Annotated in this window: 55 protein-coding genes, 2 tRNA genes and 3 pseudogenes (2 of these 60 running past the window's edge); 45 read left to right on the top strand and 15 right to left on the bottom strand. The window is 62.8% G+C overall.

Annotated elements, in window-relative coordinates:
• Positions 1–347: the 5' portion of an Hsp20/alpha crystallin family protein gene (locus tag C2R22_RS02175; protein ID WP_103424145.1), read on the bottom strand. 19 nt of this gene lie to the left of the window's left edge; the window shows 347 of its 366 coding nt (coding positions 1–347); it begins with the start codon at positions 345–347; the stop codon falls past the left edge of the window.
• A gap of 194 nt (positions 348–541) precedes the next feature.
• On the opposite strand from C2R22_RS02175, the gene gap reads away from it, so the two are divergent.
• Together gap and C2R22_RS02165 are read left to right on the top strand one after the other, a co-directional pair.
• Positions 542–1,591, top strand: coding sequence for a type I glyceraldehyde-3-phosphate dehydrogenase (gene gap / locus C2R22_RS02170; protein ID WP_103424143.1), 1,050 nt, complete (start codon positions 542–544; stop codon positions 1,589–1,591).
• Between the two features lie 176 nt (positions 1,592–1,767).
• Positions 1,768–2,973, top strand: a complete 1,206-nt coding sequence (locus C2R22_RS02165) for a phosphoglycerate kinase (protein WP_103424142.1) — start codon at positions 1,768–1,770, stop codon at positions 2,971–2,973.
• Between the two features lie 20 nt (positions 2,974–2,993).
• Here the strand turns inward: C2R22_RS02165 and C2R22_RS02160 are convergent, their stop codons facing one another.
• A complete protein-coding gene (locus tag C2R22_RS02160) occupies positions 2,994–4,055 on the bottom strand; it encodes a type II glyceraldehyde-3-phosphate dehydrogenase (RefSeq protein WP_103424140.1) in 1,062 nt (353 codons plus the stop codon).
• A 186-nt stretch (positions 4,056–4,241) separates the two neighbouring features.
• Between C2R22_RS02160 and C2R22_RS02155 the strand changes: the two are divergent.
• The 6 genes and pseudogenes from C2R22_RS02155 to C2R22_RS02130 all read left to right on the top strand — a co-directional run bounded on the left by C2R22_RS02155 (position 4,242) and on the right by C2R22_RS02130 (position 10,607).
• Positions 4,242–5,191 (top strand): annotated as a pseudogene (locus C2R22_RS02155) (aminopeptidase).
• A gap of 370 nt (positions 5,192–5,561) precedes the next feature.
• Complete coding sequence (locus C2R22_RS02150; protein WP_103424139.1) at positions 5,562–6,227, top strand: HVO_0476 family zinc finger protein; 666 nt, start codon at positions 5,562–5,564, stop codon at positions 6,225–6,227.
• A 168-nt stretch (positions 6,228–6,395) separates the two neighbouring features.
• On the top strand, positions 6,396–7,325 hold the full coding sequence (locus C2R22_RS02145) for a sulfide-dependent adenosine diphosphate thiazole synthase (protein WP_103424137.1): 930 nt from the start codon (positions 6,396–6,398) through the stop codon (positions 7,323–7,325).
• 30 nt (positions 7,326–7,355) lie between these two features.
• Entirely contained in the window at positions 7,356–8,174 is an 819-nt protein-coding gene (locus C2R22_RS02140) for a DUF7001 family protein (RefSeq protein ID WP_103424135.1), read from the top strand.
• A gap of 24 nt (positions 8,175–8,198) precedes the next feature.
• Positions 8,199–8,852, top strand: coding sequence for a protein-L-isoaspartate(D-aspartate) O-methyltransferase (locus C2R22_RS02135; protein WP_103424133.1), 654 nt, complete (start codon positions 8,199–8,201; stop codon positions 8,850–8,852).
• A gap of 1,014 nt (positions 8,853–9,866) precedes the next feature.
• A complete protein-coding gene (locus C2R22_RS02130) occupies positions 9,867–10,607 on the top strand; it encodes a protein-L-isoaspartate O-methyltransferase family protein (RefSeq protein ID WP_103427533.1) in 741 nt (246 codons plus the stop codon).
• A 20-nt stretch (positions 10,608–10,627) separates the two neighbouring features.
• Here the strand turns inward: C2R22_RS02130 and C2R22_RS02125 are convergent, their stop codons facing one another.
• Positions 10,628–11,149: a carboxypeptidase-like regulatory domain-containing protein gene (locus C2R22_RS02125; RefSeq protein ID WP_245902855.1), complete on the bottom strand. Its 522-nt coding sequence runs from the start codon at positions 11,147–11,149 to the stop codon at positions 10,628–10,630.
• Positions 11,150–11,226: 77 nt separating this feature from the next.
• Here C2R22_RS02125 and C2R22_RS02120 point away from each other — a divergent pair, with 77 nt between their 5' ends.
• The 3 genes from C2R22_RS02120 to C2R22_RS02110 are packed head-to-tail and all read left to right on the top strand — an operon-like array spanning position 11,227 to position 13,018.
• Positions 11,227–12,327, top strand: a complete 1,101-nt coding sequence (locus C2R22_RS02120) for an ATP-binding protein (RefSeq protein WP_103424131.1) — start codon at positions 11,227–11,229, stop codon at positions 12,325–12,327.
• A complete protein-coding gene (locus tag C2R22_RS02115) occupies positions 12,324–12,659 on the top strand; it encodes a fluoride efflux transporter FluC (RefSeq protein ID WP_103424129.1) in 336 nt (111 codons plus the stop codon). The genes C2R22_RS02120 and C2R22_RS02115 overlap by 4 nt, the downstream gene beginning before the upstream one ends.
• On the top strand, positions 12,656–13,018 hold the full coding sequence (locus tag C2R22_RS02110) for a fluoride efflux transporter FluC (RefSeq protein WP_103424128.1): 363 nt from the start codon (positions 12,656–12,658) through the stop codon (positions 13,016–13,018). Before C2R22_RS02115 ends, C2R22_RS02110 begins: the two co-directional genes overlap by 4 nt.
• 5 nt (positions 13,019–13,023) lie before the next feature.
• On the opposite strand, the gene C2R22_RS02105 is transcribed toward C2R22_RS02110, so the two are convergent.
• A complete protein-coding gene (locus tag C2R22_RS02105) occupies positions 13,024–13,431 on the bottom strand; it encodes a MaoC/PaaZ C-terminal domain-containing protein (protein ID WP_103424127.1) in 408 nt (135 codons plus the stop codon).
• A gap of 397 nt (positions 13,432–13,828) precedes the next feature.
• Positions 13,829–13,901 (bottom strand) — tRNA-Asp (locus tag C2R22_RS02100).
• Between the two features lie 240 nt (positions 13,902–14,141).
• On the opposite strand from C2R22_RS02100, the gene C2R22_RS02095 reads away from it, so the two are divergent.
• From C2R22_RS02095 to C2R22_RS02050, 10 genes and pseudogenes are all read left to right on the top strand, one after another.
• Positions 14,142–14,369, top strand: a complete 228-nt coding sequence (locus C2R22_RS02095; protein WP_103424125.1) for a DNA-directed RNA polymerase subunit H — start codon at positions 14,142–14,144, stop codon at positions 14,367–14,369.
• Positions 14,366–15,930: pseudogene (locus tag C2R22_RS02090) on the top strand (DNA-directed RNA polymerase subunit B''). The gene C2R22_RS02095 and the pseudogene C2R22_RS02090 overlap by 4 nt, the downstream one beginning before the upstream one ends.
• Positions 15,931–15,937: 7 nt before the next feature.
• A pseudogene (gene rpoB, locus C2R22_RS02085) lies at positions 15,938–17,787 on the top strand (DNA-directed RNA polymerase subunit B).
• A 33-nt stretch (positions 17,788–17,820) separates the two neighbouring features.
• Entirely contained in the window at positions 17,821–20,754 is a 2,934-nt protein-coding gene (locus tag C2R22_RS02080) for a DNA-directed RNA polymerase subunit A' (protein ID WP_103424123.1), read from the top strand.
• Positions 20,747–22,060, top strand: coding sequence for a DNA-directed RNA polymerase subunit A'' (rpoA2, locus tag C2R22_RS02075; RefSeq protein WP_103424121.1), 1,314 nt, complete (start codon positions 20,747–20,749; stop codon positions 22,058–22,060). Before C2R22_RS02080 ends, rpoA2 begins: the two co-directional genes overlap by 8 nt.
• 18 nt (positions 22,061–22,078) lie before the next feature.
• Complete coding sequence (locus tag C2R22_RS02070; protein WP_103424119.1) at positions 22,079–22,516, top strand: NusA-like transcription termination signal-binding factor; 438 nt, start codon at positions 22,079–22,081, stop codon at positions 22,514–22,516.
• A 352-nt stretch (positions 22,517–22,868) separates the two neighbouring features.
• Complete coding sequence (locus tag C2R22_RS02065; RefSeq protein ID WP_103424117.1) at positions 22,869–23,765, top strand: mechanosensitive ion channel family protein; 897 nt, start codon at positions 22,869–22,871, stop codon at positions 23,763–23,765.
• A gap of 184 nt (positions 23,766–23,949) precedes the next feature.
• Complete coding sequence (locus C2R22_RS02060) at positions 23,950–24,378, top strand: 30S ribosomal protein S12 (protein WP_103424116.1); 429 nt, start codon at positions 23,950–23,952, stop codon at positions 24,376–24,378.
• Positions 24,375–24,989 carry a 30S ribosomal protein S7 gene (locus C2R22_RS02055; RefSeq protein WP_103424114.1) on the top strand — a complete coding sequence of 205 codons (615 nt, stop codon included), beginning with the start codon at positions 24,375–24,377 and terminating at the stop codon, positions 24,987–24,989. The genes C2R22_RS02060 and C2R22_RS02055 overlap by 4 nt, the downstream gene beginning before the upstream one ends.
• Positions 24,990–25,032: 43 nt before the next feature.
• Positions 25,033–25,560: a hypothetical protein gene (locus C2R22_RS02050; protein WP_162562342.1), complete on the top strand. Its 528-nt coding sequence runs from the start codon at positions 25,033–25,035 to the stop codon at positions 25,558–25,560.
• 20 nt (positions 25,561–25,580) lie between these two features.
• Here the strand turns inward: C2R22_RS02050 and C2R22_RS02045 are convergent, their stop codons facing one another.
• Entirely contained in the window at positions 25,581–26,333 is a 753-nt protein-coding gene (locus C2R22_RS02045) for a DUF5781 family protein (RefSeq protein WP_103424110.1), read from the bottom strand.
• Positions 26,334–26,544: 211 nt separating this feature from the next.
• Here C2R22_RS02045 and C2R22_RS02040 point away from each other — a divergent pair, with 211 nt between their 5' ends.
• The 8 genes from C2R22_RS02040 to rpsJ all read left to right on the top strand — a co-directional run bounded on the left by C2R22_RS02040 (position 26,545) and on the right by rpsJ (position 34,563).
• Positions 26,545–28,731 (top strand): elongation factor EF-2, encoded by a 2,187-nt coding sequence (locus C2R22_RS02040; RefSeq protein WP_103424108.1) that lies wholly within the window; start codon positions 26,545–26,547, stop codon positions 28,729–28,731.
• Between the two features lie 165 nt (positions 28,732–28,896).
• The gene (locus C2R22_RS02035) at positions 28,897–30,042 is read left to right on the top strand and encodes a sensor histidine kinase (RefSeq protein ID WP_103424107.1); all 1,146 of its coding nucleotides are present in this window, start codon (positions 28,897–28,899) and stop codon (positions 30,040–30,042) included.
• 277 nt (positions 30,043–30,319) lie between these two features.
• Positions 30,320–30,871 (top strand): amino acid-binding protein, encoded by a 552-nt coding sequence (locus C2R22_RS02030; RefSeq protein WP_103427531.1) that lies wholly within the window; start codon positions 30,320–30,322, stop codon positions 30,869–30,871.
• Positions 30,868–31,830, top strand: coding sequence for a homoserine dehydrogenase (locus C2R22_RS02025; protein ID WP_103424105.1), 963 nt, complete (start codon positions 30,868–30,870; stop codon positions 31,828–31,830). Before C2R22_RS02030 ends, C2R22_RS02025 begins: the two co-directional genes overlap by 4 nt.
• A gap of 155 nt (positions 31,831–31,985) precedes the next feature.
• On the top strand, positions 31,986–32,288 hold the full coding sequence (locus C2R22_RS02020; RefSeq protein WP_162562341.1) for a YhjD/YihY/BrkB family envelope integrity protein: 303 nt from the start codon (positions 31,986–31,988) through the stop codon (positions 32,286–32,288).
• Entirely contained in the window at positions 32,285–32,794 is a 510-nt protein-coding gene (locus tag C2R22_RS02015; protein ID WP_103424101.1) for a YihY/virulence factor BrkB family protein, read from the top strand. The genes C2R22_RS02020 and C2R22_RS02015 overlap by 4 nt, the downstream gene beginning before the upstream one ends.
• 191 nt (positions 32,795–32,985) lie before the next feature.
• Positions 32,986–34,251 carry a translation elongation factor EF-1 subunit alpha gene (gene tuf, locus C2R22_RS02010; protein WP_103424099.1) on the top strand — a complete coding sequence of 422 codons (1,266 nt, stop codon included), beginning with the start codon at positions 32,986–32,988 and terminating at the stop codon, positions 34,249–34,251.
• Positions 34,252–34,254: 3 nt separating this feature from the next.
• Positions 34,255–34,563, top strand: a complete 309-nt coding sequence (gene rpsJ, locus C2R22_RS02005; RefSeq protein ID WP_103424097.1) for a 30S ribosomal protein S10 — start codon at positions 34,255–34,257, stop codon at positions 34,561–34,563.
• On the opposite strand, the gene C2R22_RS27125 is transcribed toward rpsJ, so the two are convergent.
• Positions 34,526–34,894: an ATP-binding cassette domain-containing protein gene (locus tag C2R22_RS27125; protein ID WP_321169912.1), complete on the bottom strand. Its 369-nt coding sequence runs from the start codon at positions 34,892–34,894 to the stop codon at positions 34,526–34,528. The genes rpsJ and C2R22_RS27125 overlap by 38 nt on opposite strands.
• Here C2R22_RS27125 and C2R22_RS27120 point away from each other — a divergent pair.
• From C2R22_RS27120 to C2R22_RS01980, 6 genes are all read left to right on the top strand, one after another.
• The gene (locus tag C2R22_RS27120) at positions 34,787–35,017 is read left to right on the top strand and encodes a hypothetical protein (RefSeq protein WP_321169917.1); all 231 of its coding nucleotides are present in this window, start codon (positions 34,787–34,789) and stop codon (positions 35,015–35,017) included. The genes C2R22_RS27125 and C2R22_RS27120 overlap by 108 nt on opposite strands.
• Before the next feature lie 41 nt (positions 35,018–35,058).
• Positions 35,059–35,130: transfer RNA gene (locus tag C2R22_RS01995), tRNA-Ala, on the top strand.
• A gap of 300 nt (positions 35,131–35,430) precedes the next feature.
• A complete protein-coding gene (locus tag C2R22_RS01990) occupies positions 35,431–37,665 on the top strand; it encodes a DUF7845 domain-containing protein (protein WP_162562340.1) in 2,235 nt (744 codons plus the stop codon).
• A 434-nt stretch (positions 37,666–38,099) separates the two neighbouring features.
• The gene (locus C2R22_RS26070; RefSeq protein WP_245902854.1) at positions 38,100–39,071 is read left to right on the top strand and encodes a hypothetical protein; all 972 of its coding nucleotides are present in this window, start codon (positions 38,100–38,102) and stop codon (positions 39,069–39,071) included.
• Positions 38,975–40,624 (top strand): hypothetical protein, encoded by a 1,650-nt coding sequence (locus C2R22_RS01985; RefSeq protein ID WP_245902853.1) that lies wholly within the window; start codon positions 38,975–38,977, stop codon positions 40,622–40,624. Before C2R22_RS26070 ends, C2R22_RS01985 begins: the two co-directional genes overlap by 97 nt.
• Entirely contained in the window at positions 40,608–41,501 is an 894-nt protein-coding gene (locus C2R22_RS01980) for an alkaline phosphatase (RefSeq protein ID WP_103424093.1), read from the top strand. The genes C2R22_RS01985 and C2R22_RS01980 overlap by 17 nt, the downstream gene beginning before the upstream one ends.
• Here C2R22_RS01980 and C2R22_RS24770 read toward each other — a convergent pair.
• Complete coding sequence (locus C2R22_RS24770; RefSeq protein WP_162562339.1) at positions 41,492–42,547, bottom strand: phospholipase D-like domain-containing protein; 1,056 nt, start codon at positions 42,545–42,547, stop codon at positions 41,492–41,494. The two genes, C2R22_RS01980 and C2R22_RS24770, sit on opposite strands and share 10 nt — an antisense overlap.
• A 114-nt stretch (positions 42,548–42,661) precedes the next feature.
• On the opposite strand from C2R22_RS24770, the gene C2R22_RS01975 reads away from it, so the two are divergent.
• On the top strand, positions 42,662–45,331 hold the full coding sequence (locus tag C2R22_RS01975) for a DUF1156 domain-containing protein (protein WP_103424091.1): 2,670 nt from the start codon (positions 42,662–42,664) through the stop codon (positions 45,329–45,331).
• Between the two features lie 218 nt (positions 45,332–45,549).
• Here the strand turns inward: C2R22_RS01975 and C2R22_RS24765 are convergent, their stop codons facing one another.
• On the bottom strand, positions 45,550–45,996 hold the full coding sequence (locus C2R22_RS24765) for a hypothetical protein (protein ID WP_162562338.1): 447 nt from the start codon (positions 45,994–45,996) through the stop codon (positions 45,550–45,552).
• 310 nt (positions 45,997–46,306) lie between these two features.
• Between C2R22_RS24765 and C2R22_RS01970 the strand changes: the two genes are divergently transcribed.
• Positions 46,307–46,711, top strand: a complete 405-nt coding sequence (locus C2R22_RS01970) for a hypothetical protein (RefSeq protein ID WP_103424089.1) — start codon at positions 46,307–46,309, stop codon at positions 46,709–46,711.
• A gap of 141 nt (positions 46,712–46,852) precedes the next feature.
• Here C2R22_RS01970 and C2R22_RS01965 read toward each other — a convergent pair whose 3' ends face one another.
• On the bottom strand, positions 46,853–47,446 hold the full coding sequence (locus C2R22_RS01965; RefSeq protein ID WP_103424087.1) for a site-specific integrase: 594 nt from the start codon (positions 47,444–47,446) through the stop codon (positions 46,853–46,855).
• Positions 47,447–48,738: 1,292 nt separating this feature from the next.
• On the opposite strand from C2R22_RS01965, the gene C2R22_RS24760 reads away from it, so the two are divergent.
• Entirely contained in the window at positions 48,739–49,113 is a 375-nt protein-coding gene (locus C2R22_RS24760) for a hypothetical protein (RefSeq protein ID WP_162562337.1), read from the top strand.
• A gap of 63 nt (positions 49,114–49,176) precedes the next feature.
• Here C2R22_RS24760 and C2R22_RS01955 read toward each other — a convergent pair whose 3' ends face one another.
• From C2R22_RS01955 to C2R22_RS01950, 3 genes are all read right to left on the bottom strand, one after another.
• Complete coding sequence (locus tag C2R22_RS01955; protein WP_103424085.1) at positions 49,177–49,404, bottom strand: hypothetical protein; 228 nt, start codon at positions 49,402–49,404, stop codon at positions 49,177–49,179.
• A 103-nt stretch (positions 49,405–49,507) separates the two neighbouring features.
• Positions 49,508–49,978, bottom strand: coding sequence for a hypothetical protein (locus tag C2R22_RS24755; protein ID WP_162562336.1), 471 nt, complete (start codon positions 49,976–49,978; stop codon positions 49,508–49,510).
• A 349-nt stretch (positions 49,979–50,327) separates the two neighbouring features.
• Entirely contained in the window at positions 50,328–50,780 is a 453-nt protein-coding gene (locus C2R22_RS01950) for a hypothetical protein (RefSeq protein ID WP_162562335.1), read from the bottom strand.
• Between the two features lie 251 nt (positions 50,781–51,031).
• Here C2R22_RS01950 and C2R22_RS24650 point away from each other — a divergent pair, with 251 nt between their 5' ends.
• From C2R22_RS24650 to C2R22_RS01935, 3 genes are all read left to right on the top strand, one after another.
• On the top strand, positions 51,032–51,178 hold the full coding sequence (locus C2R22_RS24650; protein WP_109745684.1) for an antitoxin VapB family protein: 147 nt from the start codon (positions 51,032–51,034) through the stop codon (positions 51,176–51,178).
• A gap of 1,547 nt (positions 51,179–52,725) precedes the next feature.
• Positions 52,726–53,454, top strand: a complete 729-nt coding sequence (locus C2R22_RS01940) for a YqjF family protein (RefSeq protein ID WP_216824781.1) — start codon at positions 52,726–52,728, stop codon at positions 53,452–53,454.
• A complete protein-coding gene (locus C2R22_RS01935) occupies positions 53,451–54,017 on the top strand; it encodes a thiol-disulfide oxidoreductase DCC family protein (RefSeq protein WP_103424082.1) in 567 nt (188 codons plus the stop codon). Before C2R22_RS01940 ends, C2R22_RS01935 begins: the two co-directional genes overlap by 4 nt.
• 56 nt (positions 54,018–54,073) lie before the next feature.
• Here C2R22_RS01935 and C2R22_RS01930 read toward each other — a convergent pair whose 3' ends face one another.
• Both C2R22_RS01930 and C2R22_RS01925 read right to left on the bottom strand, forming a co-directional pair.
• A complete protein-coding gene (locus tag C2R22_RS01930; protein WP_103424081.1) occupies positions 54,074–54,415 on the bottom strand; it encodes a hypothetical protein in 342 nt (113 codons plus the stop codon).
• A gap of 27 nt (positions 54,416–54,442) precedes the next feature.
• A complete protein-coding gene (locus C2R22_RS01925; protein WP_103424080.1) occupies positions 54,443–54,880 on the bottom strand; it encodes a UPF0146 family protein in 438 nt (145 codons plus the stop codon).
• 39 nt (positions 54,881–54,919) lie between these two features.
• Between C2R22_RS01925 and C2R22_RS01920 the strand changes: the two genes are divergently transcribed.
• From C2R22_RS01920 to rtcA, 4 genes are all read left to right on the top strand, one after another.
• Positions 54,920–55,441, top strand: a complete 522-nt coding sequence (locus tag C2R22_RS01920; protein WP_103424079.1) for an archaemetzincin family Zn-dependent metalloprotease — start codon at positions 54,920–54,922, stop codon at positions 55,439–55,441.
• A 52-nt stretch (positions 55,442–55,493) separates the two neighbouring features.
• Positions 55,494–55,922, top strand: coding sequence for a protein-tyrosine phosphatase family protein (locus C2R22_RS01915; RefSeq protein ID WP_162562334.1), 429 nt, complete (start codon positions 55,494–55,496; stop codon positions 55,920–55,922).
• Positions 55,923–56,004: 82 nt separating this feature from the next.
• A complete protein-coding gene (locus C2R22_RS01910) occupies positions 56,005–56,451 on the top strand; it encodes a universal stress protein (RefSeq protein WP_103424077.1) in 447 nt (148 codons plus the stop codon).
• Positions 56,452–56,461: 10 nt separating this feature from the next.
• Positions 56,462–56,776: the 5' end (the start) of an RNA 3'-terminal phosphate cyclase gene (gene rtcA, locus C2R22_RS01905; RefSeq protein ID WP_103424076.1), read on the top strand. 687 nt of this gene lie beyond the right edge of the window; only the first 315 of its 1,002 coding nucleotides appear in the window; the start codon lies at positions 56,462–56,464; its stop codon lies beyond the right edge, outside the window.

Genomic DNA, 56,776 nt, shown 5'->3' with positions numbered 1-56,776 from the left:
GCGGAGTCTTCGACCTTGTCGAAGGTGACCTGCAGGACGCCGTTGTTGAACGACGCGGAGGCGGAGTGTTCGTCGACGCGCGCCGGGAGTCGGATGCGCTCGTCGTACTCGCGTCGGTCCGAGGCGGCCGAGACGGTGAGTGTCTCCCCGTCGCACTTGAGGTCGATCGCGTCCTTCTCCACGCCCGGGAGGTCCGCGACGAGGCGAACGGTGTCACCCTCGTCGAACACGTCGACGTGGGTCTCGGAGGCGAAGCCGGTGGTGTCGCCGCCAGTCATTTCGCTCATCATCCGTTCGATCTCGCCGAAGATGGAGTCGAACGGATCGTCACGGTCGTCTCTTCGCATGGACGGAGGTATGGTTCATCGTACCAAAAGCCTTCTGCAACACGAATCATCTGCGAGAATCGGCGGAGGTCCGACCGAGCGCGGCGGTCGCGCCCGAAACATCCGGTCTCGCGAGACAGTCGCACAAGAGGTATGGTGGTTCCGAAACAGATTTAGTCCGTGGTCGAGGACATACAACCGTAACTAACTCGCTTATGAGTGAAAAATCGTACCTGAGTGCCGGTGACGACGTCCCCGATGAGGAGGTCGTCAGGGTGGGACTCAACGGCTTCGGGCGCATCGGTCGCAACATCTTCCGGGCGGTCCTGGACAACCCGCGGATCGACCTCGTCGGCATCAACGACGTGATGTCGTTCGACGACATGGCGTATCTCGTCAAGTACGACTCCGTCATGCCGCGGCTCGACGGCGTCGAACTGGAGGACGAACGGCTCATCATCGGCGGGACGTCGGTCGACCTGTACAACGTGCAGTCGCCCGCCGAACTCCCGTGGGGGGACCTCGACGTCGACGTCGCTCTCGAGTGTACGGGCATCTTCCGCACGTACGAGGACGCCTCCGCACACGTCGAGGCCGGCGCGGACAAGGTCGTCATCAGCGCGCCGCCGAAGGGCGAGGAACCGGTCAAACAGATCGTCTACGGCGTCAACCACGACGAGTACGAGGGCGAGGACGTCGTCTCCAACGCCTCGTGTACCACGAACAGTGTGACGCCGGTCGCGAAGGTGCTCGACGACGAGTTCGGCATCGTCGCGGGCCAACTCACGACGGTCCACTCGTACACCGGGAGCCAGAGCATCATCGACGCGCCGCAGTCGAAGCGCCGCCGCGGCCGCGCCGCCGCCGAGAACATCGTCCCGACGTCGACGGGCGCCGCGCAGGCGACCACCGAAATCCTGCCGCAACTTCAGGGCAAACTCGACGGGATGGCCATCCGCGTCCCGACGGTGAACGGGTCGCTCACCGAACTCGTCGTCGAACTCGAATCCCAGCCGAGCGCCGAGGAGATCAACGGCGCGTTCATGGACGCCGCAGCGGGCGAGATGGCGGGCGTCCTCGGCGTCACGGACGATCAGATCGTCTCCCGCGACATCCTCGGCAACCCCCACTCGTCGTACGTCGACCTCGATTCGACGAACGTCGTCGCCGACGGCAAGCAGGCGAAGATCCTGACGTGGTACGACAACGAGTACGGGTTCTCGAACCGGATGCTCGACGTCGCCGCGTACGTCCACGACAACTGAGTTAGCCGAGCCTCCCCGAACCGTCCGGACCGAGCGCCACCCCCGGCGCCGACCACCGATCACCGACACCACGTTTCACTCTTTCGCACCCACCCAGAGAGCGCCGCCGTTCCCCGGAGCCGGACCGAGTTCGCACACGACTAAGTGCCCGTCACGCGACGATTCACACACGAGACATGTTCAAGACGCTCGACGACCTCGACCCCGAGCAGCGCGTCCTCGTCCGACTCGACCTGAACGCTCCCGTGGAAGACGGCGTCGCCCAGGACAACCGACGGTTCGAGCGCCACGCCGAGACCGTCCGCGACCTCGCCGACGCCGGCCACCGCGTCGCGCTCATGGCCCACCAGGGCCGCCCCGGCGACGACGACTTCATCTCGCTTTCGAGCCACGCCGAGGTCCTCGCCGACCACGCCGGCGTCGAGGTCGGCTTCGTCGATTCGACGTACGGCGAGGAGGCGATAGACGCCATCCGCGCCCTCGACGCCGGCGACGTCCTCCTCCTGGAGAACACCCGGATGACCGACGACGAACTGCCCGAGAAAGAGCCCGAAGCCCACGCCGAAAGCGAGTTCGTTCGAACCCTCGCCCCGGAGTTCGACGCGTACGTCAACGACGCGTACTCCGCGGCCCACCGGGCACACGCCTCGCTCGTGGGCTTTCCCCTGGTGCTCCCCGCCTTCGCCGGCCGCGTGATGGTCGCGGAGTACGAGGCCAACTCCGCCATCGCCACCAAGGAGTTCGACGGCGACGTGACGATGGTGGTCGGCGGGACGAAGGCGACGGACGTCATCTCGGTGATGAACGCCATCGGCGGCAGGGTCGACACCTTCTGTCTGGGGGGCATCGCCGGCGAACTGTTCCTCCGCGCGGACGGCTACCCCGTCGGCGAGGACATCGAGGGAATGGACCTCTTCGACGACCAGTGGGAGAAGAACCACGAGACCATCGAGTCGCTCCTCGAAGAGCGCGGTGACCAGATCGAACTCGCCGTCGACCTCGCGTACGAGGACGACAACGACGAGCGGGCCGAGAGCCGCATCGACGTCATCACGGAGAAGGACCGCGCGTTCCTCGACGTCGGCTCGGAGACCGTGGCGAAGTACGACCCCATCATCCGCGACTCGGAGGCTGTCTTCGTGAAGGGCGCGCTCGGCCTGTTCGAGGACGAGCGGTTCGCGGTCGGGACCGTCGGCGTGCTCGAAGCCATCGCCGACACCGACTGTTTCTCCGTCGTCGGCGGCGGCGACACCTCCCGCGCCATCGAGATGTACGGCCTCTCGGAGGAGGACTTCTCGCACGTCTCCATCGCCGGCGGGGCCTACATCCGCGCGCTGACGGGCGAACCGCTCGTCGCCGTCGAACTGTTGAAGCGAGAGTAGCGTAACCGACCGGCCGGTCGTCAGTCGTCGGCGGGAACCTGCTGCTGGCTAAACCCCGCCGGATCACCGCTGATGCCGACGCCCAGCGTATCGTCGGTGAGTCGCATCGACTCGTCCTGCGGTTCGAGGCCCATCACGGCGCGGATGGCGTCGACGTTCTCGGGGACCACGTCGGACTCCTGGTGGATGGCCTGGAACAGGTAGAGGTCCCTGCCCCGTACGCCGATGGACTCGCCCCAGATGCAGTTCTCCCAGAGGTCGCCGCGGGGGCGGCCGGCGTCGAGCGCGAAGTTCTTCAGTTTCCCGACGCCGTCGATACCCATCCCCTCGGGGATGACGTAGAGGCGGTTCTCCTGCTCCAGAAGAGCCTGGACGTGCGCGGCGGTGACGCGCTCGTCGAGCGTGACGTTCAGCGCGTGGACGTGCATCAGCGTCGCCGGCACCTTCAGTCCCATCGTGTCGATGTCGAGGTCCGTGAAGATGGTCTTGACGTCGGGGCCGTGGTGGGAAGGAACGTGAATGGGGTTCGGGAGGATGTCGTTGATGGGACCGCGGGTGTTCTGTCCGGGGTCGCCTCCCCGACGGACCAGCGTCGCGCGGACCTTCTCGACGCCGTACTCCTCCTGGAGCGGGGCGATGACGCGAGAGAGCCCGGTCGTGTTACACGAGACGACGCGGGCGTAGTCGGCATCCTCGGCGGCGTCGAAGTTGGCCCGGGCGTTGAAGCTCACGTCGGCGACATCGGCCGACTCGCCGCCCTGAAGCAGCGCGGGGGTGTCGTGGGACTCGTAGAGCGAGCGATTCTCAGCACCGATTCCGGAGGGCGTGGCGTCGACGATGATGTCGGCTTCGGCGACGAGTTCGTCGACGGCACCGGCGAGTTCAAGCCCGGCCTCGGAGAAGAGCGGGGCGCGTTCGGGGATGGCGGCGTACAACGGGTACCCACGACGGACGGCGGCGTGCGCCTCGTAGTTCGGCTGCGTCTTGGCGACGCCGACGACCGTCATGTCCGGTTGTGCGGCGACCGCGTCGGCCACGCGCTTCCCGATGGTACCGTACCCGTTTATTCCGACCTTCAACATACCCCTCCATCGACGGGACAGCCAGATAGTTATTTCGGACGCTAACAGGTAGAAATTAATTCCTACACGAGTAACGGCTTCGATGTTTTCAGGCGGCCGGGTGAGAGATTTAGCGAACTTCAAGCGGAGAGAACGGGCGAAAGGGCGAGGGGAAGACCTAACCAACTCAACCCCCTTCGCCGCGGTATGGACGAATCCGACACACGGCTCACGGAGGCCGCCGAGACGGCGGTGACACAGTGTCTCGCCGTCGCGGAGGGGGAGTCGTTCGTGGTCGTCACGGACGACAAGCGCCGGCGCATCGGCGAGTTCCTCTACGAGGCCGGGAGAGCGCACACAGGAGACGTCGTCGTCGTGCAGTATCCGCCGGGCCCACAGCACGGGGCCGAACCGCCCGACGCAGTGGCGGCGGCGATGCGCGACGCCGACGTGTTCGTCGCGCCGACCACGAAGAGTATCAGCCACACCCGTGCACGGTCGGCCGCCTGCGAGAACGGGGCGCGCGGCGCGACGATGCCCGGTATCACCGAGGAGGTGATGGTCGCGGGTTAGACGCCGACTACCGGGCCATCTCCGAGCACTGCGCGGCGGTGTACGAGCAGGTCTCGGACGCCGAGGAGGTGCGGGTGACGACCGAGGCGGGGACGGACATCACGTTCGAGCCCGGAAGCCGCGAGTGGCACTCCGACACCGGACTCGTCCACGAGGCCGGCGCGTTCTCGAACCTGCCCGCAGGGGAGGTGTTCGTCGCGCCCGAGACGGCGAACGGAACGTACGTCGTCGACGGGACGATGCGGCCGCACGGCCTCCTGAACGAGGAACTACGATTCGAGGTCGAAGACGGCTACGTCACTCACATCTCGGACGACGCCGTGCGCGAGCAGGTCGAAGCGGGAGCCGAGTCGGTGGGACGGGACGCGTACAACCTCGCCGAACTGGGCATCGGCACGAACGTCGGCGTCACCGAGTTGGTCGGGTCGGTACTCTTAGACGAGAAGGCCGCCGGCACGGTGCACATCGCCATCGGCGACGACGCCTCCATCGGCGGCGACACCGAGGCACCGCTGCATCTGGACGGCATCCTGAGAGAGCCGACCGTGTACGCGGATAGCGAGGAAGTGGAACTTCCTCGGTGAGCGACCGAAAGTCCCCGAACGGCGGTACCGACACGAGGAGGTCGAACTGGCATGGCTCGCGGTGGCGCGACGGGCGCGACGCCGTGTCGCGCCGCGGCGCGAGGGATGACCGAACCCCCGAGCACAGCGAGGGGTGAGGGAGTCGGCTGGGGAGGTCTGTGGCTTCAGCGCCCTGGCGACCGCGCGGTCTCTTTTCCGTTCGGACGCACATCCCCGACGAGACACGTCCCGGTCTCGCACCCGTGCGTCCCGTCGGCACCCACGATACGCTCGAAACGACGGCCGCGATGCGCTCCAAACCGTGCCACGTCCACCCACAGAACCGGCGAAACGTGCCCTTTTCACGGGTGGGGAGAGTAGACGAGCGCATATGAGTACGATTCCCGACGCCGGCGAGCGCGTCCCGCTCGTCTGTCCGTCCTGCTCGCCCGACGAGCAGACGGTCCACGAGGTCATCAAGCCGGACGGCCACTCCACCGTCCGGTGTACGGCCTGCGGCCACGTCCGCAAGGAGAAGATAGCGAAGCCCCGCGAGGTGCCGGTCGACGTCGTCGTCTCCCAGGACGGCGAGTCGCTGTCGACCACCGTCGACGCGCCCGCCGAGGACACGGTCGAAGTCGGCGACGAGTTGATCGTCGACACGCCCGAGGCGCTGATGCAGGTTCGAGTCACGGCCATCGAGGTCGGTCCCGAACAGCGCGTCGACGAGGCAATCGTCGAGGACGTCCAGACCGTCTGGACGCGCGTCGTCGACAACGTGACCGTGAACGTCACCATTCACCCCAAGGACGGCCGCGAGGACGCCTCTCGGAGCCTGAAGATGCAGGTTCCCGGCGACTACGAGTTCGTCGTCGGCGAGGTCGAGTCCGCGGGCGACGAGGAGTTCGAGGTCGACGGCATCCACGTCCGGACCGACGCCGACGCCGAGAACTACCGGTTCGACAAGTTCGACCACGAGGGCGACATGGTGTTCGCCAAGGACGTGAAACGCCTCTACGGACGCGACACCACGACCGCGGCCTGGTCCGCCTGGTAACGACGACGATCGATCCAACTCAGTCGACCCACGAGCCGTTTCGATTCTCACGCCGTCCCTCGGTAGCCGCTCCGACCCGGTGAGCAGCGCATCTCTCGCAGCCGCGTTTCTCGTGAGCGCGGGAGCGTCCAAAGCGTTTTACTACTAGGTCATACAACCTAGTGGTGTATGAGCTCGAACGACCGGACGTTCAGCGAGGTCGGCGAAGCACAGGTCACCCGCGCCATCGGCCAGGAGTGGACGGAGGAGTTCATGGACTTCTCCGACAGCGACGTCATCATCGTCGGCGGCGGTCCCTCGGGACTGATGGCGGGGAAGGAACTGGCCGAACGCGGCGTGAAGACGATGGTCGTCGAGAAGAACAACTATCTGGGAGGCGGGTTCTGGCTCGGCGGGTTCCTGATGAACAAGGTCACGGTCCGCGACCCCGCCCAGTCGGTCCTCGACGACCTCGACGTCGACTACAAGCGCGCGCAGGACACGGACGGACTGTACGTCGCCAACGGGCCCGAGGCGTGTTCGGGACTCATCAAAGCCGCCTGCGACGCGGGCGCGAAGATGCAGAACATGACGGAGTTCACCGACATCGTCATCCGCGAGGACCATCGAGTGGGAGGCATCGTGATGAACTGGACGCCGGTGCACGCTCTGCCCAGAGAGATCACCTGTGTCGACCCCATCGCCGTCGAGGGCGAGTTAGTGATCGACGCGACGGGCCACGACGCCGTCGCCGTCTCCAAACTGCAGGAGCGCGGCGTCCTCGACGCGCCCGGCCTCTCGCACGCCGCGGAGCACAACACCGGGATGGACCAGACCGAGGAGGGACAGTACGGTGCACCCGGCCACGACTCGCCCGGTCACGACTCGATGTGGGTCGGCGAGAGCGAGGACGCCGTCGTCGAACACACCGGTCTCGTCCACGACGGCCTCGTCGCCACCGGGATGGCGGTGGCGACCACCTACGGCCTGCCGCGGATGGGGCCGACGTTCGGCGCGATGCTCCTCTCGGGCAAGCGCGCCGCGCAGGTCGCCATCGACGAACTCGGCGTCGACGCGCCCGAGGTGGAGATGACGACGCGCACGCCCGCGGACGACTGACCCGGGACGAAGAGCCGAGACAGACCACAGATGGCCGAGGTCGACACCGTCGTCTGCTACCGCGCGCCCACGACCGTCGCGGACACGCCGGAGATAGCCGCGTGGCTCCGCGAACGACTCGACGCCCGGGTCGAGATCCGCGACCGCTTTCTGGACAGCCACGCCGACGAGGACCTCGCCGAGGCGTTCGCCGCCGCCCGCGTCCACTCGCCGCACGAGCGTGGGACGGGGACGACGATGCTCGGGGCCGTGCGGTACGAGGAGCGAGCGCTCGACGACCCCGAACGCGCGGGCGGCGTCCTCTACGACGGGAGGGCGGTCCAGGGGGCGCTGAACGCGCGGCTTCCCGACGCCGAGTCGTCGCTCTCGACGCTCCACGTCGTTCTCGTGGATCGGACGCTCGCCACGTGGGGCGACCACGACGGCCGCTGGCACAAGCGCGTCACCGTGCTCGGCCAGCCCGCGCTCGTGTCGGTCCCGGGGCTGTACGAGGCCCCCGCGAAGCCCGAGGCGTACTACCAGGCGAAGCAAGAGCACGCGCTGCTGTCGGGCGACGCGCCACCCCGCGAGGTGCTCGAATCGGCGGTCGACGGGGACTTTCTCGTCGACGACGACCCCCGGACGACGGAGGCGCTGAAGGGGTACGTCCTCCAGGCGGTCGACTACGTCGAGACGGGCGAGGCGTTCTGCGACGCCGAGTCGTGCCGCCTCGCGAACCCCCACAGACAGCCGGGAGTGGTGAGAGCGCAGCTACGCAGTCCCGAGTTCTGTGACCGCCACGCCGCGCGGTACGGCGTCTCGGACCGAGCCACCGACTCCGACCGAGCCACCGAACACGACAAGTTGTAACACGGTCGGCGACCAACGGGGGGTATGGTCCGCGACGGTGAGAACCACGCGACTGCCCGCCACCGACTGGTCGACCGTCTCGTCGAGCGCGGCTACGTCGAGCGCGAGTCGACCGAACGTGCGCTTCGGGCGGTCCCGCGTCACGAGTTCGTGCCCGAGGGCAGTCGGCGGGAGGCGTACGCGGACCGACCGCTCTCCATCGGGAGGGGCCAGACCATCAGCGCGCCACACATGGTCGCCCTGATGACGGACCTCCTCGACGTCGGCCGGGACGACCGGGTGCTCGAAGTCGGCACCGGCTGTGGCTACCACGCGGCCGTGACGAGCGAAGTCGTCGGCCCGGGGAACGTCTACAGCGTCGAGTACGACGCCGAACTCGCCGACGACGCCCGAGCACGGCTCGAACGGCTCGGCTACGAGATTCACGTCAGGCAGGGAGACGGCCGGCAGGGGTGGCCCGAGCACGCCCCCTACGACCGCGCGTACCTCACCTGCGCCCCACGAACCGTCCCCGAGGCGGTCGTCGATCAGGTCCGCGCCGGCGGTCGGGTGGTCTCACCCGAGGGGATGCGACGCCAGAAACTCGTGGTGTTGACGCCGACCGAGGAGGGAGTCGAACGGACCACCCACGGCGGCGTCCGGTTCGTGTCGATGCGCGGCGGGAGCGAAGGGTCGTGAGCGCTCGACCCCCATGCAGGGAGTTTTGAGCCGAGGGGACGGAGACGAGGTATGCCGACCAGAGACGGCTCCGGACCCGACCACGAGGAACTGTTACTGCTGTGGGTCGCCCGTCGAACCGGCGTCCTCGACGTACTGACGACGTCCGCCGGCACCGTCGACGAAGTGGCCGACGCGACGGGACTCGACCGCGAGACGGCCGGCCGGGTGATCCGACTCCTCGACGAGTACGGCTACCTCCACCCGATGGGTGACGAGTACGAGGTGACGAACCGTGCGCTGGGCTTTCTCGCGACGCGGGACGTCCGCTCCATCGGGGCCACCCCGTACGCGCTCGACCAACTGGAGGCGCTGGCCGGAGTCGGAGACGAAACTGCGGACCGGACGGAGACGCCGCCGGACGACCGCACGCTCCGCCACCGACTCGGGGCACACGCCGCGACGGCAACGGCGACGGTGCGGGCGGCCGTGACCGCGGCGATTCACGCGGCACCCGACGCCGAGCGGGTCGTCGACGTACGCGGCGCGTCGGGGGTGTACGCCGCCGAGTTCGCCCGACGCGGGCGGACGGTGACGCTCGTCGAGGCGCGAGCGGTGCTGGATGTCGTCGGACCGATGCTCGCTACGGCGGAAATCGAGACCGTCGCGGTCGATTCGGTCGCGAACGTCCCCGTCGAGAACGCCGACCTCGCCCTCCTGGCGGGCGTCCTGCAACGTCATCCGCCCGAAACGAACCGGAGACTCCTGAGTTCGGTGCACGGCGCACTCGGGGGCAGGGAGCGGTCGTCGTGCTCGAACCGCTCCGCGGCGACTCGCCCGCGGCACGGCGGGTCGCCGTCGAACGGCTCGCACAGGGTCGAGGAGACGCCTACACGGAAGAAGAGGTCACGTCGTGGCTCGGGGAGGCAGGCTTCGTCGGCGTCGACGTCCGCGACGTTCCGGGAACCGACTACCGGGCCGTCGTCGCCCGCCGCGAGCGTGGCGTTGAATAGGGTCGGGGGCCGAGACGGGAGTATGGACATCGCGGTGGTGCGAGACGACATGGTCGACGGCATCGAGCAGCGCGCGCCGCTCGACGACACCGTCTCCCAGGCCATGCGAACCGTCCCGCGCCACGAGTTCGTCGAGGACCGCCCGTACGACAACCGCGCCTCGGAGTTCGAGGGGACGCGCGTCCTCCCACCTGGACTCGCCGCGCGACTGGTCTCGGCGCTCTCGGTCGACCCGGACCACTCGGTGCTCGTCGTGGGCGTCGGCGTCGGCTACACGGCGGCCGTGGCCGCCGAACTCGTCGGCGCTCGCCGGGTTCACGCCGTCGACATCGCCAGGTCTCTCGTGTACGAGGCGCGCCACAACCTCGAACGGGCAGGGTACGGCGGCGTCCTCGTCGACTGCCGCGACGGGGCCGACGGCCTCCCCGAGTACGCCCCCTACGACCGAATCCTCGTCGAGGCCGGCGCGATCAGCCCGCCGAAGCGACTCCTCCGACAGCTGACTCCGGACGGACGGCTCGTCATGCCGCTCGGCGGCGGCGGGCGGGAGCAGACGCTCGTCGCCGTCGAGGACGACGGGGACGAGGGCGAGGTGGTCGACGAGTTCGGAGCGGTCAGGTTCCGCCCGCTCCTGGTCGACGGCGAACAGCACGGAGCCTCACGGAACCGGACCGACCGCGAGGACGCCGAGTTCGCAGAGCAGGGGTACTTCGCGCCCACCGGCTGGGAGCAGGAGTGGATCGACTGGGACGAGCACCTGTGAGTGGCGCGCGACCGTGACTGTTACTCGCCAGCCCCCCGGACGACGAGAATCTCCGTGTTGCCGCGGCGGTCGACGTACTGACTTCCTGCCGGCGGTTTGACGTCGACGACGACCGTCCCGTCCTGCTGGTGAGCCAGGAGCGACGGCTCGATGGAGACGCTCGCCACGCCCCGGTCACCTGTCTCCGCGGTGACGACCCCCTCGGCAAGGGAGGCACTGCCGCTCTTGACGACGGCCGTCGCGCCGGGGACGGGGTCGCCGTCGGGGTCGACGACGACGAGGTCGAGTTCGTGGGACCCGGGGGTGATGACGTCCTTTTCGGGGCGGACGTCGAGTTCCGCGACGGCGAGACCTTCGACACCGGTCAACATGTTCAGCATGAGGCTGAGGCTCGCGACGCCGACGACTAACGCGACGACGAGCCTGACCGGTAGGCCCTCGATGGCCCGTTCGTCGCGGCAGAAGCGCGACAGGGCGGATGGGGGCCTGAGCGAGCCGATGGGCGCCGAGCGGTCGTGTCCGTGCCGTTCTGGGGATGACATACCGCCCGGTGGCCGCGTCCCCGTATATGAACTCTCGGCCGAGAATTTATCCGAAAGGGGGCGGCCAGTCGTCGTCCATGCACGTGCTCGGACGGGCGAACGAACAGGGACAGAGAGGGGAAGCGTCGAACGGCCCGGTCGGCGAACTGGGACGGTACCGGGCCCGTGATGGGAGCAGCGGCGCGGCCGTCGCCGTCGACCTCGACCGCCCGCACGCGGCACTCGTCGTCGGCAAGCGGGGCTACGGCAAGTCGTACACGCTGGGCGTCCTCGCCGAGGAGTGTGCGCGGACGCCGGGCGTCGCCCCCGTCGTCGTCGACCCGCTCGGCGCCCTTCGCGGACTCGGTGCGTGGGGCCGCGTCGTCTCCACGCCCACAGTCCGGGCGTCATCCATCCCACCGCGCTCGTGGCCCGAACTCGTCGGCCTCGACCCGGTCTCCACGCCGGGCGCGCTCGTTTGGCAGGCCGCGGCCGCCGCGGAGACGCTCGCGGGGATGCGTGCACACGTCGATGAAGCCGACGCCGACACGGGAGCGAAGCGGGCGGCGACGAACCACCTCGAACTGGCACGCTCGTGGGGAGTGTTCGCGCCGACCGGGCTGGACGCCGACGCGCTCGTCGCAGAGCGGGTGACGGTGCTCGACTGTGCGGGACAGTCGCCGGGCGCGCGCGACGCGGTGACGTACGCCGTCGCGCGGGCGCTGTACGAGGCACGAATCGCGGGAGAACTCGACTGCCTCCCGTGGCTGTTCGTCGACGAGGCCCACGTCGCGTTCGACGGCGTCGCCGGCGCGGCGCTGGAGACGCTTCTCACTCGCGGACGCGCGCCCGGCGTCAGCCTCGTCTGTGCGACCCAGCGACCCGGCGTTCTCCCGCCGGTCGCGACTTCGCAGGCCGACCTCCTCGTCGCGCATCGACTCACCGCGGAGGCGGACGTGTCGGCGCTTCGGGCGTGCGAGGCGACGTACGTCGACGGCGGGCTTCGGGAACGGCTCCCCAACGACCGGGGCGAGGCGCTCGTCGTCGACGACCGCACGGAGTCCGTTCACGTCGTTCGCGTGCGCGAACGTGAAACGGAACACGAGGGGGAGAGCCCGCGAGCGAGTGCGATGGCCGCGGTGAGCAGTCGAAGCGAACCGAAAGCGACGAGTGACGGCGACGGGTTCGGACGGGCATGAGACGAACCGACCCGCTGTACGTGAGCGTCGGCGGGTTCGTCGGGGCCGTCCTCCGCTGGACGGTCGGGGTGGTCGTGACGGGCGAACCGGGGACGCTCCTCGTGAACGTCCTCGGGAGCTTTGCGCTCGGCGTGTTGGTCACGGTCGTCACCACCCACCGAGTCAGAGTGCTCGTCGGGACGGGACTGCTCTCCTCGTTCACCACCTACAGCACGTTCGCCGTCGAGACGGCCGCGCTCGCCCCGTCGATGGGGCTCGTGAACGTCGGCGCGAACTACGCGCTCGGCATCGCCGCAGCCTCTCTCGGTATCGCGTGGGGGCGTCGCCGATGACGCCCGACGCGTCGCTCTCGACCGCGCTCCTGGTCGGCGTCGGCGGCACGCTCGGGGCGCTCGCACGGTTCGCCGTCGACACCCGGTTCGGTGGGCGGCGAGGGGTCTTCGCCGTGAACGTCCTCGGGAGCGTCGCGCTCGGCGCGCTCGGCGCCGCGCCCGTCGACAGCGCGTTCCTCCTCGTCTTCGGAACCGGGTTCTGCGGCGCGTTCACGACGTTCTCCTCGTTCGCCGTCGGCGTCGTCGAGCACGCGCAGGCGGGCGAGCGTCGGGTCGCGGCGCGCTACGCGCTCGGGACGCTCGCCGCCGCGCTCGTCGGAGTTGCGCTCGGCGGCGGCGCGGTCCGCGCGCTCCTCTGAGTCGGTCAGTCGTCGGGGTCCGACCGCCACACGAGCCCTTCGACCTCCCCGCGGAGGACGACCGTGTGCTCCGCGCCGGCCCGCGCGCTCGCGGTTCGCCGGCACTCGACGGTCGCCGCCAGGTCGAACCGGTCCTCCCGGGCGTCGACCCGCTCTGTCGTCCACTCGCATCGAACGGTGTCGCCGGCGTAGACTGGGGTGAGAAAGTCGAACTCCATGGTCCGGGCCAGCACTTCGAGGTCGCCGCCGATTTCGGTCGAGAGCGTCGCCGTCAACAGGCCGTGGACCATCGGGGGCTCTCGTTCGGTGTGGATGGCCTGAGTGTCACGTGAGACCGCGGCGAATCCGCTGACGTCCTCGTCGGTGAACGTGCGTTCGACGACGTGGACGTCGCCTTGCTCGGGAGGGGCCATTGGACGCGGGTTCGACGGAGGGAAAGAAAGGTTGTGGGGTCGACAGCGGCGGTGGTGCGCGAGAGCGAGCGACTGCAGGGAGCGAGCGAACGCGCGAGGGGCGAGTATCGCAGGGCCGAAGGCCCGAGAAACGCAGTCTGCTGGGGGTGAGGACTGCGGTCTCACCGCGCCCGTGTACCGTGTTGTCGCCGTGTCGGCTACGCTGCCGCGTCGACCGACGATGCACCCGGAGCGACGACCGAGAACCGACTGTCCGGAGCGGGATTGTGAACCACGGTCGTTCCGCTCGCTTCGTTCGCTCCACGCTCTGGTTCAACTCCCGTTATCGCGTCTGTGCGACTCACAGGTGGCGAGCACACGCTACGCGGTGCTCGCCGAGTAGTTCGTCGCAAAAGGACGCCCGGAGCGGGATTTGAACCCGCGTCACGACCGTGACAGGGTCGTATGATGGGCCACTACACCATCCGGGCAGTGCGCACTCTCCAGTATCCGGGTTTCGTAAATAAGACTTCTCATCTCACCGCGCCGTGTGGGGCGCTATCGTCGGTCGCTCCGCAAGGCATTTATCTCACGTCTCCGTGTGTAAAGGTACCAGCCCGCTCGTGGTCGGTGAGCGGCGCTACCCGCACCGGTTGACAAGGGTTAAATGGCTGGCCCCTGAATCCGACTGTAGTATCTCGTGAGAGCTTCTTCCCATCCCCCCGACATCCATGGTCAACGTAAGCGAACACACCCTAGTTCCGGAGCACGCCATCCTCGACGAACCCGAAATCGAGGAGATGATGGCTGAGTACGACGTCGAGCGGGTGAATCTACCGAAGATCCGCACGTCGGACCCGGCGCTCCCCGACGAGGCCGAGGCCGGCGACGTCGTCAAGATCGTCCGCGACTCGCGAACGACAGACACGGCGGTCGTCTACCGATTGGTGATCGAATGAATCGACAGTCACGACGCACGATCTCCAGAGAGTACTTTTCGCAGGAACGGCTCGCAGAACACCACTTCCGCTCGTTCAACAACTTCCTCGGGCGCGGGATGCAGGAGGTCGTCGACGAGAAGGAGACCATCGAGACCGACATCGGCGACAAGGAGGGCGAGGAACCGGTGTGGGTCGAACTCGGCGACATCCGCGTCGAGACCCCCGAGTGAGGGAGGCCGACGGGAGCGAGGAACTCCTGTTCCCCCAGGAGGCCCGCCTCCGCAACATCACCTACGCCGCGCCGGTGTTCATGGAGATGTCCATCGTCCGCGGCGGCGAGGAGGAAGAGGAGGTCGTCCTCGACTCCACCGAGACCAAGGTGGGTCGGATGCCCATCATGGTCGGCTCCCGGAAGTGCAACATCTCCGAACTCTCCGACGCGGACCTCGTCGAGATCGGCGAGGACCCCGTCGACCCCGGCGGCTACTTCATCGTCAACGGCTCCGAGCGCGTGCTCATGACCTCGGAGGACCTCGCGCCGAACAAGATCCTCGCCGAGTACGACACGAAGTACGGCGACGAGATCCAGGTCGCGAAGACGTTCTCTCAGCGCCGCGGGTACCGCGCGCTCGTTCTCTGTGAGCGGAACCGTGAGGGCCTCTTGGAGGTGTCGTTCCCCTCCGTCTCCGGGTCGGTGAACTTCGTCACGCTCGTCCGCGCGCTCGGTCTCGAATCGGACGAGGAGATCGTCCACCGCGTCTCGGACGACCCCGAGATCGTGAAGTTCATGCTGGAGAACCTGGAGGAGGCGCCCGTTCAGACCGAAGAACAGGCCATCGAGGCGCTCGGCAAGCGCGTCGCCGGCGGCCAGGGCAAGAACTACCAGCTCAAGCGCGCCAACTACGTCATCGACCGCTACCTCCTCCCCCACCTGCACGAGGAAGGCGTCGAGGAGGAGGAGGTGCGCATCAACAAGTCGTACTACCTCTGCCGGATGGCCGAGGCGTGTTTCGAACTTGCGCTCGGGCGGCGCGAATCGGACGACAAGGACCACTACGCGAACAAGCGGCTCAAGGTGTCGGGCGACCTGATGCGCGACCTCTTCAGAACGGCGCTGAACAAGCTCGCACGCGACGTGAAGTACCAGCTCGAACGGGCGAACATGCGGAACCGGAACCTGACGGTGAACACCGTCGTGCGCTCGGACGTGCTGACCGAACGCCTAGAGCACCCCATCGCCACCGGGAACTGGGTCGGTGGGCGCTCGGGCGTCTCTCAGCTCGTCGACAGGACGGACTACATGGGGGTGCTGTCGCACCTTCGACGGCTGCGCTCGCCGCTGTCGCGCTCGCAACCACACTTCGAGGCGCGCGACCTCCACGCGACCCAGTGGGGTCGCATCTGTCCCTCCGAGACGCCGGAGGGGCCGAACTGCGGCCTGGTGAAGAACTTCGCCCAGGCGATGGAGCTGTCACAGAACGTCGAGGACGAGCGGGCGCTCAAGCGAGAGCTGGCGCACATGGGCGTACAGGGCATGCCCGGACTCGAGGGCGTCGAGACCACACCTGCGGACGACTAACTACACGATGGCGCAAGCACGAGAAGCGAAAGTATACGTCAACGGGAGCCTGGTCGGGACCCACGAGGACCCCCACGAGCTCGCAGAACAGATCCGCGAAGCACGACGACGGGGAGACGTCTCCCAGATGGTCAACGTCTCGGTCAAAGACCGGACGCGCGAGGTCATCATCAACGCCGACGCGGGCCGCGCACGGCGCCCGCTCATCGTCGTCGAACAGGGCGAACCGCTGCTCGACGACGAGCACATCGAGGCGGTCGACGACGGCGACATCTCGTTCGACGACCTCGTCAGCCGTGGTCTCATCGAGTTCATCGACGCCGAGGAGGAGGAGGACATCCTCGTTGCCGTCGACGAGGACGACATCGAGTACCACCCCGACGACCCCGAGAAGCAGAACACGACCCACCTCGAAATCGACCCGCAGCTCATCTTCGGCATCGGTGCCGGGATGATCCCGTACCCCGAGCACAACGCGTCTCCCCGGATTACGATGGGCGCGGGGATGATGAAGCAGTCGCTCGGCCTCCCCGCGGCGAACTACCGCATCCGACCCGACACGCGCCAGCACCTCCTCCACTACCCGCAGCTGGCGATGGTCAAGACCCAGACGACGGAGCAGATCGGCTTCGACGAGCGCCCGCGGCGCAGAATTTCTGCGTCGCCGTCATGTCGTACGAGGGGTTCAACATCGAGGACGCCTTGGTGATGAACAAAGGGTCGGTCGAGCGCGGCCTCGCCCGCTCGCACTTCTTCCGCACCTACGAGGGCGAAGAGCGCCGGTACCCCGGCGGCCAGGAGGACCGCTTCGAGATCCCCTCCCAGGACGTTCGCGGGGCGCGCGGCGAGGACGCGTACACCCACCTCGACGAGGACGGCCTCGTCAACCCCGAAACGGTCGTGGACGAGAACAGCGTCCTCCTCGGGAAGACCTCGCCACCCCGGTTCCTCGAAGAGCCGGACGACATGGGCGGGCTCTCCCCGCAGAAGCGGCGTGAGACGTCGGTGACGATGCGCTCGGGCGAGTCGGGCGTCGTCGACACCGTGACGCTGATGGAGGGCGAGGACGGCTCCAAGTTGGCAAAGGTCTCGGTCCGCGACCAGCGCATCCCCGAACTCGGCGACAAGTTCGCGTCCCGACACGGTCAGAAGGGCGTCGTCGGCCACCTGGCACCCCAAGAGGACATGCCGTTCACCGAGGACGGCGTCGTCCCCGACCTCGTCTTGAACCCCCACGCGCTTCCGTCCCGGATGACGGTCGGCCACGTCCTGGAGATGCTCGGCGGGAAGGTCGGCGCGCTCGAAGGACGCCGCGTCGACGGCACGGCGTTCCAGGGCGAGAACGAGGACGAACTCCGCGGCGCGCTCGAAGAGCACGGCTTCAAGTCGTCGGGCAAGGAGGTCATGTACTCCGGCGTCACCGGCGAGAAGATCGAGGCCGAAATCTTCGTCGGCACCATCTTCTACCACAAGCTGTACCACATGGTGTCGAACAAACTGCACGCCCGCTCGCGCGGCCCGGTGCAGGTCCTGACGCGACAGCCGACCGAGGGGCGTGCCCGCGAGGGTGGCCTCCGCGTCGGCGAGATGGAGCGCGAGGTGCTCATCGGTCACGGCGCGGCGATGGCGCTCAAGGAGCGGCTGCTGGACTCCTCGGACCGCGAGGACGTCTACGTCTCCGCCGACACCGGGATGGTCGCCGTCGAGGACGTCGACCAGCGCCGTATCTACGACCCCATCACCGGCGACGAGGACAACATCCACGAGATCGAGGTGAGCTACGCGTTCAAGCTCCTCCTCGACGAGATGGTCGCGCTCGGCATCCGACCGCGGCTCGACCTCGAAGACGCAGTCTAACTCTCACCCTCCCCCAACACACCACACATGTCAATGCAGACACCCAAAGAACTCGGCGGGATCCACTTCGGGCTGATGGACCCCGAGACGTACCGCGACATGTCCGCCACGAAGGTCATCACGGCGGACACCTACGACGACGACGGCTACCCCATCGACATGGGGCTCATGGACCCCCGGCTGGGCGTCATCGACCCCGGCCTGCAGTGTCGGACCTGCGGCCAGCACTCGGGGTCGTGCAACGGCCACTTCGGCCACATCGAGCTCGCCGCGCCCGTCATCCACGTGGGCTTCACGAAGCTCATCCGACGACTGCTCCGGTCGACGTGCCGCGAGTGCGGGCGGCTCGCGCTCGTCGAGGAGGAACGCGAGGAGTACCGCCAGCAACTGGAGCGGGCGAGGGAACTCGGCGAGGACCCCAACGACGCGCTGAAGGCGGCCGTGAGACAGGCGCGGAAGGCGAAGCACTGTCCGCACCCCGACTGCAGCGCCCCACAGCACGACATCAAACACGAGAAACCGACGACGTACTACGAGGTTCAGGACGTGCTCGCGTCGGACTACTCCGAGCGCATCGCCCAGGCGATGCAGCCCGACCCCGACGACGAGGACGACCCCGGCGTCGCACCCCAGGAACTCGCCAATGACACGGGCATCCCGCTCGACCGAGTGAACGAAATCCTCTCGGGGACCTTCCGCCCCAAATCGGACGACCGCAAGAAGCTCGAGAAGGCCCTCTCCGTGGACCTCACCGAGGAGGACATGAACAAGCTGATGCCCTCGGACATCCGCGACTGGTTCGAGGACATCCCGGACGAGGACATCGCGGTCCTCGGCATCGACGCCGAGCGGGCACGCCCCGAGTGGATGATTCTCACCGTCCTGCCGGTGCCGCCCGTGACGGCCCGTCCCTCCATCACGCTCGACAACGGCCAGCGCTCGGAGGACGACCTCACCCACAAGCTGGTCGACATCATCCGCATCAACCAGCGGTTCATGGAGAACCGCGAGGCCGGCGCGCCACAACTCATCATCGAGGACCTCTGGGAACTGCTGCAGTACCACGTCACCACGTTCATCGACAACGAGATTTCGGGGACACCCCCCGCGAGGCACCGCTCCGGTCGCCCCCTGAAGACGCTCTCGCAGCGCCTCAAAGGGAAGGAAGGTCGCTTCCGCGGCTCGCTGTCCGGAAAGCGTGTCAACTTCTCGGCTCGTACCGTCATCTCGCCGGACCCGACCCTCTCGCTGAACGAGGTCGGCGTCCCCGAACGGGTCGCGCGTGAGATGACCCAGACGATGAACGTCACGGAGCGGAACATCGAACAGGCCCGGCAGTTCGTCCGCAACGGCCCAGAGGGTCACCCCGGCGCGAACTACGTTCGAAGGCCGGACGGTCGCCGGCTGAAGGTGACCGAGAAGAACTGCGAGGAACTCGCGGAGAAGGTCGAACTCAGCTGGGAGGTCAACCGACACCTGATCGACGGCGACATCGTCATCTTCAACCGGCAGCCGTCGCTGCACCGGATGTCCATCATGGCCCACGAGGTGGTCGTGATGCCGTACAAGACGTTCAGACTCAACACGACGGTCTGTCCGCCGTACAACGCCGACTTCGACGGCGACGAGATGAACATGCACGCGCTGCAGAACGAGGAGGCGCGTGCGGAAGCCCGCGTCCTGATGCGCGTCCAGGAGCAGATTCTCTCGCCCAGGTTCGGCGAGAACATCATCGGCGCCATCCAGGACCACATCTCGGGCACCTACCTCCTCACCCACGAGAACCCCCAGTTCTCGGAGACGCAGGCGCTCGACCTCCTGCGGGCGACGAGCATCGACGAACTCCCCGAACCCGAGGGAGAGAACGAGAACGGGCCGTACTGGACCGGCCGACAGCTCTTCTCCGAACTGCTGCCCGACGACCTGAACCTCGAGTTCGACTCTTCGGCCGGCGACACGGTCGTTATTCGGGACGGCCAACTCGTGGAGGGGACGGTCGACGAGGACGCCGTCGGCGCGTTCGGCGGGGAAGTCGTCGACACCATCACCAAGGTGTACTCGAAGACGCGCGCACGCGTGTTCATCAACGAGGTGGCGGCGCTGGCGATGCGCGCCATCATGCACTTCGGGTTCTCCATCGGCATCGACGACGAGTCCATCCCGGAGGCGGCGAACCAGCAGGTCGACGAGGCCATCGCGTCGGCGTACGAACAGATTCAGGAACTCATCGAGGTGTACGAGCAGGGCGAACTCGAATCCCTGCCCGGGCGGACGGTCGACGAGACGCTGGAGATGAAGATCATGCAGCGGCTCGGCAAGGCGCGCGACTCCGCCGGCGAGATCGCCGAGGACCACTTCGAGGACGACAATCCTGCCGTGATAATGGCCCGGTCGGGCGCGCGTGGGTCGATGCTGAACCTCACGCAGATGGCCGGTTGCGTCGGGCAACAGGCAGTGCGGGGCGAGCGCATCAACCGTGGCTACGAGGACCGCACCCTGAGCCACTACCAGAAGGACGACCTCTCGGCGGACGCGCACGGGTTCGTCGAGAACTCCTACCGCGCGGGGCTCACTCCGCGGGAGTTCTTCTTCCACGCGATGGGCGGCCGCGAGGGGCTGGTCGACACCGCGGTCCGAACCTCGAAATCGGGGTACCTCCAGCGCCGGCTCATCAACGCGCTCTCCGAACTGGAAGCGCAGTACGACGGCTCCGTCCGCGACACGTCCGGTACGGTGGTCCAGTTCGAGTTCGGCGAGGACGGCACCTCGCCCGTGAAGGTCTCCTCGAAGGAGGAACACAGCATCGACATCGAGAACATCGCCGACCGCGTCATCGAGGCCGAGTTCTCCTCCGAGGAGGAGAAGGACCGCTTCCTCGGCGAATCGGAGCCGCCGACGAACCTCTCGGAGTACGCGGGACCGGGGCTCGACAAGGCGCAGGGCCTGGGGGTGGAGTCGGATGACTGAGCACGAGACCGTCGACCCCACCGGCGAGTACGAGTACGTCACAGAGGACATCGAAGTCGTCGTCGAGGACACCGAACTGCCTCGACGACTGAAGACGCAGGTGTACGAGGTCATCGAGCGGCGCGAGGGCGTCACCGTCGAGCAGGCGGACGAGATCGCCCGCGCGGCGGAGACGCAGTACCTCGACACCCGCGTGGACCCGCTCGACCCGGTCGGAACCGTGTCGGCGCAGTCCATCGGCGAACCGGGAACGCAGATGACGATGAACACGTTCCACTACGCCGGCGTCGCCGAGATCGACGTGACACAGGGACTGCCCCGACTCATCGAACTGGTGGACGCGCGGAAGACGCCGGACACCCCGATGATGACCGTCTACCTCGACCCCGACCACATCGAAGAGCGGATCGCGGAGGTCGACGACCCCGAGTACGATGAGCGCGACGTGGCCCACGAGGTCGTCTGGCAGATCGAGGCGACGAAGATCCTCGCGCTGGGCGACGTCTCGACCAACGTCGCGGACATGCTCGTCAACATCGACCTCAACGAGGATACCCTCCGCGAGCGGTGGCCCACCGCCGAGAACGTCGGGAACGTCGCCGAGGAGATCGCCGAGGAGATCGAGGACGCGCTCGGCGTCGAAACCACCCGGATGGGGACCGTCATCGAGTTCGGCCCGAAGCAGCCCTCGTACCGACAGCTGCTCCAGCTGGTCGAGGAGCTGCGCGACATCGTCTTCAAGGGCATCGAGGAGGTCTCCCGCGTCGTCATCCGCCGCGAGAAGCTCGACGACGGCGAGGAGGAGTTCGTCCTCTACACCGAGGGGTCGGCGTTCGGCGACGTGCTCACCATCGAGGGCGTCGACGGGACGCGGACGACTTCGAACAACATCCACGAGGTCTACCGTCAGCTCGGTGTGGAGGCCGCCCGCGAGGCCATCATCAACGAGACGATGGAGACGCTCGAAGAGCAGGGCCTCGACGACGTGAACGTCCGGCACCTGATGCTCGTCGCGGACATCATGACCAACCGGGGAACCATCGAGTCCATCGGTCGGCACGGCATCTCGGGGTCGAAAGACTCCGTGCTCGCGCGCGCGGCGTTCGAGGTCACGGTGAACCACCTGCTCGACGCCGCCATCCACGGCGAGATGGACGACCTCGACGGCGTCATCGAGAACGTCATCGTCGGCAAGCCCGTCGCCATCGGGACGGGCGACGTCAACCTCCGGATGGGCTCTATCGACGCCGACGTCGAGACGCCCGAGGTGGACGCCACGCTCGAACCCGAGCCGTCGGACGACTGATCGGGAGTCGAGACAGCGATGCGCGTCACCCTCTCGGACACGGCCCGGCAGTTCATCGCCCTCTTCGAGGACGTGACGGGCGCGACCGCACGCGACTGCCTCGTCCACGAGAAGGAAGGGGGTAAAAACGGTCGCGTGACGTTCCTCGTCGCGGCCGGCGAGATGGGACAGGCCATCGGTCCGGGGGGGAGACGGGTCAAGCAGGTCGAGGAGAAACTCGGGCGCGAGGTCACGCTCGTCGAGGACGCCGACACGGCGGAGGCGTTCGTTGCGAACGCGCTCGCGCCCGCCGTGGTGACGCACGTCACCGTCTCCGAGCAGAACGACCGGGTGGCGTACGTCGAGGTCGATTCCGAAGACAGGGGCGTCGCCATCGGGACCGAGGGAAAGAACATCAAGACGGCGCGCGAACTGGCGAGACGGCACTGGGACCTCGACGACGTCCAGTTGACGTAGGATGCGGTTTCCGCTCGGTTTTAGTTTCGAAGTGTAGGTGTAGCGTCGTCGCAGGGGCGACGGACGGTGGTCCGTGCCCGGTGAGTGACTTTCCACGTCCACACCGGGGAGACAGCACCGGCCGCGACGGCTGGGACGACGAACGCCAGGGCGCTGATGCCACGGACCTCCCCAGCCGATTCGGGCACTCGTTCACTCCGTTCACTCGTTCCCTCACCCCTCGCGCGACGAGACGACACAGCGCCGCCTCGGCCGCGCCACCGCACGCCGTGCAACCGCACTCCGGAGAACGACGGTTCGCCGCCGACACGGGTCTGACAGGTTTTTACGCCCGCGCCACGGCACCGGAGTCATGACGCGCTCCGTTCTCGCCCAACTGCCGCCGGGGATACCGACCGAGTTCACCGGTGTGGAGGATATCGCCGTCCGCACGCTCGGGTTCGTCGCCGCGGCCGCCGTCGTCTACGCCGTCGGCCGGGTGCTCGTTGTGCCGACAGTGAGCCGAATCGTCCGCGCGCGGAATCAGAACAACCCGACCATCGAGACGGCGACCGAGACGTACGCGCACCTGCTCGTGGTGGGCGTAGCGGTCGTCGCCGGCATCATCGCCGCCGGGTTCGGCGGCGTGCTGACCGACGCCTCCATCGTCATCGCCGCCGTCTCGCTCGTCGTCGGCGCGGCGAGCCAGGACGTCATCGGGTCGCTCGTCTCCGGGCTCTTTCTCGTCGCGGACCGCGACTTCAACGTCGGCGACTGGGTCTCCTGGTCCGGCGGCGAGGGCACCATCGAGGCCGTCGACTTCCGCGTCACCCGCATCCGGACCCCGAACAACGAGACGATCACGGTGCCGAACACGGAACTGACGACGAACGCGCTCACCCGGCCCTACGGAAGAGAGCGCTACCGGATAACGGAACAGCTCGACATCGCGTACGCCGACGACGCCGAACTGGCGCTGAAGACGCTCGCCGACGTCGCTCGCGAGGACGACCGGGTGCTCGACGACCCCGCACCGACGTCGCGCATCGTCGCCTTCGGCGGGACCGCGCCCACGCTGCAGGCGGAGTACTGGGTGTCGGACCCGATGGACGTGAACCTCGTCGAGGTCAAGTCTGACTTCCGGCGACGGGTGAAGCGGCGGTTCGACGAGGAGGGACTCACCCTGGGGCCGGCGTCGGGACACGAACTCTCGGGGGAACTCGCGATCGACGTGCGCGAGCGGGCGGACGCCGCGGGCGAGCCGAACTGAACGCCGAGGCGGGGAGACGATTTCTCGCGGCGGCTCGTCGCCTGCGGGCCGCGGAGAGGGCGTCGTTCGGATCGTGCGAAACGGCCTCAGATTCCTCCTCAGGGGGTCATGGGCCGCGCTGCGGGCGTCTCGCCGCGTTCGAAAGAGGAGGCTTAAGTAGCTCCATCGGGAAGTGAGGGCTACCATGGCGAACGGCAAGTACGCCGCGCGCAAACTCAAGCAGGACCGCCAGCAGCGTCGGTGGTCCGACTCGAAGTACGCGCGACGCGAACGCGGTCTCCGGAAGAAATCGGACCCGCTCGAGGGTGCCCCGCAGGCGCGAGGCATCGTCCTTGAGAAGGTCGGAATCGAAGCGAAGCAGCCGAACTCGGCCATCCGAAAGTGTGTTCGAGTGCAGCTCATCAAGAACGGCAAGCAGGTCACCGCGTTCTGCCCTGGTGACGGTGCCATCTCGTTCATCGACGAGCACGACGAGGTCACCATCGCGGGTATCGGTGGCGCGAAGGGCCGTGCGATGGGTGACCTCTCGGGCGTGAACTACAAGGTCGAGAAGGTCAACGGCGTGTCGATGATCGAACTCGTGCGCGGGAACGCGGAGAAGCCAGTCAGATGAGCGAGTCCGAGTCCCCCGAGCCGGAGTCCCCCGCCGACAGCGAGGAGGCGCGCTCGAACGCGCTGCTGTTCGGCGTCTGGGACGTCTCCGAGATCGAGTACACCGACCCCTCGACCAAGCGCTACATCGCGGTGACCCCCATCGCCCACACGATGGGGCGCCACGCCTCCAAGCAGTTCAAGAAGTCGGAGATCAGCATCGTCGAGCGGCTCATCAACCGCCTGATGCAGTCCGAAGACAACACGGGGCACAAGCAGAAGACGATGAACATCGTCCGCGAGGCGTTCGAGATCGTCCACGAGCGCACCGAGGAGAACCCGGTGCAGGTGCTCGTGACCGCCATCCAGAACGCCGCTCCCCGCGAGGAGACCGTCCGCCTGAAGTACGGTGGGATCTCGGTCCCGCAGGCCGTCGACGTCGCCCCGCAACGACGGGTGGACCAGGCGCTGAAGTTCATCGCCGAAGGCACCCAGCGCGGCTCGTACAAGTCGAAACAGAGCGCCGCCGAAGCGCTCGCCTCCGTGTTGATCGGCGCAGCCGACTACGACATGCAGTCGTACGCCATCAGCCAGAAGGAAGAGCGCGAGCGCGTCGCCGCCGCCGCCCGCTAACGTCTGTCTCGTCTTTTCGTTTTTCTCTCCGGCGTCGTGAGCGGTGCCGACGGACGAGTCTCAGGACACCGGACCGTGTACTTTTACGCGTGTGGGGAGTCTTCGCACCATGTCTCTACGGAGGGAGGCCGCCGGGGTCGTCGCCGGGACAGTCGTCACGGTCGTGCTGGGCTTCCTGACCCTCCTCGTGCTCCCGGCCCTCGGGTTCGTGACGGCATCTGTCGTGGGAAATTGGCTCCCGACGTGGGTGTTCGCGGTCCCGCTGACACTGTGTGCCGTGGTCGGCGGCGCGACCACCGGGTATCTCCAGGAGACCGGTCAACGGCGAGGTGCGATCCTCGGAGGCTTCGCAGCGGCCCTCGGTGTAGTGCTCGTGAGCGTAGTGGTCGGCTTCATCGCGCTAGTACTGGTACTGGGAATGACGCCGACACATGGACAGGACGTGGACTTTTTCGGGGCCATGCGCACGGTGGGGGTCCTCAGCGGTGGAACCGGGTTCGTCGTCGGCACAATCTTCGGCGCACTCGGCGGCGTTGGAGGCCACATCGGGAGACAGCGACGCGGGTCGTGAGGCGCACTTTAGCGCCCGGCTCAGTCGGCCGCCTGCTGCTCCCGAATACAGTACTCGCGCGTGACGTCGACCAGCGCCTTCCGGTAGTCGCTCTCGGTCGGGTCGTCCACGAGCGAGGCGAAGTGCGATTTGAACCGCTCCAATCCGACCTGCGGCGCGTCGTCGGCGGCGGCGTGGGCGAGGTCGTAGAGGCGGTGGTCGGATGTGAGGAGGTCGTGGCGCTCACACAGTGCGAGCGCGAACGCGGCGTTGACGGCGGTGATCTCGGGGTCGGCAGCGGGGGAGATGCGTCTGGAGTCGGGGCGCGGGGCCGGCGGGCGGTCCGACACCGCCGCCGCGAGCTGGGACTCGAAGAAGCAGACGAGCTTCTCCGCGGGCGCGACCGAGAGCGTGAGGTCGTCGGCGTAGATGTCCTTCATGTGGTTCGCGATCTGGTAGCAGTGTGCGAGCTTCCGTCGCTCGACCGACCGACCCGCGAGCGCGAGAAAGAGCGCCTCCTCGGTCTTTTGGACGTGGGAGGGGTGAGACTCCTCGTAGCGCGCCATGTGAGCGAGTTCGTGTAAGGCCAGTTCGCGCGCCATCGCGCTGGTCGCCGCCTGTCGGGAGATGTTGAGGACGTGGTGGTCGGGGTAGTGGCCCGCCCAGGTCCGCTCGTCGGGGTCCTCTCGGACGTGGACTCTGACGGGGAGGTCGAGCGAGAACTCGGTCTCGAACAGATCGGCCGCACTCAGAAAGGGGTCCGGTGGCCCGGACCCGAGCACTCGAATGTCCATGCGTGCTGGTATCAGGGCGCGAGGGTGTATGATTCTTCTGCCCCGTCGTCGGGCGATGTGGTGGGCGTCCGGCGACGGCGACAGCGCGTCGGGCGGACCCACCGAGGGGCATGCTAAACACCGTCACACGCCCGCAACGTGGCTCCAGACCCTCGATTTCGGCCCCGGCAAAACACTACCCTTTTGTCCCTCCTTTCGGTAAGACTCGGTAATGGGCCGACGAAAGAAAATCGTACAAGAGTGCGAGAAACTGATGGACAAGCCGGAGCAGATCCGGAACATCGCCATCGCTGCGCACGTCGACCACGGGAAAACGACGCTCTCCGACAACCTCCTCGCGGGCGCCGGCATGATCTCCGACGAGACCGCCGGGCAGCAGCTCGCGATGGACACGAAGGAGGACGAACAGGAACGCGGCATCACCATCGACGCGGCGAACGTCTCGATGACCCACGAGTGGAACGACAAGAACCACCTCATCAACCTCATCGACACGCCGGGCCACGTCGACTTCGGCGGTGACGTGACACGGGCGATGCGCGCCGTCGACGGCGCGCTCGTCGTCGTCGACGCCGTCGAGGGCGCGATGCCGCAGACCGAGACGGTCGTCCGACAGGCGCTGCGCGAGGGCGTCAAGCCGGCGCTGTTCATCAACAAGGTCGACCGCCTCATCAACGAGCTCCAGGAGGGTCCCAAGGAGATGCAAGAGCGGCTCCTCGACGTCATCGCGGACGTCAACGAGCTCATCCGCGGGATGACCCAGGATTACGAGGACCGCGACTGGACCGTCTCCGTCGAGGACGGCACCGTCGCGTTCGGTTCGGCTCTCTACAAGTGGGGCGTCTCCGCCCCCTCGATGGCCGAGACCGGCGTCGGCTTCTCGGAAGTCATCGAGATGGAGCGCAACGACCAGCGGAAGGAACTGCACGAGCAGTCGCCGCTCTCGGACGTGGTGCTCGACATGGTCGCCGAGCACTTCCCGAACCCGCTCGAAGCACAGCCTCGTCGTATCCCGACCATCTGGCGCGGCGACGACGAGTCCGAACTCGCCCGGCAGATGCGGGAGGTCGACGACGACGGCGACGTCGTCTTCATGGCGACGGACATCTCGATGGACCCCCACGCGGGCGAAATCGCCACGGGACGCGTGTTCTCCGGCACCATCCGCAAGGGCCAGGAGCTCTACGTGTCGGGAACGGCGGGCAAGAACCGCGTCCAGTCGGTCGGCGTGTTCATGGGCGGCGAGCGCGAGGAACTCGACCGCGGCGTCCCCGCCGGGAACATCGCGGCCGTGACTGGCCTGCGCGACGCCATCGCCGGTTCTACCGTCTCGTCGGTGGAGATGACGCCGTTCGAGTCCATCGAACACATCTCCGAGCCGGTCATCACGAAGAGCGTCGAGGCGACCCGGATGGACGACCTTCCCAAGCTGATTCAGACGCTCCAGCAGGTCGCGAAGGAGGACCCGACTATCAGGGTCGAGATCAACGAGGACACCGGCGAGCACCTCATCTCCGGGCAGGGCGAACTCCACCTCGAAGTCATCACCCAGCGCATCCAGAAGAACCAGGGCATCCCGGTCAACACCGGTGAGCCCATCGTCGTCTACCGCGAGGCCCCCACCCAGGAGTCCCGCGAGGTCGAGGGCGTCTCGCCGAACCGCCACAACAAGTTCTACATCACCGTCGAGCCGCTCTCCGAAGACATCGTCGACGCCATCAAGCTCGGCGACGTCGCGATGGACATGCCCGAACTGGAGCGCCGCGAGGCGCTGCAGGAGCTCGGCATGGACAAGGACACGTCCCAGGACGTCGAGCACATGTTCGGGACGAACATCCTCATCGACGACACGAAGGGTATCCAGCACCTCAACGAGACGATGGAACTCGTCATCGAGGGGATGGAAGAGGCGCTCGAGGACGGCCCGCTCGCCGGCGAACCGGTCCAGGGTGCGCTCCTTCGCCTCCACGACGCGCGGCTCCACGAGGACACCATCCACCGCGGTCCCGCGCAGGTCATCCCCGCCGTCCGCGAGGCCGTCCACCGGTCGCTCATCGACGGTCAGGTGAAGCTGCTCGAACCCATCCAGGACGTCCGCATCGACGTCCCCTCGGAGTACATGGGCTCGGCCTCGGGTGAGATTCAGGGTCGACGCGGCCGCGTCGACGACATGTACCAGGAGGGCGACCTCATGGTCATCGAGGGCATCGCGCCCGTCGAGGAGATGATCGGCTTCTCCAGCGACATCCGCTCGGCGACCGAAGGCCGCGCCTCCTGGAACACGGAGAACGCCGGCTTCCGCGTGCTGGCCGACAACCTCCAGACGGAGAAGATCACGGAGATCCGCGAGCGGAAGGGCATGAAGCTCGAACTGCCGCCGTCGGTCGACTACATCTAACCGAGGTCCGCTCCCCGGCCACGCGGTTCTCGATTTCGACGTCTCGGTTGCGACTCTCCTCTCGCGGCGGCCGGCGCGTGTGTCGACCGTTCGGACTCCGAGAGTATTACGCGTGATACTCTCGACGGAACGTTATTATTCCGAAATCGACTGTACTGATATCGAATGAATCAGGTTCTCACACGGATCGACAGACGGCTGTCGTCGACGTTCGACGACGAGACGACGGCCGTGACGAGGCGCCGGTCGCGAGCGGCACGGATGGGAGCGAGCGTCGCCGTCTCCGTCACGGGCGTCGTCCTGTTGAGCCCGAACATCGCACCGCTGTTCGTCGGCGGCCAGCCCCCGTTCAGCGTCGCGCTCTCCGTCTTCGGCTCGCTCGTCTGTCTCGGCCTGGCCGTCTCGGGGTACCTCCTCTATCGGAGCGAGTTCTCGACGGCGAACGCCGTCCGCATCGCGGTGTGGAACCTCCTCGGCGTGGTCGTCCTCGGGGTCGTCCTGTGGCTCCACGGGATGGTCCAGGGCCCGGTCGTGTTCGGCGCCGGCGGGGTCGAGAGCGCGCTGACCGCCGGCAACATCCTCGCCATCAGCACCGCCGCGCACGTCATCATCGGCGTCCACGACGCTCGACGCGTGCGGGCGGAACAACTCGCCGACGAACAGCGAAAGCTGGCCGTGTTGAACCGCGCGCTCCGACACAACCTCCGCAACGAGTCGACGATTCTGGTCGGGCACGGGGAGCGGCTCGAACAGGAGGTGGACGACCCCAGTCTGGAAAAGTCCGCACGCGTCGTCGCCGAACGGGCACGAACCGTGGGAGGGCTCGCCGACAAGGCGAAGACGATCATCGACCTGTTCGAGCGCGAGCGACGCGTCGAGCATCCCCACGACGTGAGGACGATGGTCGACGGAGCGGTCGCGGAGGTCACTGGAGACGCCGGAGCGACCGTCGGCGTCTCGGTCCCGGACGGGGTGTGGGTGTGGGCGGACGACTGCTACCGGACGGCGCTGGGAGAACTCGTCGAGAACGCGTTCGAGCACGGAAAGCCGCCCGTCGAGGTGACGGTGACGGCCGACGACGAGTGGGTACACACGCACGTCCGCGACGCCGGCGAGGGCGTCCCCGACCACGAGGCGGCGGTCGTCGGGGGCGAGACCGACATCACGCCGTTGACCCACGCGAGCGGGCTGGGACTGTGGCTCGCGCGGTCGGCCGCCGAGGCGAACGGCGGCCGCCTGCGGTTCGACGAGGAAGCGGAGGGGACAGTAGTGACGCTGTCGCACCGACGGGCGGCCGGCCCGACAGCGTAGGCGACGCGACGGAGACATGTAGGCGACGCGACGGCACGTCGAGAGCGCACCAAGGACGCACCTGCCGCGTGAAGGCGGCGGTCCACAACCGACGGAGGCTTATACCGCGACACAGAACACCTTCTCACAATGCGAACGGGCACGTACTCCCCGAAACGCATCGGCACGGAGCGACGACTGGCGGGCTCCCTGCCGAGGACAACAGGGGGGTGCCGTCCCCTGTCGAAGGGGGTGGGCGACGGTGACCGACACTGCGAGCGAAGCAGGAGAGACTGCCGTGCCCCAGGACGGTCAGACGGAGACCGACGGCGGCGAGCGCCCGCAGGCGTACACCGTCCGCCTGGAACTCGCCGACGAACCGGGGCAGTTGCTCGCGGCGCTCAAGCCCATCGCGGACAACGGCGGGAACCTCCTCTCGATCTTCCACGAACGGGGGAACATCACCCCACGAGGGAGGATTCCCGTCGAGGTCGACCTCGAGTGTCCGCCCGACCGGTTCGAGGGCATCGTCGACGCACTCAGAGGCGAGGGGATCAACGTCATCCAGGCGGGTGCCGAGCGCTACGGGGAGGAACTGAGCATCCTCCTCGTGGGCCATCTCGTCGACACGGACCTCTCGGACACGCTCCACCGCATCGAGGAGTCCGCCGCGGCATCGCTGTCTGACCTCTCGCTCTCGGCGCCCGAAGGGACCGACGAACCGTCGAGCGCACGGCTTCGACTGGCGACGCGCCCGGGACAGACCGAGGCGGCACTCGAATCACTCCGGACTATCGCAGCCGAAAAGGAACTCCACGTCATCGAACCGCTCACGGAGGGGGCGAAATGAGTCTGCGACTCGCGGTCCTCGGGGCGGGCGCCGTCGGGGGAAGCGTCGTCGAACTCGCCGCCGAGTACGGCCACCGCGTGGTCGGGTTCGCCGACTCCTCCTCTGGCGTCGTCGACGCCGGAGGGATCGACGGCGAGCGCGCGCTGGAGCGAAAAAGTCGCGATGGTGCTGTCGGCGACGACGACCCCGACGACGTGCTCGCAGCCGACTACGACGTGCTCGTCGAAGCGACGCCGACGACGCTCGGCGACGCCGAACCGGGCTTCTCACACTGTCTGGCCGCGCTCGAACGCGACCGCCACGTCGTGCTCGCGAACAAGGGCCCGGTGGCGGAACGGTACGCGGACCTCCGAAGGGCGGAAGAAGATAGCGCCGGCGACGTGCTGTTCGAAGCGACCGTCGGCGGGGCCATGCCCGTCCTCTCGACCGTCGCCGACTACGGCCCGGGCCACATCTCCACCGCCCGCGGCGTCCTCAACGGGACGGCGAACTTCGTCCTGTCGCGGATGGCCGCCGAAGGATTGGGGTACGAGCACGTCCTCGCGGAGGCCCAGGACCTGGGAGTCGCGGAGGCGGACCCCTCCTTCGACGTCGATGGAACCGACGCGGCGCTGAAATGCGTCATCCTCGCGAACGTTCTGAGCGAGGCGCGCGGCGGCGACGTCTTCAGCCTCGACGACGCCGAGGTCACAGGGATAAAAGACATCCCCGGGAGCGCGCTTGACCTCGCGACCGAGGACGGCCGGACGATCCGACTCATCGGCGAAGCCACGCCGAAGCGCGTGCGCGTCGGGCCGCGGCTCGTCCCCCAGCACGGAGCGCTCGCGGTGACGGGCACGCAGAACATCGTCCAGTTCGAGACCGAACACGCGGGGCAGTTGAACGTCAGCGGCCGCGGTGCGGGCGGCCCCGAGACAGCGACGGCCGTCCTCGCCGACGTCGCGCGACTGAACCGGTAGGTCACGACCGACCGGACCGGAGCGACCCATCCGGCGACGGTTCCGGTTCCACGACGTGTCAGTTCAGGAGATACTGTTCGAGAACCTGATGTGGACGATGACACTGTCTCGAACCGCGAAAAAACGTTAACCGCGTCGAAGGGATGGTTCCGTCGATGGGTTCGAATCCCCGAGAAGCGGGTGTCGTCTCCTTCACTCGGACGGTCTTCGACGCCGTCCGGGAGGAGAACGTGTCGTTCATGGCGGGGAGCCTCGCGTACTACGGGTTCGTCTCGATCGTCCCCCTCGTCGCCCTCGCGTTCCTCGCGCTCGCCGTCGTCGGGGGGGAGGCGCTCGCGCGGACCGTCGTCAGTCTCACCCGGTCGACGCTGTCACCGACCATCGAGGCGTTCCTCCGACAGAACGTCCTCAACGCCGCCGTCTCCGGAACGGTCGGCGCGTCGGTCGTGGGGGTGTGACGCTCGTGTGGGGGTCGCTCCGCCTGCTCCGCGGGTTGGACACGGCGTTCGCGGAGATATACGACACGGCGACGGAGTCGTCGTTCGTTGACGGCATCGTCGACGGCCTCGTCGCGCTCGTCACCATCCCCGTCGCGCTCGTCGTGGTCGTCCTCGTCACCGCGGCCGTCTCGCTCGTCGATTTCCATCGTGTCCCCGGTGGGACGGCGGTGTTGCTCCTCTGTGGCCTCGTCGTCGTGTTCCTGCCGCTGTACTACGTGTTCCCCGACACCGACGTCTCGGTCCGGGAGATTCTCCCGGGTGTCGTCGTCGCGGCGTTCGGGTGGATGCTGTTGCAGCAACTCTTCCAGGTGTACGTCCTCCTGACGGGGCAGTCGACCGGGAGCGCCGTCGGTGCCGTCATCCTCTTTCTCACCTGGCTCTACTTCGCGGGCGTCGTGCTCCTCATCGGGTGCGTGGTCAACGCCATCAACGGCGGACACTACGTCCCGAAATCGGGCGGGTGACCGGCGTCGGAGTCGACGACGGCCGGGCGTCGACCCCGGGAAGGCAAGCGGGCAGGGCCGCCGACCGTGACGCATGCGGACGGGGAACAAACCGCCTGACAGCGCCGGAATCGGCCGTGTGACGTATCGAAATCGTTTTACGGGTCACAGGCAAAAGCTTCCCACAGAGCGCCTTAGCGCGTGACTTCACCATGAGTGACAAACCGCACCAGAACCTGGCCATTATCGGCCACGTTGACCACGGAAAGAGTACGCTGGTCGGCCGCCTCCTGTTCGAGACAGGCTCCGTACCGGAGCACGTCATCGAGCAGTACCGAGAGGAGGCCGAGGAGAAGGGCAAGGGCGGCTTCGAGTTCGCCTACGTGATGGACAACCTCGCCGAGGAGCGCGAGCGCGGGGTCACCATCGACATCGCCCACCAGGAGTTCGACACGGATCAGTACTACTTCACCATCGTCGACTGTCCGGGCCACCGTGACTTCGTGAAGAACATGATCACGGGCGCCTCGCAGGCCGACAACGCGGTGCTCGTCGTCGCCGCCGACGACGGCGTCGCCCCCCAGACCCGCGAGCACGTCTTCTTGGCCCGTACGCTCGGTATCAACGAGCTCATCATCGCGGTCAACAAGATGGACGTCGTCGACTACTCCGAGGACACCTACGAGGAGGTCAAGGAGGAGGTCCAGAAGCTCCTCAAGCAGGTCCGCTTCAAGTCCGACGACGCGACGTTCGTCCCAATCTCCGCGTTCGAGGGCGACAACATCGCCGAGCGCACGGGTGCGATGTCGTGGTACGACGGCCCGATTCTCCTCGAGGCCCTCAACGACCTGCCGGAGCCGGAGCCGCCGACGAACGCGCCGCTTCGACTCCCCATCCAGGACGTCTACACCATCTCCGGCATCGGGACGGTTCCCGTCGGCCGAATCGAGACGGGTACCCTGAACCCCGGTGACAACGTCTCCTTCCAGCCGTCGGACGTCGGCGGCGAGGTGAAGACGGTCGAGATGCACCACGAAGAGGTCGACCAGGCCGGCCCCGGTGACAACGTCGGATTCAACGTCCGCGGCGTCGGCAAGGACGACATCCGCCGCGGCGACGTCTGTGGCCCCGCCGACGACCCGCCGACGGTCGCCGAGACGTTCAAGGCCCAGATCGTCGTCATGCAGCACCCCTCGGTCATCACCGCGGGCTACACGCCGGTCTTCCACGCCCACACGGCGCAGGTCGCGTGTACCATCGAGGCCATCGACCAGAAGATCAACCCCAAGACGGGCGAGGTCGCAGAGGAGAACCCCGACTTCATCAAGTCGGGTGACGCCGCCGTCGTGACGGTGCGTCCCCAGAAGCCCCTCAGCATCGAGCCGTCCGGTGAGATCCCCGAACTCGGCAGCTTCGCCATCCGCGACATGGGTCAGACCATCGCCGCCGGCAAGGTGCTCGAGGTCACCGAGCGATAACCGATGCAGCAGGCACGCGTTCGACTCGCCGGCACGAGTCCCGAAGACCTCGACTCCATCTGTGGCGACGTCCGCGAAATCGCCAACAAGACGGGAGTCAATCTCAGCGGGCCCATCCCGCTGCCGACGAAGACGCTCGAAGTGCCGACCCGAAAATCCCCGGACGGGGAAGGGACCGCTACGTGGGAGCACTGGGAGATGCGTGTCCACAAGCGTCTCATCGACATCGACGCCGACGAACGCGCGCTGCGGCAGCTAATGCGTATCCAGGTCCCTAACGACGTCTCGATCGAGATCGTCCTCGAGGACTGAAGCGCTGCGCTAAGGCACCCTCAGTTCGTCTCGGTTTTTCTCTTCGTTTCGACTCCGAGCGATAGCTCTGTATTCCGATTGCATCAGGTCCTGACGCTCGTCGTCTGTGCCTCGTACAGCCGACTGTACTGCCCGTGACGGGCGATGAGCGCGTCGTGCGGGCCGCTCTCGACCACCTCGCCGTCGTCGAGGATAGGGACAGCGGTCGGCCGTCGACGCGGACGTGGCCGCTCGTCGGGTCGTACAGCCCCGCGAGCAACGAGAGCAGCGTCGACTTGCCCGCGCCGGACCCGCCGACGAGTGCGACGAACTCCCCGCGTTCGACGGCCAGCGAGACGTCTCTGAGGACCGGTTCGTGGCTCCCCTCGTAGGCGAACGTGACGCGGTCGAACGCCACCGACTCGACCGGCTGTGCGACCGGTTCCCCCTCGACGCGCTCGCGATTCGCCGATGAAACAGAACGCTCAAGTGCCGTGCCGGACTTTCGACGAGTGCGGGCTCGTAGATCAGTGGCAGATCGCTTCCTTCGCAAGGAAGAGGCCCCGGGTTCAAATCCCGGCGAGTCCATCAGAATCCTTCGTTTTATCGAATTTTACTCATATCGAGTTTTAGCGACTCTCTCTCGCTAAATTCCAGGTTCTCGCTCGGTCTCAGAAACCAGCCGACAGCGCGAGTTGAACCGGTCCCCTGTTTACACCTCCTGCGTCCCGCGGTTTGTGAGAATGAGTGCAGCGGTTCGCCTGCTGGTTTCAGAACACCATGTGCCAGATGTTCGGCGGCGGTAACTGAATATCCGTGCTTCCATTTATATAGGCTCACTCCTGAGACGCTTCACCCTGTCGGCAACCTCAATCGGAGGTGGTCGGCATGACGGGGCCAGACGATCTCTTCGACCAACTTGATGCAGCTGAAGCCGTCACAACCGACAATCAAAGTAATATCGAGTCCGCGGTCGAGCAACCCGAAGCAGATGCCCTCAGAAAGGAAGCGGGATCAGATCAAGTTAACACGAGAAGTGCGTCCGCTAACGCACCGACCAACCGGGAAACGGGAGAGCGCACGACTGCAGAGACACAATCAAGCCAGCAGACGAGTGAATGCCGCTCTGTCAGATCGACCCTCTCTCGCACGTCGACTCACGTTGCAGAGTGCCGATTCTGTCGGCTTCGCTTCGATGACGAGTTCGACGCGAGAGCGCATGAAGGCATCTGTCCTTCCGAGCGTGTCGCACACTGCCGCTACTGCAAGCATCCCATTACCCGAAGGGCGGACCTCGAAGCTCATCTGAACGGCTGTGAGGCGTACCGGGCCGCTCAGAAGCGAACACAGCATCGAGGGCAGACGAACGAGACAATCGACGACGAATCTCCACCCGGCCAGGAGGTCGAAGGTGAAGCTAAAGATGACGGGGAGGAAGGGGTATCGAGGCTATTTATCGAACCACAGCCTCACGAATTCCATGCATATCTCAAATGGGACTGTTCGTACCTCGACAATCCGCTTCGCTCCTACTTCGGTCTGAACTCCCTGCAGAAGGAGCACGACTTCGAGACGCACGGTCGTCTCCGCACTGATGTGGAGATTGATGGCGACGAGTGGGCTGTTGAATTCGGATTCAAAGGCTGCGGTATCGCCTCTCGCGACGATCCGAGCTTCCGTCTCGACGAGGTCCGCGAGTATCTCGTGTACGTCTATCCGAACGCGTACTCCTCGTGGTCGGACGCCAAAAAAGAGGCGCGGAAGCGGGCGTACTTCCGTATCTCCCCACGATGGCCCGACATCGAGACAATCGAGGGTGCTCGGTCGATGTCCAACCCGTGTGATATCGAGGGATATGACATCGAGATGGAGGGGGCGAACTGGGACTTCGAACAGTACCCTCACGTCCTGCAGCGTGCGTTAGCTTCGCTGGCGGATAAGCAAGGGTTCCGCTTCAATAGTCCCACCACGATTCATCCAAAAGACTTCGACCCCGAGGCAACTCATCCGACTTCCAACATCGTCGATGCTGAGTTGCTTGTTCGCGTCGTGGACGGAAAGACGGGCAAGGTCATCGCGTATGATGGCATTATTCATCGTATCTCTTTGCTTTTATCTGGTGACCGCGAAGGGTACGCCAAGACAGTCCGAGACGATCGCGAGTGCCCAGGATACTACCACACGGCAACGATCGGATCGATGCGAGCCAGTGAACTCATCGGCGGTCATCGGCTCGCCAAGGAAATCAAGCATTACCATGTGCAGAGCCCCGACGCGGTGGAGGGGACACCGCTTGAGAATCCCAAAATTTGTGTCTCGTTTCAGAACTCAGTCCACAACGAGACGTTGTACTGGGACGATCTCGACCAACTCGAGCGCGAACTGGACGAGACGCTGCTGAACGTTCTTGAGTGGTCAGATATTCCCACGCGACCAGATTCGCAGTTCTACGTGGCTGACGACTACTTCGAAGTTGAAGGGTCCAGCCGGTGGCGAAAGCTCCTCCGAAACCGATTGCCGATGATTAAGGAGAAGCAGGATGCCCAGGTGTTCGGTATCGCGAGCCAGATGAACGAGACAGATGCGGAGATCGTCGATACCCTCCTGACGGATGGAGGAACGATGTCACCGAAAGACCTCGCGCGGGCCATCAGTGTCAGTATCGATACGGTCTATCGAGCACTGAAACGGCTCGGACCGCTCGTCGAGCACACCTACGGCGAGCTCCAGATCGCCTCGAAGTACATCGCTCAGGAGATGGTTGGATACATCGACTCAATCAAGGACAGTATCCACGAAGGTCTCGAGGGAGCACTGGATGCGCTATTCCGTGCAGAGACCTACGGTGAACGGGACGATCCGTGGACACGATTTCTCGATCGGTACGGAGGCAGTATTCGGGAAACAGAGGGGGCAGATCCGGATGTGTTAGAGTTCGGATTCAGGCCGGCAGACTTCCGTGAGGCGCGTAGACTGCTTCTAGAAGGCGCTGCCCGCTGGGCCGAAGTAACGGGAGAGAGGATCCGTCGCTTCGGGTTCGAATTCGCGCCTGTCGTGAAGCTCGTCGACGGCACGATGTACGCACCGAAGAACTTCGCTGACGCGCTCGGAAAGCCCGGATAGCGAAGTGACTGGTGAGAGGCATCACTATCCAACACACCAGTTAGCGGTTCTTTTTGCTTGTTTTTGGCTCAGATAGTGGGTACTCACCGGTGGTTCATGATCACTGAATAGCTGCTGCGAACGTGTCTCTCTGTAACTTCGACACGGGGTACCCACTTCTCCGTTAGGGGTGTGGCTAAGAAGCCACTTGCAGAAAACTACCCCTCTTGCTTCGCGCGAGGGGATGAACCGCGGACACGGTGGTCTGTCGGCGCGCCTGACCCGGCGCGCCTTGTTACATTGACAGAACGGAACAAATATCTCTACTTCGGGTGGTAGTGATATGACCTGGGCTTTCGGCTATAGTTCAACCCGACAGTTCTCGATCCTCAAACTCGCTTATCTACACGGTGCTGTGCAAAGCATCAAGTGCTGGTGGTGACACGGACGAGTATATGCAAATCGCAGATCTCCTCCAGCCCCGCGAGGAGGTAATTGAGGGCCAATTCCAAGGGGTACTTCAAGCCCACAAAGTCGGTGACTCCGCCGATCGCTTGGAGAATGATCCTACAAGACTCCTCTCGATGACCTACCCATCGAACGCCCTACAGACTGCCTTTGAGCGCGTTGACGACAAGCTTCGAGGTAGCGACAGCCAGGGGGGAATTACACTTTCAGGGCCATACGGTGCAGGGAAGTCGCATGGTCTGATTACTCTCTATCACTTGTTCAACAGTCCGAACATTAGCAAAGACTGGCTTGCCGAATGGAATATTGACCTTCCACTTCCGGACACCACACGGGCATCGATTCTATCAACCAGCGAAACGGACGCTGACCAAATTTGGGAGCCGATTTTTGACAATCTCAACGGCTCCGAAATCCTCGAAGGGATCAAGCGGTACCCCACAACGGAGCACATCGAAGCATTAGTTGGAGATGACACAGTCGCCATTTTCTTCGATGAAATCGAGACCTGGTGGGAATCCTTCGACAGAGACGAAGACGGTGAACTCCTCGAACGGAACGAGTTCTTCCTTCAGAATCTACTTGAGGTCGCAAACGACCCTGAGAGGAACCTGTTCGTATTCGTCACTCTGCTCGATAAGAGTCCCGGGTTCAAACGCATCCTCAACCGGACAAACCCCTACGCAGTAGACATGAACGACACGGGAGACCGTGAACGCATTATCCTTCACCGACTCTTCGAAACCCCCGTGAGGAAATTGATGAATCTGGTGTACGCGATGTCGTCGAGAACTATACCGACCACTACAACAACCCAATTAACCCCGAGGAATTGGGTGAGCTCCAGCGATACGAGAATCGGATGGTGGAGACGTATCCGTTCCACCCCGAACTTCTCGAACTCCTCGACCGCCTGTATGAGGCGGGTCGGGAACAACAGAGTGTTCGTGGCGCGATGAACGTTCTCGCAGACACAGTCAGTCGGAAGTACGACGAAACGGATCTCATTGTTACGTGCGACATCAGGCCAGCTGCCTTCCGTGGTATGAACCAGACGCTGTTCAACCGCTATGTCTCTGACCGAGACCACGTGAAGGACATCGACTTTGGGGATGACCTGCTCCGAACAATTCTGCTCTACACATTGGATGAGCGGTCACAGATGGCAACCGTGACGCAATGCCTCCTCGGGACGTTCAAACCCGAGAAATCATCCGTAGACAAACTCAACATGTCGTTGAGCAGCCTTTATGGGACGGCTCACTATCTTGATCGGGACTCCGGTGGTGCGAGTTACTACATCACAGAAGACCCCAAGCTGACTGCGCTTGTCACCCGGGAACAGAACCGGGTTTTGGAGGATGACTCGGCATCCATTGAGGAGACACTCGTCGATATCGTTCGAAACGATGTCTGGGATGGGGATGTGCTCGTGCACCCAAACGACGATATTCCTGACAACGATTCTCTCTCTGTTGTTGTTACTCTCAGTTACCTCTCGAACGGGACGCTTGAGGCAGAGCTGAGTGAGTTCTTCGAGGGACGAACGTACCAAAACACGGTGTTGTTCGTCACCCCAAAAAAGCAGCTTCTCGAGGATGAGGACATCATCAAGAAGGCAGCACGGGTCTTGGGTGCACAGAATCTCCAAGGTAAGGTCGATGACGACAAAGGAGAGTTGTCGCGTCTGATTCGTGACGAGCGCCGGGAACTCACCAACGAACTCTCCGACAGATACGGGAAGTGGGTGAAGTGGAGCGTGGACCCGAGTGGTGACCTGCGAATGCGACGAAAGAACGTCGCAGCCCGTGTCAGCGATGTTGAAAACAGTGTCGGGCGTGACAAGACCTACGTCAGTGAGACGATCCTTGATGAGGTCGAAGGAACAGCGAACGGCATCACCCTGAAGTCGATGAAAAACGACTTCAAGGCATTCCGCAGGATGCCTGTGCTCATTGACGACAACCTGTTCTATTCAGCGGTCAGAAAGCTCTACGACGACGAGAAGATCGTACTTGAAGGAGACCACGCTAAGTTCTACGTCCCCCACAAGGGTGATCGTATGCCTGACCTTGAGGATTCGCTCGTCATCCGTCACCCTGACTCGCTAGATGACGCGATATTCGAGGAAGAAAAGACGACAACATCTACAAGGGGGACGGAAGGGGGAACAGGACAGACAGGTGGCACCACTACTGCAGGCACCGGATCCGGTGGAGGAGGTGGTTCCGGAACGACATCCACCGGAGCGACTGGTGGTGGCGGTGGAGGAACCACGATCGGGACAACCTCCACCACGAAGAACGTCTACCTAGAGGGAAACTCCGGTCGCGTACTTCGCAGTATGGCTGAGTCGAGAATTAGTGAGAGCGAGGATACAGTGACTCACATCGACCTCTCGTACGATTTGGCTGACCTCTCTAAGGAGGAGCTCATAGAATTCCTTCAGAAGCTCCCGAGTGCAAACCACATCGGTGCTGACCTGGTGATTGAGAGTGAAACTGACGAATAACGCAATCGAGCGACTCATTGAAGAAGATGATCCCATCCCTGTCGTCTGGGATTCCCTCTGGGACATCTGGGCCCCAGCTGCGGAAGACATAGGTGAGCACTACGCCCGTGAGCCTACCGCGGTCGGGTACGAGAGAACCCTGTTAGATGTGTACTCGGAGTTCTACGACATCCTAGCCGACCGTTGTGTCCATCAAGCCTCGATAGACATCCCGGACGATGGCGCGTTCGTGGTGATGGATGCTATGAGCGTCCGTGAGGCGTCGCTGTTCGTTCGGACGTTGGGGGCGAAGGGTTTCACACCGAATGTCGGCTACTCCTTCTCCACGGTGCCCTCAGAGACAACTCCGTATCGTGACCGTGTGGGATACTCCGATCTCAAGAGCGAGCACAAGACAGCGAGTGTCAAGAGCCAGGATCCGTCGCTTGACGGCGACGAACAACTCATTTGGTGTAGATATCCGGATGCACTACTCGAATCGATTCAGGAGGGGAAGACGGAGCTCTCTTCTCTTGATGAGGTGTTCGAGAAGACAGAGCGAGCGCTCCTCTCCATCGTTGACCAACTTGATGCAGATCGCATTGTCTTTGGCTCCGACCACGGGTACGTACGGCTAGACTCTGGCCACACGTTCGGTGTGAGTGATCGCTGGAAAAAGCGGTTACAGGAGACATTCACTGGCGGACGGTTCCAGAGTGTTGGCGAGGTCGATGCTGACGACCTCGTTGAGAAAGGTTACGTTGCCGAAGCCGACGGCTTCTACATGCCCCTCGGACGGTACACGTGGCCACGAAGAGGGAAGTATTCGACGTACCAGCACGGTGGCCTCAGCATACACGAATGTCTTACTCCACGGATCGAGGTCACTCACCAATAACCGTATTCTCTACTATCTCCACCACCACCCGTCTCGTCGTTCACCCCATTCTGAATCGCTTGCTGACGCCAACTCTCAACATCTGTGTGATTCCTATTGCGGATCTGGAGTCTGTAGTATCGTGAACCGTTGTCGGTAAACCGCTCCTCAAACAGTGCTACCTTGTAACGGTAGAAGTCTTCGTTGTGTGCTGGGAAATTGGTTGGCAAGAACACACGCCATTGTGGAGAATAATGTCCCTCGTGATATGTGAGTTTTCGTGACTCTCTGTTACCACGGAACTCAATCGTGATGTACGAATCGGAGGGGGTCTTTTCTTCGAAGAAGTCTGCGAGTTCCTCTTTAATCTCCAAAATGTACCTCATCTGGCCCTGCATAGCCCCCGTCTCTGTCCACATGTATTTGGCATCAGAAGAGGTGGTTATTCGTTGCACATCGCTTTGTTCAGCTTCTGGTGGTGAGGTTGGAACATTACTCCGAACACTCTCATAGTCGCGAATTAGATCCTCAGTCAATGTGACTGTGTTAGATGAGACTTCTTCCCACCACTGACGGAATATCCTGATATCATCCGCACCGATCCGGTCAGGATATGATAATTTTGAACCCATCTCGAAGTTTTTCGGGTGGGAACTCATCGCAGCCCCTGTTGCGTTTGCGGAGGTAACGAATAGACAAATCTGATCCTTGGTAGATTCAGAGTAGAAGCCACCCACTTTTGCATGCAAATAAGGCCCTCTTCGTAAGGCTTGTTCAGTGACTTCCCCCCGGGGAAGAAACAACCTCACATCAGTCCGACTTTTCGATAAGAGTTCCTCTAATGCATTCGGTGTTGTGATTCCCTGATTGAGTCCGATTATCCACTGGGAGTCACAGATCTCCCGCCAATCATCCCCTGAATTGTTGTAGCAATAATTGTCCAACCCGTCGGTCGTGACGAATGGGAACGCAACCCCAGCGTTAATCGGTTGGTCAAATTCTGAGATGGTCTCAAATATTTCTTGCCCATAATTCGGCGAAATACCTGGGCCACTTGGGAGCAGCATGCTGGATGATAGACTAACTGTCAGGTAATTCTTTTCTACGATTTGGGGTGCAGCCGAAGACGTAGTGCGACCACTTATTTATGACCGGGAACAAGTCCCGTTCATCTATTTACCATGAACGATAGGCGCCCAATTGAGGTTTCTTTCCCCATAGAAGAAGTCAACACAATCGCTGAACGCGAAGCACACGCCAAACGCTACTACCGGCCAGTGTACACAATGCACAAATGGTGGGCCAGGCGCCTCGGCTCAGTCTTCAGGACTATGCTAATCTACGCGCTGGCTGACGAGGATATGAATGTAGCAGGGCTACGCCAGGCCACGTTTGCTGAAAACAACGGGCTCCCAGAGGTAGACTGGGACAGTCCGGACTCTCTCTGGGAGTACTATCTTGAAGATCTCGACTTTGACGGAAAAACTGTCCTTGACCCGTTCATGGGTGGTGGGACGACTATTGTAGAGTCTCTCAGGATGGGCTGCAATGCGATTGGGAGTGAGTTGAACCCAGTCGCATGGTTCGTTGTTAAGAAGGAGGTTGAACCAGTTAACCTCGACGAACTTGATTCGGCCTATAATAAACTCGAAGAAGACGTTGGACAAGAGATTCAAGATTACTATAGAACGGAATGTCCGCACTGCGATGAACACGCAGATGCAATGTACTACTTCTGGGTCGATGAACTGCCCTGTAGAAACTGTGGAGAAAATGTTCCCTTATTCAAAGACTACAGGTTAGCAAACGCTCGATCCTCCAAAGATAGTTTTTACCACGTTGTGTGTCCCGACTGTTGGAACGTCCACACGACGGACGACTATAGGACAGAGACAAGCTGCCCAGATTGTACTCACGAGTACACACCTAGCGATGCGGGGCATGTTTCCCGTGGTAAATACACATGCCCTCATTGCGACGAACACCCTGAAATGTCCATTATCGAGAGTGTCAAGCGGTTTGGACGAGCTGAAAAATCTCTCTTTGCGGTCGAATACTATTGCCCTGAAACAGAAAAGAAAGGATACAAGTCCGTAACTGAATTCGATCGAGAATTGTTCGAGGCAGCAGAAGAAGAGCTTGGAGAAAAAATGGACTCGTTGCCCATCCCAACAACAGAGCGTTACCGAGGTAGCTCCGATCGGGCACGGAACCATGGCTATGAGCGATACGATCAGATGTTCAATGATCGACAGTTGCTCTGTCTCGGGAAGCTCCTTGATGGTATTTCACAGATTGAAGATCAGAATGTGAAGGAATTCCTCCTATTGGCGTTCTCAGACACGACAACATTCAATAATATGTTCTGTGAGTACCACACCTCTGCGAACAAGATTCAGGGGATGTACAAACGCCACACCATCACTGCACGGCACACCCCTGTCGAGAACAACGTGTGGGGCACCGATGCGGGGGCCGCTACGTTTAGTACCGAATTTGAAAAGATGCGAGCAGGCAAAGAATTCTGTCTGAACCCGTATGAAAAGTACGTTGAGGATGGGGAAACAAAGCAACGGGATGGTGTGGGGAAAATTGAGGGGTTCGTGACAGACAATCCAGACAAAATAGGCGAGCCTGTTGGGGATAGTACTGATGCCACCTATAATGTACATCTCCGTTGTGGTACCTCAGAATACCTCCCGATAGACGACAACAGCGTTGACGCTGTCATTACTGATCCGCCCTACTTTGACAATGTGATGTACTCGGAGACGGCGGACTTCTACTATGTCTGGCTCAAGCAGGTGCTCGAGGATGAGTACGAGCACTTTACCGCAGACCTCACGCCGAAAGCGAGTGAAATCGTGAGTGACCCGGCAGGCGAAGATAGCGTTGACACGTACCGAGACAAAGACCACTTTGTCACTGGGCTCACTAACGTCTTTGACCAGGCCAATCAGAAGCTCAAGGAGGGTGGAATTATGGCGTTCACCTTCCATCATAAAGAGACTGAGGGTTGGAGTACCGTGCTCCAGTCTGTTCTCGATGCTGGGTTCTACGTCACGGCACTCTATCCGATTCGTGGTGAAATGCGCGGGAGCACCCACATCCACGACAAGGCAAACATTGAGTACGACATGATCGTGGTGTGTCGAGACCGGGAAGAGCAACCCGAGGAAGTGAGCTGGCGTTCGATCGAGGATGACATCTACTTCCGAGCGAGTCAAGAGATCGAGCGCCTCGAACAGAGCGGTTCTCGGCTCACACAAGGGGACATCTTTGCGGTCACAATGGGCAAGTGCTTGGAGGTGTTCTCACAGCACTACCCGAGCGTCACCCACAAGGGTGGTACGATGTCGGTGGAGAAGGCTCTCGAAACCATCCGTGGCATCGTCGATGAGCAGCTCATGGAGGAACGTGTCCAAATCCTCGGTGATGAAATGGACACTCTGAGTGCAATCTACCTCACCTACGTTCTCGGGCGAGGTGGCAGCATCTCGTACAATGCGCTCAACAAAGATCTTCGAACCCGTGGAATCGACGTGGCTGAACTTGTCCGTGAAGGACTCCTAGAACAAGAAGGTGATTCACTTAATGTACTCGGGCCGCTCAGGCGCGCTGAGCGCATCGAGAACAAGAGGAATCCCCTTGCAATCGACAAAGCCCACTACCTCCGTTACTTGTTTGAGGCGGACAAGCTCTCACAGCAATTTGGTAAGTGGACCGACGAGGGTGCTATTGCAGCACTTCGGCGACTAGCCGATATAGAAAACGACGACGAGTACGCGAACATCGCGGACTACGTGGCTGAACGTACGGACACTCAGTTGGAGTTCGACGACTTCTTCTGAGGATTGATAATTTCTACGTTCACTAATCTAGTTTCCAATGGTAGTTTAGCTCATAACACGCTATCAAAACATACTCTCAATAAGCCTAGATTTTGTCATCGGTTACTACGCAATCGATGAATTCAACACGAAGGAGACATGCTACTGTGATGAGGGACCTAAACTGCCCATGATGATCCCTCATCTTTTTGTATATTAAAACTGATCAGTCTTATCAATCAATAATATCCAAATTCTCGCCCAGTGTCTCCTTGCCCAGTGAAATCTCTGAACCCTTGTGATTCAGTATTTTTTCTCCAGCGATCAACATCAGTATGTGACGGATTTCTGAGTACTAAATCATAATATGGTCCAGTGTACCATTGACCGTCTGTAGTGTCTTTCTCAAACCGTGCTACCTTGTTCGGGTAATAAGTCGGTGAGAACTGACTAAATGCGCGAGGGAGAAAGATTCGCCACTGAGGCGAATAGTGGTCCGAATCGTGAGGTTTAAATTCTTGACTCGGCCAAACAGTCCCTTGATGACCGATAGCAATAGTGCCGTCTTTTCGGCCTCTCTCGTCAAAGAATTCGGCTAAGTGTTCCGCAACTTCCAAAATATACCGTTTCTCTCCTTGCATCGCGCCTGTTTCAATCCAAAATACAGTTGCGTCAGCGGGATTCATTCACTAATGTAGTGACAATAGTCCGTATTAAATCCACCTTGAAATAATATGTCCATGTCATTTGTCTTCTCCACACTCCACTCGCCTGTTACTGTAACTCAGTATCACCAACATGAACGAATTTAGTAATTTCCCCACCAGTCAAGAATGATGCCGAGTACACGAGCCTCGCGGACTACGTTGCAGAGCGTACGGACACTCAGTTAGAAGTCAACGATTTCTTGTAAGATAGTGTTAACATCATTGACGTCCTGTTGTTGGTTTGAACTGGAAATTTAAGACAGATGATGACACAATAGCATACATCCAAATGGCCTCCGACCTCGACATCGGTTACCACGTGATTGATGAAGACGCCTTAGACGACTATGGGATGTTCGACGAAGAGATGAGTATCGTCGAGTTTCTTAGGCGACTTAAGCGTCGAGAGGAAATCCCGCTTGATATGACTGTTCGAGGACTTGATGACTATCTATTAGGGGTCGATGACGCAGACGTAGCATGTGACTACATTCACCGACTACTCCGTGACAGGGTCAATTACCTCAGTTTGCGGAATCCACGTGTCCAGTTTGTTGTGGACGATGTCGAAAACTGGAGTGGCCCTGTAATCCCGACTGGCGATGAACCAATCAAACTCAATCGAATCTTCCACGGGAGTATGGAGCAAAGCGGTCCAGGCTGGTACTCGAGCAACTTAAACGTACAGTCCTAGTTGAGCAGCAACACGAACTTCACAGGCTTCTTCAGCTCTGCCTCCCGCTCGCTCGTACTCTTCCAGCCTACTCACGACTTCTTCTAAACCGATAGTCGGACGGCTGTAGGTCTGTACACCCGTCGCGTGTCTCGTGGAACTCTACGTTCCCATTGCCTCTCCAATCCGCGCCTCGGTTGGTTCCGCAAGATATGGTTCAATTGCTGAATAATCACTCCACCCACCAATGGCCATCATCGTCCGAACGTCGACCTGCCGCTCGACGAGGTGGTACGTCGCCCACGAGCGCCTGAGGTCGTGCGAGGACACAGACAGCCACCGTGGTTCGTCCAGATCCTCAGCAATCACCTCTCCCGCTTCTTTCACCCATCGACGAACCGACGGCGTACTCACGTCGACCCACGACTCCGATGGATCCAGTCGCCGCTCACGGCTGTACTTGTGGACGTCGTCGGCGACGTGATCGGGCATCCAAGCATCTCGTGTTTTACGATCGCCACCCTTCGTGTTCTTTCCGCGGACCTCGAACAGCCACACACTGCCCTCTTCTGAGTAGCGAAGGTGGTCGTCACCGGGGTAGCTCACTTCGGACGCTCGAAGGCCACATCGCCCCATCAGTTGGACTGCGATCTCTCGTTCCCAACCGTCTTTCCCAGCTGACCGCTCGAGAGTCGAAAGCTCACCAGGGGACAGCCAGCACTTCGTGACGTCTCCCGCGTCGTCGACACGAACCATAATCGGATATCACAGAGAATACGTCTAGTTCTTTCGGTCAACGAGACCAGATATCGGCTTTGGCCGGGGAAAGCGGACCATTCGTAATCGGGTTGTGACACAAGTCGATTACTGGTCTGTGAACGAGTGTTGTCGCTCGCACCAGTCGCTCATGGAATCGCGTATTTCATCGGGCACTTCTCCGAAAATTTTCCCGAACCTCCATCCGAGGTTATTCCATGTTAGCACATCAAGCGTCTCGTCTCCATCGTACTCCTTGCCCTCCACCGCTCGAGTCCATCCCTGTTTGAAATCGTTCGACGACCAGACGTGAGTTCCTGACGAATGTCGTCCGTGTAGTCCAACAGCTCCGATGACATGTAGGAGAATCACTACAGAGGATATATTAAACGGGTGAGGATTGGTTGACCTATACGAGACATAGGATCACACTGGACAACATAGGCCAACTTTACTAGAAGCTCTCTGAGAATAGGAACATTTTGGGGAGACTCGCTGAGAGCTAGGAAAATTCTAGGGGCGGTCTAGCCCACGACGGGTATAATGTGTTCTCGAAAAAAGTACATTCGAATCCAATCATGTGTGGTAAGAATGATACTCCCGATGAATTTGAGAGAATCAATGAAAAGTGGGGCGGAGAAGTAAATCCGTTCGGATCAAGCAAACCTACGCTTTACAGTGTCCCACCGAACGCACTCGATCGAGCGGATCGAAGCGTTGCGTTTGCGGCTGCTAAACGGCTGCCAGAGTTACCTCCCCTCAAGCCACTTGAATATCGCTTCGCGGTAGTCCGTCAGTACGTAGCGTACGGCGAGGTGGAGTCGAAACGTCTTGAGGGAAAGCCATTTCGAACCGAATCTGAACAGCGACTAGATCGGGCGTTCACTGATGTTGCGGCGGCATACGACCGATGTGAATCAACGATCAGAGATGCCTGCACAGAGGCGTACGAACGGGGTAGTGACCCTCTTAGAGACGAAGCCTACGACCCTGAGAACCCAACAGCGTCGTTCAGAGAGGACTGTTGGAAAATACTGGAATGTGTGAGAGCGCAGGCTGATTCTTAAATGAACCGACGCCATTTTCTCCGCGTAGTCGGATCCGGAGCGATTGGATCCGCCTTTTCGACGGCAAGTACTGTGAGAAGACACGATTCTGTGCGCCGGCACACAGGACAACTTCCAAACAGAGAGGTGAACACAGAGGTCGTAACTCCCTACGCCGATTACTCTCTGGGCAACCCACCAATTAGCGAGTCCTCATGGATAATCCACCGCTTTGGGTGGCGGACCGTGGCTGACGAAGGACCAGATGTACTGCAACAATTCCGCGACGCAGTCTCATACGAATTCTTCATAAACGGTGAACCAATTGGGGACGCAACGACCCACTGGAACGATATTAGAAAGTACGAGGGCACTGAACACTGGCATCTCAGATGGGAGTACGCAACACCACCGCAGTCCATCGGTCTACATGACTTCCGTGTGAGGAAGACATTTGACCGACCTCTATACTATCCAGATTCAACAGGAGAGGACAAACTTTGGCAAGGTGTGGTGGAAGAAGAGAGTACGTATAATGTCGTTAAGGACAACAGACCAAGTACATTAGTTACATCACTCACGCATGAATGCGGAGTAGATCCGATAGATTTCGTTCAATAGTACCGACCGATAAGTCGAGTACGTCAACTGGATATCGAGCGAGCGATTTGAGTCCTTCCGAAGTTACTGATCTTGAGCTTTGAGGTTGTTCAATTCGCGCATTTTTCTGTTGTAACGCTCTATAAGTAGGGTGAGCTTGTCATCTGGATCAAGCTTAGAGAGATCCACGTCGATAGTGCCATTTAGAGCATGGTCGACTCTGCGGAGTGTTTCGCGATCCAGTTTGATTGCCGAACTCTTGTCGGAATCAGTACTTGCGTCCTGACTTCCGGTTTTGGACTGAAAGTCCATGACAAGTAGTAGCGACGGACTCCTTATGACAGTTTTCCGCGGGTAAATGACCAGAATGTGGGTCTTGTGGGTCGTGACGACCACTCAACCCTTCGCAGTAAGTCTAATCTCGCGTAGCTTCTTTCAATTCACGGAACTCGGTCAAAGCTCTACCTGGACCATCCCGGTCGGCAATCTCCTTAATTAACCCTTCAGCGAACATCGGCATCTCTGCTTCCGAATCCTCGCATGTGCTGACCGTATCCCGTTGACCAACGAATTCACGCATCACTTCGTCAAATGATAGACAATCTAATTCTCTGTTGTCCAGTTCAGCACGAAGCTCGTCAATGTTCATATCTTTGAGTCGTTCTCGCTGGGATGCCTTGCGTCGTTCACGAGAATATAGATCATCAGCACCAGCGGTTTCGTACTTCCATGTGGTTGACTCAATACGACCATCCACTCGGCGAATGCATCGGAATCTCCCTTCTTCTGAACCGGTTATCTGTAGCTCAGAATCCTCATGAGGTTTTGCTGGTGGCGTATCAAAACTTGCCCCACGATAATTCTCCCACCCACCTTTGTAGGTCATCCGTTGAACCTCGTACTGGACAGAGTGGCGAAGCCGACATACGCGATCTATTAACGCACGAATCATGGATGACCACGTTGACTGTTACGTCTCCGTGTGCTTCAAGCCCTGGTCAACATCAGACCAACGTCTATCCAACAATTTACTACGTAGACTCTACGTGTGAGGGTCGGATCATTCGAGAAGGCACACTGACGCAGGTCACCCGAGGGAACCGCTATCCCTGCTAGCTGCTAGCAGGAATAAGTGGGCTGAAATCTAGCCTATGGTTGTGTCTTAGCTAAGAGACGGTTGGGAAGAAAATTCGAGAAGTAGATTCTGTCGTCGCTGGCCAACGAGAATGCCCGACTCAATCAACCATGTCTGTAATTATTTTCACAATCTTACTCTTGTCGTATTTTTCATCGATTAGGCCAGGGTTCCTGAACAGGTACCGTACAACCGTCTCGGCTTCTCGATTTGTAATCTCTTCTCCAGCATCCAGTCTTTCTAATAAACCTTCGACATTATGTTGATTAACATACTCGATATCAAGATCCACATTTAATACCCCAAACTGAGCACCCTTCTCCTGATTAATCGCTTTTCTCACACCACGTTCTACGAGTATTTCAAACGGGATGTTCTGATCAATGGAACCTTTGTAGAGGAACGAAAGGGCGTCGACCATACCAGGTAATAAAAAGCTAGGACTCGCTTGAATGTCACCACCGATTGTTTCCCCAGGCTCATACTGTAAATCTGAAAATATCTGGTTTCGATCTCGGGGGGTCAGCTGGTTATTTATTATCGTGAAATCCATTATCCCGTTTGCAATCCGTTCTCGGATGTAGCCTCGTCTGTTCCGTAGTTGCTGGCCCTCGTACGACACTTGTCCTAGAAGAAATTGGCGATCGGTTTTCGTTAGAATCCCGCGCTCTCTATCAATTCGCGGGTCACCGGAGTCGGGCATATAATTCCATTCCGGTTATGCTGGTATAGAATTGTCGACGCAAGCATAATAGAATATCTATTACAGCAAATTACTTTACCGGTGAGTGTGATGGGTGTCGTATGGCCAACGACTGGACCAGTCTGTCCGTTCGCAAGGACGTCTATGAGAAGGTCAAGGCCAGGAAACGAGGTGGCGAAACATTCAACGAGTTGTTGCAACGGCTCTGTGAACAAGACGAAGAAGCAGATAACGATGTCTCTGGATAAGACGTCGGAGTGCTACCGGCAACCAAGTAGGACGGGTCCGCCGGTAGCACTTGAATGGCGGAGTGAGTACCCCGCGTTAGTTACTACAGGATTCACCTGTTTATGCTTTCGTTTGGGGCTCACGTTATCCAAATCCACCAAGTACGATACATGCCCCACAATCAACGAGATAAGAGCGACGACCTAGTCCCCTTGGAACTTGATGAGGCAATTTCCAGGTTCCTCAGACACATGAAGCCCGGATGGAGAGATTCGACCTACGACAATGCAGTGACGCGACTTGGTCACTTCACCGATTGGTTTGAGCAGGCAGAGATCACCGATCTGAATTCTCTGAATGGTCGGCATCTCTCTGACTTTGTTGAGTGGCGACATGGCGAAGTGAAGCCCATCACCCTCCAAAAACAGCTCTCAACGCCGCGGCAGGCTCTCCGATACTGGGTGACTCTCGAAGCGGTTTCACGAGGTCTCGCCGAGAAGCTCCAAGCGCCTGAACTCCCCGATGGTGCGGAGGTAAGTAATGTTGTTATCGATTCTTCCCGGGTTCGGAAGATACTCGAGTACCACAATCGATACCGATACGCCTCACGTCATCATGCAATGGCGGTCATATTGTGGAGAACAGGAATGCGCCGGGGGTCGCTTCACTCGCTTGACGTCGACGACCTCCGACCGGACGACCATGCCTTAGTCCTCAAACACCGACCCGAATCAGACACGTATCTGAAAAATGGGAAGCATGGCGAACGCTGGGTTAACCTAAAACCCCAATATTTTCAGATCATCCAAGACTACGTCAACAGTCCGAATCGCCCCGACGTGACTGACAGATTCGGTCGAGATCCGCTCATCACCACGCGGAACGGTCGACCTCACCCCACTACACTCACCGATAATACATATCGGATGACTCGTCCATGTGAGTACGGACCATGTCCTGTGGGACGAGTCCCAGAAGATTGCCAAGGCACAACCGATCCCGAGAAATGTCCTGAGAAACGGGGGCCTCACGCGTTCAGGCGAGCATCCATCAGTGAGCATCTGCGACATTCGACGCAACCCGATATTGTCTCGGATCGATGTAACGTCTCGTTGAAAGTCCTCTACCGTCACTACGACGTCCGCACAGAGCGCGAAAAGATGGCGGTTCGAAAGAATCAGTTGCCCGATTGGTCATGAGCTGCTCTTCAGTTCGATGTTCATCGGGTTCCGGAGTGAGAGGCATGCTTGAGCCCGGCCTCTTTCCTTCCCGGCGAGTCCACTACTTTTCGCGGCGAACTACGGGCGAGCATCTCGTGTGCTCGCCTCTACGTGAGCCGCGTGACGGAGTGTCTGTCCGAGCCGAGATTTGAGCCCTGCCAGTCGCGCGCAGCGAGGAACGAGCGAGCACGTCTGGCTCTGGTTCAAATCCCGGCGAGTCCATTCGATTCTGTCGACGCAACCGGCGAGCGGATCGAACCGCGTTCGAAGACGCTCCACGAGAGCCAACCCGCCGAAGGGTCGTCCGCGTCGCAAGGGTAACCCTGCTGGCCTCCCTACCTCCGACCATGGTTCCACTCGCGATGGGCTGGCGACACCTCCTCTTCGCCAACTACCCCGTCCCGCCCGCAACCGTCGACGCACACCTCCCCGACGCCCTGACCGTCGACACGTTCGACGGCGACGCGTGGCTCTCGGTCGTCCCCTTCACCAACGTCGACGTGCGTCCGCGCGGCCTTCCCCCGACCGTGGGTCTCGACCTCCCCGAACTCAACCTCCGGACGTACGTCACCTGCGACGGCGACCCCGGCGTCTACTTCTTCAGCCTCGACGCCCAGGGCGTCCTCTCGGTCCTCGGCGCGCGCGTCTTCCACCGCCTCCCGTACTACTACGCCCGAATCTCGCTGACGGGCGACGGCGACGGCGGCGTCCGCTTCGTGAGCCGCCGTCTCCACCCCGGCGACCGCCCGGCCCACTACACGGCGACGTACCGACCGAGCGGACCGGCGTTCGAATCGGGCGAGGACCCGTTGGCGGCCTTCCTCACCGAGCGGTACCGGTTCTACACCGAGGGGTCGGACGGCGCGGTTCGGTACGCCAACGTCGACCACGAACCGTGGACGCTGCATCCGGCACGCGCCACGCAGGAGACGAACACGCTGTTCGCGGCCAACGGCTTCGATGAGCCGTCGTCGGAGCCGGTGTACTACTACAGTCCCGGCATCGACGTCACCGCCTCTCGAAGCCTCCGGTGGAACGGGAGGAACGACCGGACGAGCGTGGAGGCGGAGGCATGACCGAGCGAACGGGGAACGCCGACGACCCGGCGGTGGGCAGCGACAGTGATGCCGGCGACGACACCGGTGGCGAAAACACGGCAAGCGTCGGCGACGCCAGTACCGGGGGAAGCGCCGACGTCAGCCGGGGGGGCGACTCCGACGTCGACCTCGCAGCGGTCGTCGACGAGGGACCGGTCCTCCTCTTCGACGGCGTCTGCAACCTCTGTAACGGCGCCGTCCAGTTCGTCATCGAGCGCGACCCCGAAGGGAAGATCAGGTTCGCGTCGTTGCAGTCGGCGGTCGGGCAGGCCGTGCTCGACCGACTCGACCTCCCGACCGGGGAGTTGGAAACGGTCGTCCTGCTCGAAGGCAACCGGGCGTACACGCGGTCGGCCGCGGCCGTCCGGGTCTGCGAACTGCTCGGCGGTCCCTACCGGGCGGCGAGCGTCGGCTGGCTCCTCCCCCGACGGGTCAGAGACCGGTTGTACGCGTTCGTCGCCGAGCACCGCTACGAGTGGTTCGGCCGGAAGGACCAGTGCACGATGCCGACGCCGGAGCTACGGGAACGGTTCGTCGAATGAGCGCGAGCGAACACGAGTGAGCGTCGAGTCGTCGATGAGCGTCCCAAGAGTCGGTGTCAGTCCGCGTCCCAGTCGTTGACTGCGTAGTAGACGCCGACGACGACGAACAGTCCGAAGAGCGCGACGCCCATCTCGACCTTCGGGCGGCCGGTCTCGGCGAGGTCGAGGACGCGGTGGAACCAGAAGAGGTTCGCCAGGGGCGTCGCGTGCGCGGCCCGCCAGACGTTCGCCACGGCGTCGACGCCGAGTTCGCGGAACATCCAGTGGCCGTCGGGGACCATCGCCCAGACGCCGCTGCCGAACGTCACGAGGAACTCGCGGCGCTGGGGCCAGTCGACCAGGAGCAAGAGGAGCAAACCACCGGCGAGACCGACGGCGAAGTGGACGAGCGCGTCCATCGAACGACGGTTCGACGGGAGGGCGGATTAACGCACCGTCTTCGACCCGTCGTGTCGTGAGACGTACAGCGTCTCCACTCCGGCCTCCGTATCGAGCGTCACCCGTTCGACCGGAACGGTAGGGGGGTCGCCGCCGAGCGTGGTGAAGAGGAAGTCCGCACCCGCGGCGTGGGCGACGTCCCGCGTCGGACGGTGGAGTTCGGGCGGGAGGTTGAGCGCGTAGACGGCGTCGACCGCGTACGGCGGTCCCGGTGGCGCGTCGCGCTCGGCGCGGACGACGATGTCGTCGCGGACGAACCGGACACCGTCGGGGACCGGTCGGGGATGAACGTCCGTCGCGGTCACCTCGGTCCCTCGGTCGACGAGCGTCGCGGCGACGTCGGTTCGCCGACCGATGCCGACCTCGACGACCCGGCCGTATCGGGAGAGATAATCGGCGAGAGCGGCGGTCGTCCGACGAGTCACGGCGGGATGTTTATGACCGACCCCTGCTTAAGTGCGTCCATGCTCGTCGACATCGTGCCGATCGGGGGCGTCCCCGCGCAGGTCAAACGGGAGGCCTCCGCCGGACTCCGGTCCGTCTACGACTGCGACGTGACCGTCCACGAGGAGCAGTCGCTCCCCGACGGCGCGTACGATCGCAGTCGAAACCAGTACCGGGCCGAGGAGTTCATCGAACTCGCCTCCCGGGTCGGCTCCGCCGAGAAGAACATCGGTATCACGACTCAGGACCTCTACTACCGACGCCGAAACTACGTCTTCGGACTCGCGTATCTCAACGGCAACGGCTCCGTCATCTCGACCGCCCGCCTCCAGACCACCTCCGACGGCGGCATCTCCACGAAGCCCTCCAGCGAAGTGTTCGCCGACCGCGTCCGCAAGGAGGTCGTCCACGAGATCGGCCACACGCTCGGCCTCGAACACTGCGACAACTCCAAGTGCGTCATGTCCTTCTCGCCGACGGTTCGCGAGGTCGACGTCAAGGAGGAGAACCTCTGCGGTACCTGCTCTCGACTCGTCCGCTGACGCCGAGCGGTCGCTGCAGCGGCTGGAAGGGGAACGAAGGGAACGGACCACGGTGGACCACGTCACTGATTCGCTGCTCGTCGGCGACGCGGACGACGCGAGTGACCACGCCGCGCTTCGGGCCGAAGGCGTCACCGCCGTCCTCTCGTTGACGCACGACTCGCCGGCGCGGCCCGCCACGGGCTACGCCGTGCTCGACCGCCCGCTGATCGACGGCCCCCGACACGACGCCGCGGACTTCGCGACGGCGGTCGACGACCTCCGGTCGCTCCTCGCAGAGGGCGAGCGGGTGCTCGTCCACTGTTCGGCGGGGGCCTCCCGGAGCGTCGCCGTCGCCGCGGCGGCGCTCGCGCTGGTCGACGGAGTCGAGAGCGCGACGGCGCTCGAACGGGTCAGTACGACACGCGGGGTGTCGGGACCCCACCCCGCGCTGGCCGACCGGGTGCGGCAGTACGTCGCGAGTGAGCGGGTGAGCGGGTGAGTGAACGAGGGAGCGCCCCGCTCGATTTCAGACGGTGAGAACCGCCGACAGGTAGTAGTCCACCGGTGGACTACCTCCTCTCATGACGTTTCTCGTTGCAGTCGACGGATCGGAGGCGAGCGACAACGCCCTCGCGCACGCGACCGACCTCGCCGGACGCCTCGGAGAGAGCCTCCTCGTGGTCACCGCGGTGGAACCGGCCGTCGTCGACGTCGGCGGCGACGAACCGGACGGCTTCGACGACGCCGCCGGGCGACTCGTGGCGGAGGCGGTCGAGGACGCCGAGGTCGACGCCGAGCGCGCTCTCGAATCTGCGCGAGAGTACGCGACCGAAGCGGGCGTCGAGGTCGAGACCGAACTGCTGTACGGGCCGCCGCTACAGGTCATCCCGAACGTGACCGAGCGCGCGGACGTCGAGGGGCTCTTCGTCGGGCATCGCGGCCTCACGGGCAAGTACGAGGGGCTCGTCGGCAGCGTCGCCAAGGGCCTCGTCGAACGCTCGCGCGTCCCCGTGACCGTCGTCCGGTGAGCGGGGGACCGTGACGCCGCTCGAACTCGACGGCTCCGACGGCGGCGGCCAACTCGTCCGGACGGCGCTGACGCTGTCCTGTCTCGGCGGACAGCCGTTCGAGATGACCGGCGTCCGCGCGGACCGGCCGAACCCCGGTCTCCGACCACAGCACCTCGCCTGCGTCGACGCCGCGGCGGCGCTCACCGGGGCGACGGTCGAAGGGGCCGACGCGGGATCAGAGCGCCTGACGTTCGCCCCGGCGCACGCACCGCGAGGTGACGTGGCCGTCGACGTCGGCACCGCCGGCAGCGTCGCGCTCGTCTTCGACACCGTCCTCCCGTTC

Origin of the sequence: Salinigranum rubrum, from assembly GCF_002906575.1 — an archaeon.
Lineage (GTDB): Archaea > Halobacteriota > Halobacteria > Halobacteriales > Haloferacaceae > Salinigranum > Salinigranum rubrum.
Note: the sequence above shows the minus strand (reverse complement) of the source record. Positions and strands in the feature narration are given on the sequence as shown.

What these genes read in the sequence shown, in the direction of transcription:
- C2R22_RS26070 (WP_245902854.1), top strand. Translation starts at nt 38,100, where the DNA reads ATGCAAATCGCAGATCTCCTCCAGCCCCGCGAGGAGGTAATTGAGGGC.
- rpoA2 (WP_103424121.1), top strand. Translation starts at nt 20,747, where the DNA reads ATGACTGAGCACGAGACCGTCGACCCCACCGGCGAGTACGAGTACGTC.
- C2R22_RS01940 (WP_216824781.1), top strand. Translation starts at nt 52,726, where the DNA reads ATGGTTCCACTCGCGATGGGCTGGCGACACCTCCTCTTCGCCAACTAC.
- C2R22_RS02070 (WP_103424119.1), top strand. Translation starts at nt 22,079, where the DNA reads ATGCGCGTCACCCTCTCGGACACGGCCCGGCAGTTCATCGCCCTCTTC.
- C2R22_RS01910 (WP_103424077.1), top strand. Translation starts at nt 56,005, where the DNA reads ATGACGTTTCTCGTTGCAGTCGACGGATCGGAGGCGAGCGACAACGCC.
- C2R22_RS02140 (WP_103424135.1), top strand. Translation starts at nt 7,356, where the DNA reads ATGGCCGAGGTCGACACCGTCGTCTGCTACCGCGCGCCCACGACCGTC.
- C2R22_RS02115 (WP_103424129.1), top strand. Translation starts at nt 12,324, where the DNA reads ATGAGACGAACCGACCCGCTGTACGTGAGCGTCGGCGGGTTCGTCGGG.
- C2R22_RS02035 (WP_103424107.1), top strand. Translation starts at nt 28,897, where the DNA reads ATGAATCAGGTTCTCACACGGATCGACAGACGGCTGTCGTCGACGTTC.
- C2R22_RS02165 (WP_103424142.1), top strand. Translation starts at nt 1,768, where the DNA reads ATGTTCAAGACGCTCGACGACCTCGACCCCGAGCAGCGCGTCCTCGTC.
- C2R22_RS01935 (WP_103424082.1), top strand. Translation starts at nt 53,451, where the DNA reads ATGACCGAGCGAACGGGGAACGCCGACGACCCGGCGGTGGGCAGCGAC.
- C2R22_RS02120 (WP_103424131.1), top strand. Translation starts at nt 11,227, where the DNA reads ATGCACGTGCTCGGACGGGCGAACGAACAGGGACAGAGAGGGGAAGCG.
- rpsJ (WP_103424097.1), top strand. Translation starts at nt 34,255, where the DNA reads ATGCAGCAGGCACGCGTTCGACTCGCCGGCACGAGTCCCGAAGACCTC.
- C2R22_RS01965 (WP_103424087.1), bottom strand. Translation starts at nt 47,446, where the DNA reads ATGGTTCGTGTCGACGACGCGGGAGACGTCACGAAGTGCTGGCTGTCC.
- C2R22_RS02045 (WP_103424110.1), bottom strand. Translation starts at nt 26,333, where the DNA reads ATGGACATTCGAGTGCTCGGGTCCGGGCCACCGGACCCCTTTCTGAGT.
- C2R22_RS24765 (WP_162562338.1), bottom strand. Translation starts at nt 45,996, where the DNA reads ATGAATCCCGCTGACGCAACTGTATTTTGGATTGAAACAGGCGCGATG.
- C2R22_RS01920 (WP_103424079.1), top strand. Translation starts at nt 54,920, where the DNA reads ATGCTCGTCGACATCGTGCCGATCGGGGGCGTCCCCGCGCAGGTCAAA.
- C2R22_RS01930 (WP_103424081.1), bottom strand. Translation starts at nt 54,415, where the DNA reads ATGGACGCGCTCGTCCACTTCGCCGTCGGTCTCGCCGGTGGTTTGCTC.
- C2R22_RS01985 (WP_245902853.1), top strand. Translation starts at nt 38,975, where the DNA reads ATGGTGGAGACGTATCCGTTCCACCCCGAACTTCTCGAACTCCTCGAC.
- C2R22_RS02130 (WP_103427533.1), top strand. Translation starts at nt 9,867, where the DNA reads ATGGACATCGCGGTGGTGCGAGACGACATGGTCGACGGCATCGAGCAG.
- C2R22_RS02110 (WP_103424128.1), top strand. Translation starts at nt 12,656, where the DNA reads ATGACGCCCGACGCGTCGCTCTCGACCGCGCTCCTGGTCGGCGTCGGC.
- C2R22_RS02125 (WP_245902855.1), bottom strand. Translation starts at nt 11,149, where the DNA reads ATGTCATCCCCAGAACGGCACGGACACGACCGCTCGGCGCCCATCGGC.
- tuf (WP_103424099.1), top strand. Translation starts at nt 32,986, where the DNA reads ATGAGTGACAAACCGCACCAGAACCTGGCCATTATCGGCCACGTTGAC.
- C2R22_RS24650 (WP_109745684.1), top strand. Translation starts at nt 51,032, where the DNA reads ATGGCCAACGACTGGACCAGTCTGTCCGTTCGCAAGGACGTCTATGAG.
- C2R22_RS24755 (WP_162562336.1), bottom strand. Translation starts at nt 49,978, where the DNA reads ATGACCTACAAAGGTGGGTGGGAGAATTATCGTGGGGCAAGTTTTGAT.
- C2R22_RS02020 (WP_162562341.1), top strand. Translation starts at nt 31,986, where the DNA reads ATGGGTTCGAATCCCCGAGAAGCGGGTGTCGTCTCCTTCACTCGGACG.
- C2R22_RS01990 (WP_162562340.1), top strand. Translation starts at nt 35,431, where the DNA reads ATGACGGGGCCAGACGATCTCTTCGACCAACTTGATGCAGCTGAAGCC.
- C2R22_RS02080 (WP_103424123.1), top strand. Translation starts at nt 17,821, where the DNA reads ATGCAGACACCCAAAGAACTCGGCGGGATCCACTTCGGGCTGATGGAC.
- C2R22_RS24770 (WP_162562339.1), bottom strand. Translation starts at nt 42,547, where the DNA reads ATGCTGCTCCCAAGTGGCCCAGGTATTTCGCCGAATTATGGGCAAGAA.
- C2R22_RS02135 (WP_103424133.1), top strand. Translation starts at nt 8,199, where the DNA reads ATGGTCCGCGACGGTGAGAACCACGCGACTGCCCGCCACCGACTGGTC.
- C2R22_RS01975 (WP_103424091.1), top strand. Translation starts at nt 42,662, where the DNA reads ATGAACGATAGGCGCCCAATTGAGGTTTCTTTCCCCATAGAAGAAGTC.
- gap (WP_103424143.1), top strand. Translation starts at nt 542, where the DNA reads ATGAGTGAAAAATCGTACCTGAGTGCCGGTGACGACGTCCCCGATGAG.
- C2R22_RS02060 (WP_103424116.1), top strand. Translation starts at nt 23,950, where the DNA reads ATGGCGAACGGCAAGTACGCCGCGCGCAAACTCAAGCAGGACCGCCAG.
- C2R22_RS01970 (WP_103424089.1), top strand. Translation starts at nt 46,307, where the DNA reads ATGGCCTCCGACCTCGACATCGGTTACCACGTGATTGATGAAGACGCC.
- C2R22_RS02095 (WP_103424125.1), top strand. Translation starts at nt 14,142, where the DNA reads ATGGTCAACGTAAGCGAACACACCCTAGTTCCGGAGCACGCCATCCTC.
- C2R22_RS02055 (WP_103424114.1), top strand. Translation starts at nt 24,375, where the DNA reads ATGAGCGAGTCCGAGTCCCCCGAGCCGGAGTCCCCCGCCGACAGCGAG.
- C2R22_RS02040 (WP_103424108.1), top strand. Translation starts at nt 26,545, where the DNA reads ATGGGCCGACGAAAGAAAATCGTACAAGAGTGCGAGAAACTGATGGAC.
- C2R22_RS02025 (WP_103424105.1), top strand. Translation starts at nt 30,868, where the DNA reads ATGAGTCTGCGACTCGCGGTCCTCGGGGCGGGCGCCGTCGGGGGAAGC.
- C2R22_RS02105 (WP_103424127.1), bottom strand. Translation starts at nt 13,431, where the DNA reads ATGGCCCCTCCCGAGCAAGGCGACGTCCACGTCGTCGAACGCACGTTC.
- C2R22_RS02150 (WP_103424139.1), top strand. Translation starts at nt 5,562, where the DNA reads ATGAGTACGATTCCCGACGCCGGCGAGCGCGTCCCGCTCGTCTGTCCG.
- C2R22_RS02065 (WP_103424117.1), top strand. Translation starts at nt 22,869, where the DNA reads ATGACGCGCTCCGTTCTCGCCCAACTGCCGCCGGGGATACCGACCGAG.
- C2R22_RS02160 (WP_103424140.1), bottom strand. Translation starts at nt 4,055, where the DNA reads ATGTTGAAGGTCGGAATAAACGGGTACGGTACCATCGGGAAGCGCGTG.
- C2R22_RS01950 (WP_162562335.1), bottom strand. Translation starts at nt 50,780, where the DNA reads ATGGATTTCACGATAATAAATAACCAGCTGACCCCCCGAGATCGAAAC.
- C2R22_RS02145 (WP_103424137.1), top strand. Translation starts at nt 6,396, where the DNA reads ATGAGCTCGAACGACCGGACGTTCAGCGAGGTCGGCGAAGCACAGGTC.
- C2R22_RS01955 (WP_103424085.1), bottom strand. Translation starts at nt 49,404, where the DNA reads ATGGACTTTCAGTCCAAAACCGGAAGTCAGGACGCAAGTACTGATTCC.